The 57,671-nt window shown below is 58.1% G+C and carries 49 protein-coding genes and 3 pseudogenes (2 of these 52 only partly in view); 34 read left to right on the forward strand and 18 right to left on the reverse strand.

Annotated elements, in window-relative coordinates; all coding sequences use genetic code 11:
* The 6 genes from metH to AC1DZ5_RS05630 form a co-directional block, all read left to right on the forward strand.
* Window positions 1-848, forward strand: partial view of a methionine synthase gene (gene metH / locus AC1DZ5_RS05605; protein WP_477886919.1) — the end only. 1,918 nt of this gene lie to the left of the window's left edge; only the last 848 of its 2,766 coding nucleotides appear in the window; the start codon falls outside the window, past its left edge; its stop codon occupies window positions 846-848.
* Window positions 849-969: 121 nt separating this feature from the next.
* Window positions 970-1,728 carry an outer membrane lipoprotein gene (locus tag AC1DZ5_RS05610; protein ID WP_477886921.1) on the forward strand — a complete coding sequence of 253 codons (759 nt, stop codon included), beginning with the start codon at window positions 970-972 and terminating at the stop codon, window positions 1,726-1,728.
* Between the two features lie 89 nt (window positions 1,729-1,817).
* Window positions 1,818-3,596 carry a GspE/PulE family protein gene (locus AC1DZ5_RS05615; RefSeq protein ID WP_477887038.1) on the forward strand — a complete coding sequence of 593 codons (1,779 nt, stop codon included), beginning with the start codon at window positions 1,818-1,820 and terminating at the stop codon, window positions 3,594-3,596.
* Complete coding sequence (locus AC1DZ5_RS05620) at window positions 3,596-4,834, forward strand: type II secretion system F family protein (protein ID WP_477886923.1); 1,239 nt, start codon at window positions 3,596-3,598, stop codon at window positions 4,832-4,834. Before AC1DZ5_RS05615 ends, AC1DZ5_RS05620 begins: the two co-directional genes overlap by 1 nt.
* A gap of 54 nt (window positions 4,835-4,888) precedes the next feature.
* A complete protein-coding gene (locus AC1DZ5_RS05625; RefSeq protein ID WP_477886925.1) occupies window positions 4,889-5,356 on the forward strand; it encodes a hypothetical protein in 468 nt (155 codons plus the stop codon).
* A 182-nt stretch (window positions 5,357-5,538) separates the two neighbouring features.
* Window positions 5,539-5,928, forward strand: a complete 390-nt coding sequence (locus AC1DZ5_RS05630; protein ID WP_477886927.1) for a type II secretion system protein — start codon at window positions 5,539-5,541, stop codon at window positions 5,926-5,928.
* A gap of 76 nt (window positions 5,929-6,004) precedes the next feature.
* Here AC1DZ5_RS05630 and AC1DZ5_RS05635 read toward each other — a convergent pair whose 3' ends face one another.
* Window positions 6,005-8,209 carry an O-antigen ligase family protein gene (locus AC1DZ5_RS05635; RefSeq protein WP_477886929.1) on the reverse strand — a complete coding sequence of 735 codons (2,205 nt, stop codon included), beginning with the start codon at window positions 8,207-8,209 and terminating at the stop codon, window positions 6,005-6,007.
* Between the two features lie 208 nt (window positions 8,210-8,417).
* Between AC1DZ5_RS05635 and AC1DZ5_RS05640 the strand changes: the two genes are divergently transcribed.
* The 12 genes from AC1DZ5_RS05640 (at window position 8,418) to AC1DZ5_RS05695 (ending at window position 20,992) form a co-directional block, all read left to right on the forward strand.
* A complete protein-coding gene (locus AC1DZ5_RS05640; RefSeq protein ID WP_477887040.1) occupies window positions 8,418-8,885 on the forward strand; it encodes a pilus assembly FimT family protein in 468 nt (155 codons plus the stop codon).
* Window positions 8,878-9,327 (forward strand): prepilin-type N-terminal cleavage/methylation domain-containing protein, encoded by a 450-nt coding sequence (locus AC1DZ5_RS05645; RefSeq protein ID WP_477886931.1) that lies wholly within the window; start codon window positions 8,878-8,880, stop codon window positions 9,325-9,327. The genes AC1DZ5_RS05640 and AC1DZ5_RS05645 overlap by 8 nt, the downstream gene beginning before the upstream one ends.
* Window positions 9,328-9,336: 9 nt before the next feature.
* The gene (locus AC1DZ5_RS05650; protein ID WP_477886933.1) at window positions 9,337-10,182 is read left to right on the forward strand and encodes a prepilin-type N-terminal cleavage/methylation domain-containing protein; all 846 of its coding nucleotides are present in this window, start codon (window positions 9,337-9,339) and stop codon (window positions 10,180-10,182) included.
* Window positions 10,179-10,571, forward strand: coding sequence for a hypothetical protein (locus AC1DZ5_RS05655; RefSeq protein WP_477886935.1), 393 nt, complete (start codon window positions 10,179-10,181; stop codon window positions 10,569-10,571). The genes AC1DZ5_RS05650 and AC1DZ5_RS05655 overlap by 4 nt, the downstream gene beginning before the upstream one ends.
* Before the next feature lie 36 nt (window positions 10,572-10,607).
* Window positions 10,608-14,120 carry a DUF6701 domain-containing protein gene (locus tag AC1DZ5_RS05660; RefSeq protein WP_477886937.1) on the forward strand — a complete coding sequence of 1,171 codons (3,513 nt, stop codon included), beginning with the start codon at window positions 10,608-10,610 and terminating at the stop codon, window positions 14,118-14,120.
* A 167-nt stretch (window positions 14,121-14,287) separates the two neighbouring features.
* Complete coding sequence (locus AC1DZ5_RS05665) at window positions 14,288-15,364, forward strand: hypothetical protein (protein WP_477886939.1); 1,077 nt, start codon at window positions 14,288-14,290, stop codon at window positions 15,362-15,364.
* Between the two features lie 12 nt (window positions 15,365-15,376).
* Window positions 15,377-16,027 carry a PilN domain-containing protein gene (locus tag AC1DZ5_RS05670; protein WP_477886941.1) on the forward strand — a complete coding sequence of 217 codons (651 nt, stop codon included), beginning with the start codon at window positions 15,377-15,379 and terminating at the stop codon, window positions 16,025-16,027.
* Window positions 16,024-16,680, forward strand: a complete 657-nt coding sequence (locus AC1DZ5_RS05675) for a hypothetical protein (RefSeq protein ID WP_477886943.1) — start codon at window positions 16,024-16,026, stop codon at window positions 16,678-16,680. The genes AC1DZ5_RS05670 and AC1DZ5_RS05675 overlap by 4 nt, the downstream gene beginning before the upstream one ends.
* A 47-nt stretch (window positions 16,681-16,727) precedes the next feature.
* A complete protein-coding gene (locus AC1DZ5_RS05680; RefSeq protein ID WP_477886945.1) occupies window positions 16,728-17,183 on the forward strand; it encodes a hypothetical protein in 456 nt (151 codons plus the stop codon).
* Between the two features lie 10 nt (window positions 17,184-17,193).
* Window positions 17,194-18,972, forward strand: coding sequence for a secretin N-terminal domain-containing protein (locus AC1DZ5_RS05685; protein WP_477886947.1), 1,779 nt, complete (start codon window positions 17,194-17,196; stop codon window positions 18,970-18,972).
* Window positions 18,972-19,868, forward strand: a complete 897-nt coding sequence (locus AC1DZ5_RS05690; protein ID WP_477886949.1) for an ExeA family protein — start codon at window positions 18,972-18,974, stop codon at window positions 19,866-19,868. Before AC1DZ5_RS05685 ends, AC1DZ5_RS05690 begins: the two co-directional genes overlap by 1 nt.
* On the forward strand, window positions 19,865-20,992 hold the full coding sequence (locus AC1DZ5_RS05695) for a hypothetical protein (protein ID WP_477886951.1): 1,128 nt from the start codon (window positions 19,865-19,867) through the stop codon (window positions 20,990-20,992). Before AC1DZ5_RS05690 ends, AC1DZ5_RS05695 begins: the two co-directional genes overlap by 4 nt.
* A gap of 69 nt (window positions 20,993-21,061) precedes the next feature.
* Here the strand turns inward: AC1DZ5_RS05695 and AC1DZ5_RS05700 are convergent.
* Window positions 21,062-21,748 (reverse strand): annotated as a pseudogene (locus AC1DZ5_RS05700) (ATP-binding protein); the annotation flags it as partial.
* A 107-nt stretch (window positions 21,749-21,855) separates the two neighbouring features.
* Here AC1DZ5_RS05700 and AC1DZ5_RS05705 point away from each other — a divergent pair.
* The 6 genes and pseudogenes from AC1DZ5_RS05705 to AC1DZ5_RS05730 all read left to right on the forward strand — a co-directional run bounded on the left by AC1DZ5_RS05705 (window position 21,856) and on the right by AC1DZ5_RS05730 (window position 27,870).
* The gene (locus AC1DZ5_RS05705; RefSeq protein WP_477886955.1) at window positions 21,856-22,533 is read left to right on the forward strand and encodes a heteromeric transposase endonuclease subunit TnsA; all 678 of its coding nucleotides are present in this window, start codon (window positions 21,856-21,858) and stop codon (window positions 22,531-22,533) included.
* A complete protein-coding gene (locus AC1DZ5_RS05710) occupies window positions 22,526-24,469 on the forward strand; it encodes a transposase (protein ID WP_477886957.1) in 1,944 nt (647 codons plus the stop codon). Before AC1DZ5_RS05705 ends, AC1DZ5_RS05710 begins: the two co-directional genes overlap by 8 nt.
* A complete protein-coding gene (locus tag AC1DZ5_RS05715; protein WP_477886959.1) occupies window positions 24,466-25,356 on the forward strand; it encodes a TniB family NTP-binding protein in 891 nt (296 codons plus the stop codon). The genes AC1DZ5_RS05710 and AC1DZ5_RS05715 overlap by 4 nt, the downstream gene beginning before the upstream one ends.
* Window positions 25,314-25,781 (forward strand): annotated as a pseudogene (locus AC1DZ5_RS05720) (TniQ family protein); the annotation flags it as partial. The gene AC1DZ5_RS05715 and the pseudogene AC1DZ5_RS05720, both read left to right, overlap by 43 nt.
* A gap of 207 nt (window positions 25,782-25,988) precedes the next feature.
* The gene (locus AC1DZ5_RS05725; RefSeq protein ID WP_477887045.1) at window positions 25,989-26,438 is read left to right on the forward strand and encodes a hypothetical protein; all 450 of its coding nucleotides are present in this window, start codon (window positions 25,989-25,991) and stop codon (window positions 26,436-26,438) included.
* 589 nt (window positions 26,439-27,027) lie between these two features.
* Complete coding sequence (locus tag AC1DZ5_RS05730) at window positions 27,028-27,870, forward strand: hypothetical protein (protein WP_477886961.1); 843 nt, start codon at window positions 27,028-27,030, stop codon at window positions 27,868-27,870.
* 176 nt (window positions 27,871-28,046) lie between these two features.
* On the opposite strand, the gene AC1DZ5_RS05735 is transcribed toward AC1DZ5_RS05730, so the two are convergent.
* The 3 genes from AC1DZ5_RS05735 to AC1DZ5_RS05745 are packed head-to-tail and all read right to left on the reverse strand — an operon-like array spanning window position 28,047 to window position 32,278.
* Window positions 28,047-29,465, reverse strand: coding sequence for a UvrD-helicase domain-containing protein (locus tag AC1DZ5_RS05735; protein ID WP_477886963.1), 1,419 nt, complete (start codon window positions 29,463-29,465; stop codon window positions 28,047-28,049).
* Window positions 29,452-31,185 carry an ATP-dependent nuclease gene (locus tag AC1DZ5_RS05740; protein ID WP_477886965.1) on the reverse strand — a complete coding sequence of 578 codons (1,734 nt, stop codon included), beginning with the start codon at window positions 31,183-31,185 and terminating at the stop codon, window positions 29,452-29,454. Before AC1DZ5_RS05740 ends, AC1DZ5_RS05735 begins: the two co-directional genes overlap by 14 nt.
* A gap of 37 nt (window positions 31,186-31,222) precedes the next feature.
* Window positions 31,223-32,278 (reverse strand): DUF3800 domain-containing protein, encoded by a 1,056-nt coding sequence (locus AC1DZ5_RS05745; RefSeq protein WP_477886967.1) that lies wholly within the window; start codon window positions 32,276-32,278, stop codon window positions 31,223-31,225.
* Between the two features lie 280 nt (window positions 32,279-32,558).
* Here AC1DZ5_RS05745 and AC1DZ5_RS05750 point away from each other — a divergent pair, with 280 nt between their 5' ends.
* The 3 genes from AC1DZ5_RS05750 to AC1DZ5_RS05760 all read left to right on the forward strand — a co-directional run bounded on the left by AC1DZ5_RS05750 (window position 32,559) and on the right by AC1DZ5_RS05760 (window position 34,139).
* Window positions 32,559-33,230: a hypothetical protein gene (locus AC1DZ5_RS05750; RefSeq protein WP_477886969.1), complete on the forward strand. Its 672-nt coding sequence runs from the start codon at window positions 32,559-32,561 to the stop codon at window positions 33,228-33,230.
* Between the two features lie 27 nt (window positions 33,231-33,257).
* A complete protein-coding gene (locus AC1DZ5_RS05755; protein WP_477886971.1) occupies window positions 33,258-33,542 on the forward strand; it encodes a hypothetical protein in 285 nt (94 codons plus the stop codon).
* A gap of 84 nt (window positions 33,543-33,626) precedes the next feature.
* Entirely contained in the window at window positions 33,627-34,139 is a 513-nt protein-coding gene (locus AC1DZ5_RS05760) for a thermonuclease family protein (RefSeq protein ID WP_477886973.1), read from the forward strand.
* Between the two features lie 12 nt (window positions 34,140-34,151).
* Here the strand turns inward: AC1DZ5_RS05760 and AC1DZ5_RS05765 are convergent, their stop codons facing one another.
* The 11 genes and pseudogenes from AC1DZ5_RS05765 to AC1DZ5_RS05815 all read right to left on the reverse strand — a co-directional run.
* Window positions 34,152-34,913, reverse strand: a complete 762-nt coding sequence (locus AC1DZ5_RS05765; protein ID WP_477886975.1) for a hypothetical protein — start codon at window positions 34,911-34,913, stop codon at window positions 34,152-34,154.
* 22 nt (window positions 34,914-34,935) lie between these two features.
* Complete coding sequence (locus tag AC1DZ5_RS05770) at window positions 34,936-35,346, reverse strand: hypothetical protein (protein ID WP_477886977.1); 411 nt, start codon at window positions 35,344-35,346, stop codon at window positions 34,936-34,938.
* A gap of 23 nt (window positions 35,347-35,369) precedes the next feature.
* A complete protein-coding gene (locus AC1DZ5_RS05775; protein ID WP_477886979.1) occupies window positions 35,370-35,852 on the reverse strand; it encodes a TIR domain-containing protein in 483 nt (160 codons plus the stop codon).
* A gap of 11 nt (window positions 35,853-35,863) precedes the next feature.
* Window positions 35,864-36,406: an SLOG domain-containing protein gene (locus AC1DZ5_RS05780; RefSeq protein WP_477886981.1), complete on the reverse strand. Its 543-nt coding sequence runs from the start codon at window positions 36,404-36,406 to the stop codon at window positions 35,864-35,866.
* A gap of 53 nt (window positions 36,407-36,459) precedes the next feature.
* A complete protein-coding gene (locus AC1DZ5_RS05785) occupies window positions 36,460-37,596 on the reverse strand; it encodes a toll/interleukin-1 receptor domain-containing protein (protein WP_477886983.1) in 1,137 nt (378 codons plus the stop codon).
* Window positions 37,597-37,888: 292 nt separating this feature from the next.
* Window positions 37,889-38,689 carry a hypothetical protein gene (locus AC1DZ5_RS05790; RefSeq protein ID WP_477886985.1) on the reverse strand — a complete coding sequence of 267 codons (801 nt, stop codon included), beginning with the start codon at window positions 38,687-38,689 and terminating at the stop codon, window positions 37,889-37,891.
* 354 nt (window positions 38,690-39,043) lie between these two features.
* On the reverse strand, window positions 39,044-40,102 hold the full coding sequence (locus AC1DZ5_RS05795) for a TIR domain-containing protein (RefSeq protein ID WP_477886987.1): 1,059 nt from the start codon (window positions 40,100-40,102) through the stop codon (window positions 39,044-39,046).
* Window positions 40,103-40,186: 84 nt separating this feature from the next.
* The gene (locus AC1DZ5_RS05800) at window positions 40,187-40,549 is read right to left on the reverse strand and encodes a TIR domain-containing protein (protein WP_477886989.1); all 363 of its coding nucleotides are present in this window, start codon (window positions 40,547-40,549) and stop codon (window positions 40,187-40,189) included.
* A gap of 276 nt (window positions 40,550-40,825) precedes the next feature.
* Window positions 40,826-41,317 (reverse strand): TIR domain-containing protein, encoded by a 492-nt coding sequence (locus AC1DZ5_RS05805; RefSeq protein WP_477886991.1) that lies wholly within the window; start codon window positions 41,315-41,317, stop codon window positions 40,826-40,828.
* 113 nt (window positions 41,318-41,430) lie between these two features.
* The gene (locus AC1DZ5_RS05810) at window positions 41,431-43,263 is read right to left on the reverse strand and encodes a hypothetical protein (RefSeq protein WP_477886993.1); all 1,833 of its coding nucleotides are present in this window, start codon (window positions 43,261-43,263) and stop codon (window positions 41,431-41,433) included.
* Window positions 43,264-43,380: 117 nt separating this feature from the next.
* A pseudogene (locus AC1DZ5_RS05815) lies at window positions 43,381-44,277 on the reverse strand (YifB family Mg chelatase-like AAA ATPase); the annotation flags it as partial.
* A 251-nt stretch (window positions 44,278-44,528) separates the two neighbouring features.
* Here AC1DZ5_RS05815 and glnK point away from each other — a divergent pair.
* The 7 genes from glnK (at window position 44,529) to AC1DZ5_RS05850 (ending at window position 51,624) form a co-directional block, all read left to right on the forward strand.
* On the forward strand, window positions 44,529-44,867 hold the full coding sequence (gene glnK / locus AC1DZ5_RS05820; RefSeq protein ID WP_094476942.1) for a P-II family nitrogen regulator: 339 nt from the start codon (window positions 44,529-44,531) through the stop codon (window positions 44,865-44,867).
* A 20-nt stretch (window positions 44,868-44,887) separates the two neighbouring features.
* Window positions 44,888-46,420: an ammonium transporter gene (locus AC1DZ5_RS05825; protein ID WP_477886996.1), complete on the forward strand. Its 1,533-nt coding sequence runs from the start codon at window positions 44,888-44,890 to the stop codon at window positions 46,418-46,420.
* Window positions 46,421-46,531: 111 nt separating this feature from the next.
* On the forward strand, window positions 46,532-47,398 hold the full coding sequence (locus AC1DZ5_RS05830; protein WP_477886998.1) for an aldose 1-epimerase: 867 nt from the start codon (window positions 46,532-46,534) through the stop codon (window positions 47,396-47,398).
* Window positions 47,395-48,306, forward strand: a complete 912-nt coding sequence (locus tag AC1DZ5_RS05835; protein ID WP_477887000.1) for an SMP-30/gluconolactonase/LRE family protein — start codon at window positions 47,395-47,397, stop codon at window positions 48,304-48,306. The genes AC1DZ5_RS05830 and AC1DZ5_RS05835 overlap by 4 nt, the downstream gene beginning before the upstream one ends.
* Before the next feature lie 89 nt (window positions 48,307-48,395).
* A complete protein-coding gene (gene glcE / locus AC1DZ5_RS05840) occupies window positions 48,396-49,553 on the forward strand; it encodes a glycolate oxidase subunit GlcE (protein ID WP_477887002.1) in 1,158 nt (385 codons plus the stop codon).
* 15 nt (window positions 49,554-49,568) lie between these two features.
* A complete protein-coding gene (glcF, locus tag AC1DZ5_RS05845; RefSeq protein ID WP_477887004.1) occupies window positions 49,569-50,816 on the forward strand; it encodes a glycolate oxidase subunit GlcF in 1,248 nt (415 codons plus the stop codon).
* A 55-nt stretch (window positions 50,817-50,871) separates the two neighbouring features.
* Window positions 50,872-51,624: a FecR family protein gene (locus AC1DZ5_RS05850; protein ID WP_477887006.1), complete on the forward strand. Its 753-nt coding sequence runs from the start codon at window positions 50,872-50,874 to the stop codon at window positions 51,622-51,624.
* On the opposite strand, the gene AC1DZ5_RS05855 is transcribed toward AC1DZ5_RS05850, so the two are convergent.
* Both AC1DZ5_RS05855 and AC1DZ5_RS05860 read right to left on the reverse strand, forming a co-directional pair.
* Window positions 51,625-53,571 (reverse strand): hypothetical protein, encoded by a 1,947-nt coding sequence (locus AC1DZ5_RS05855; protein WP_477887008.1) that lies wholly within the window; start codon window positions 53,569-53,571, stop codon window positions 51,625-51,627.
* 13 nt (window positions 53,572-53,584) lie between these two features.
* Window positions 53,585-57,671 carry the 3' portion of an autotransporter domain-containing protein gene (locus AC1DZ5_RS05860; protein ID WP_477887010.1) on the reverse strand. Its footprint extends 284 nt past the window's final position, so only the last 4,087 of its 4,371 coding nucleotides appear in the window; its start codon lies beyond the right edge, outside the window; it ends in the stop codon at window positions 53,585-53,587.

Genomic DNA, 57,671 nt, shown 5'->3' on the forward strand with positions numbered 1-57,671 from the left:
TCGACTGGGGCCCCTTCTTCCAGACCTGGGACTTGGCAGGACCGTTCCCTGCGATCTTGAAGGACGAGGTGGTGGGTACCGAGGCCGTGCGCGTGTACGCCGACGGCCAGCGCATGCTCAAGCGCCTGATCGAAGGCCGTTGGCTGACCGCCAACGCCGTCGTGGCGCTGTACCCGGCCAACACGGTGAACGACGACGACATCGAGTTCTACACCGATGAAAGCCGTTCCGAAGTCGCGATGACCTGGTACGGCCTGCGCCAGCAGACCGAGAAGCAGGAGATTGACGGCGTGATGCGTCCCAGCCGCTGCCTGGCCGACTTTGTGGCGCCCAAGGGTGTGAAGGCGGACTACGCGGGCCTGTTCGCGGTAACGGCCGGCATTGGCGTGGACAAGAAGGAAAAGTACTTCCTGGACGACCTGGACGACTACTCGGCCATCATGCTCAAGTCCATTGCCGACCGTCTGGCCGAGGCCTTCGCCGAAGCGCTGCACCACCGCGTGCGCACCGACCTGTGGGGCTATGCGGCCGACGAGGCGCTGAGTAATGAGGATCTGATTGCCGAAAAGTACAGGGGCATACGCCCCGCGCCCGGCTACCCGGCCTGCCCGGACCACAGTGTCAAGAAGGACATGTTCGACCTGCTGCAGTCCGAAGAAATCGGCATGGCGGTGACCGAGAGCCTGGCCATGACCCCGGCGGCCAGTGTCAGCGGCTTCTACATTGGCCATCCGGATGCCACGTACTTCAACGTGGGCAAGATCAGCGACGACCAGGTGCAGGACCTAGCCCAGCGCCGCAACCTGAACCAGGCTGAGCTGCAGCGCCTGCTGGCGCCCAATTTGTAAGCAGTTGGTGCCGACCAAGGTGCCGGCTTTACCCAGCGTTACAAATCAGACACGCCGCGGCCGGTTGCGGTGTGTACCTTTGGCTTAACGGGCACCAAGCCCCTTTTGCTGGAGGAAAACCATGAGTACTGTCGCCATTCCCGGAGTGCCCCAACCCGGCGCCCACCGGATGCTGTGGGCTGTCATTGCGGCCTTGGGCGCGACCACGCTGGCCCTGGGGGCCGCGCTGGTGCAGGTGAATCGCCAAAGTGGTGAAGAAATAGCCGCGTCAACTCCGCTGACACCCGTGGCCACCGTCGCCTCGGTGCTGGAGCCCGAGCTGGCGACTAAAAATGAAGAAATAGTGACGGAAGCCCCCGCCAAACCTGCGCTAGCAGCTCCTAAAAAGATAGTGAAATCTCAGTCGGCCAGCGCGAAGGCACATAGCACTGTAGCTGCCAAGCCCCCGACCACCGAGCCTTGGGAGGTGATTGACGCCGCCCCCACCGGAGCGGGCGTGCCCGTGGCCTCCGGCACCCCACACAAGGCCATTTGCGCGGTGTGCGGTACGGTCGAGTCTGTCACCCCGGTGGAGCGTGAGGCTAAGCCCAGCGGCGCGGGCGCAGTGGCCGGCGCAGTGCTGGGCGGGTTGGTCGGCAACCAGTTTGGTGGCGGTGACGGCAAGGCGCTGGCCACCATCGCCGGTGTTCTGGGTGGCGGCTGGGCCGGCAACACTGTAGAGAAGAAGATGAAGAAAGACATGGTCTACCGGGTGGAAGTCCGCATGGAAGACGGTTCGATGCGCTCTATCGAGCAGAGTAGTCCCGCTACGGTTGGCGCACGCGTCAAGGTGGAGGGCAACAGCATCAGCCCGGCTAATGAGCCCGCGCCCGCCGCCTGACCAAGAGCGGTTCAGGAGTGGTTCGCCCCCTTTGAAACGGGCTTGCGTGCTATTATTTTTGCAAACCGCAAAAGGAATAGCGCATGAACATGGCAACGGCAGCGCCCGGTGCGCCCGACGGGTCTCGCCCGTCGTCACCGCCTCCGCCCCCAGGCCGCCCTGAAAAACTGCGGCTGGGCGACGTGCTGGTCCAGCAGCGCCTGATTTCCCAAGAGCAGCTGCAGCAAACCCTGGAGCTGCAGCGCACCACCGGCAAAAAGGTGGGGCGCCTGCTGATCGAAACCGGGGTCATCACCGAAGAGCTGCTGGCCAATGGCTTGGCCCGCCAACTGCGCATTCCCTTTGTCAACCTGAAGACGTTTCCGTTTCGGGCCGAAGTCACCAAGCTGTTGCCGGAAAGTGCAGCCCGGCGTTTCAAGGCGTTGGTGCTGGAAGACAAGGGTGACAGTCTGTTGGTAGCGCTGGGCGACCCCCTAGACCTGTTTGCCTACGACGAACTGACCCGCCTGCTCAAGCGCAATATCGGCATTGCCGCGGTGCCCGAGAGCCAGTTGGCGCTCGCGTTTGACCGGCTCTACCGCCGCACGGAAGAAATCAGCGGTCTGGCCCGCGCCCTGGAAAAAGACCTGGGCGACGCGGTGGACTTTGGCGAATTGACCGCTACCGTGGGCATTGAAGGCGCCCCCGTGGTGCGCCTGCTGCAGTCGCTGTTTGAAGATGCCACGCAGGTGGGGGCATCGGATGTGCACATTGAGCCACAAGAGGGTTTTCTGCAAATCCGCGTGCGCGTGGACGGCGTGTTGCAAACCCAGACCCAGGCCGATAAGCGCATTGGCGGCGCGCTGGCCCAGCGCCTGAAGCTCATGGCCGGTTTGGATATTTCCGAGAAGCGTCTGCCGCAGGACGGCCGTTTCAGCGTGCGTCTGAAGGACAACACGATTGACGTACGGCTTTCCACGCTGCCTACGACCTATGGCGAATCCGCGGTCATGCGGCTATTGAACCAGGGTGCCGGCATGCGGCGGCTGGACACCATCGGCATGCCGCCGGACATGCTCAAGCGCTTTCGCGAGGTGCTATCCCGCAGCTCCGGCATGGTGCTGGTCACTGGCCCGACGGGTTCTGGCAAGACCACCACGCTGTATGCCGCATTGGCTGAAATCAATGCGGCCGAGCTCAAGGTCATCACCGTGGAAGACCCGGTGGAGTACCGCCTGCCCGCCATCACCCAGGTGCAGGTGAACGACAAGATTGAACTGACCTTTGCCCGTGTGCTGCGCGCTTGCCTGCGCCAGGACCCCGACGTGATTCTGGTGGGCGAAATGCGCGATGCAGAGACGGCTGAGATCGGCCTCCGCGCAGCCATCACCGGGCATTTGGTGTTATCGACACTGCACACGCGCGATGCCATCAGCACCCCGTTCCGGCTGCTGGACATGGGCGTGCCGCCCTTCATGGTGGCAACCTCCTTGCAGGCCGTGATTGCCCAGCGCCTGGTCCGCATGAATTGTCCCGAGTGCTCGGCACCGCATGCGCCCACACCGCAAGAGCAGTCCTGGCTGGACACCATGCTGGCGCCTGGCACTACCCTGACGCCCAAGCGGGGCCTGGGCTGCTCGCATTGCAATGGAACTGGATATGCTGGCCGACAAGGTGTGTACGAGTTGCTGGAAATGGACGCAGTGCTGACCCATGCCGCATCCCACTCCGACCCCGCCAGCTTTATGCGCACTGCGCGTGAGCGCATGAAGGGCCACACCATGGCCCACCATGCGCTGGAGATGGTGCGCCAGGGGCGCACTTCGCTGGCAGAGGCGCTGCGCATTGGGTTTGACGCTGACGACGACCTCGATCCCGAGGCTGCCTGATGGCGGTTTACACCTGGCGCGGCCGCAACAACCGGGGAGAAGCCGTCACCGGTCAACTGGAAGCGCTGACCGAAGGTGGCGTAGCTGACCAGCTACTGTCGATTGGTGTAGCGCCGGTGCACATCGCGCTGGCCGAGGTGAAGGAAGAAAAGTCCAGCGAGGGTCTGCTGGCCCGCCTGAACCGCAAACCCATTGTGGTGGAAGATCTGTTGATCTTTTCGCGCCAGATGTACACGCTGAACAAGGCGGGTGTGCCCATCTTGCGCGCGTTTGCGGGGCTGGAGGCCTCTGCTACCAAACCCGCCATGGTGGACATGCTGAAAGACATACGCGCGAGCTTGGACCAAGGACGTGAACTGTCTGCCGCGTTGGCGCGCCACGGCGCGCTGTTTGGGGGGTTCTACATTTCCATGATCCGCGTAGGTGAGATGACCGGCCGGCTGACCGAGGTGTTTATGCGGCTGACGGAGCACATGGAGTTTGAACGCGATGTGCGCGAGCGCATCAAGCAGGCGACGCGCTACCCCACGTTTGTTGTTATCGCCTTGGCCGTGGCCATCGTAGTGCTCAACGTTTTTGTGCTGCCGGTGTTTGCCAAAGTGTTTGCTGGATTCAACACCGAATTGCCATTGATCACGCGTGGATTGTTGGGGTTTTCGAGTTGGATGATTTCCTGGTGGCCTTTGCTTATCGCCATGGTGTTTGTCAGCATTGTGGCCGTGCGCGCGTATTTACGCACGCCTGATGGGCGCTATCGTTGGGACTCGCGCAAGCTCAAGTTGCCCATCATTGGCGACATCATTTTGAAAGCCACGCTGGCGCGTTTTGCCCGCAGCTTTGCACTGTCCAGCCAAAGCGGGGTGCCGCTGGTGCAAGCACTGACCGTGGTGGCGCAAACGGTGGACAACGCCTTCATTGGCAGCCGTATTGAGCAAATGCGCGACGGCATCGAGCGCGGTGAAAGCATCTCGCGCTGCGCGGCGGCTACTGGGGTGTTCACCCCCGTGGTGTTGCAAATGATCAATGTGGGCGAGGAAACTGGCGAGCTGGATAACCTGTTGTTTGAAATCGCTGCCATGTACGAGCGCGATACCGACTACAGCATCAAGGGCCTGTCGGCCTCCATCGAGCCGATTTTGCTGGCGGTGGTTGGTGTTCTTGTGTTACTGCTAGCGCTCGGCGTGTTCTTGCCGTTGTGGAACATGGGCCAGGCTGCCATGGGCAAGGGCGGCGGCTAGGTCGTGGCTGTGGTGCGGCCTGTCGCGCAGCCTTCACCCGTTTGGAGTGGGCGGTTGGCAGAGTGGGGCGTGCTGGTTTTGCTGGTGTTGGTGATGGCCACTGTGTTTGTGTGGCAGATACGTGACGTGCGCGGCCAAGCCGAGCTGTCACAAATCAAAAGCACCCTGGGTGCCCTGCGCACGGCACTTGTGGTCGCGCATCTGGAGGCAGCAGTGGCCGGAAGTCGCGGCAAAGCAGAACCATCCGCAACGCCGAACCAACGCAATCCATTTTTGGCGTTGGCCTCACTGCCTGCCAATTACGCTGGGTTGGCCGACGCAGAGGCGCTGGCTGCACTGCCGGGCGGCAGTTGGGTATTTGATCCGGCTTGTGTGTGCGTCGGCTACCGGCCAATGGATACGGATCGGTTGGACTTACCCCGCGGAGCGCAAGCCCTGTGGTTCCAAGTCAGCAAACCACCTGGACCTTTGCAGATCAACCCGCAACTGTTTTATGTGTGGATGGGCCAGACGGTGGATTAGGGTAGATGTAACAAAACCACGAAATAAGGGTAAATCGTGATACAGATCACGTACTTAGCCCTCAAACTTGATGCACGACAATAGTTCATTGCAATAGAATTAAATTGCAATGCGTCTATAGATGACGTTGGAGCCCGTTTCAGGACGGAGCAAGAAGTTTTTTCAAACGAAAGGCGGACAACATGAAACAAGTACAACGCGGCTTTACGCTGATTGAGTTGGTGATGGTGATTGTGATCTTGGGTGTGTTGGCTGCGGTGGCGCTTCCGCGCTTTGTGAACCTGCAGGGCAATGCGATCACTGCGGCCACCCAAGGTGTTGCTGGTGGTCTGTCCTCAGCCTCTTCTGTGAACTACTCTGCACGCCTTATCCAAGGCGCAACTACGGCAACTGTTGCAGTTGCGGATTGTGCAAACGTCGCGAACGCGTTGCAAGGTGGATTGCCTGCTGGCTACGCAATTACTACACCCCAAGCTGTGGCCGTGAATGCGACTGTCAACAACTGCGTTGTTTCAAACACCACCGTGGTACCAAACGTTACCGCCGCGTTTTCTGCTACAGGCATTTTGTAGAAAGACAGCAACGCCATTTGAGGCCGAGAGCCCAAAAAAAAGCGCTTGGCAATGACTTGCCAAGCGCTTTTTTTCTTCAATCAAGAAGATACTGATTGATAGCTGCGGGTACCTGTTTATGGTAATTTCCCTTTTCTCCCGCCGGTGCAACGTTCAGACCTTTTTGAAAGGCCGAGATGGCTTGTTTTTGGAATTCTGGGCCTGCTTTGGAATAGAGATGCCCCAATCTGAAATAGCTGTCTAAAGCTAGCTCTGGCCAAATGCTTGCACGGAGTTGCAGCGCGCGCGCGGCGATGGCATGGTCGCCGGTCTGGAGGCCCAGTGCATACCCCAGTTGGGTGAGATCGTAGTCAATAACACCTTCATCGAAATAGCTATTTAGCTTGCTGATAGCTTCTACCGGGTGTCCTGTTTTCTGCAATATGCGTAGATCCAGCGCCCTCACTCTTGGCGTGTTTGGTTGTAGACGTTGCAGTTCCTGCCATGCATGTCGAGCCTGTACTTCCTGTCCCAATTCCGAATAGGACATCACGAGATTCGCCCACACATTCGCGATATGCGGTCTGGAAGCAGCGATGCTCTCCAAAGCCCACGTCGCGTTGGCCCAATCACCATTCGCTATGAGTTGCTCTGCGGCCACGGCGCTTAACTTTCTGTAGTGGGGGTTTAAGGCGATTCCTTCGTACAACATCACTTGCGCTTGAGCGCGAGCGGTCTGCGCCAACGTCGGGTCGCTTTCTGCCTGCATGGCGGCACGGTTCATGAGTCCGATACTGCTCAAAATCTGTGCTTCTGCTCGCATCGCTTGCCGGCTAACCCACAGGGCAAGCATGGTGCTGAACGCCAGCACCACCAAAGCAGCCCGCCAGGAGTGCGTTGCCCATCGATAGGTACTGCTGCGCAAGCCGTCGCTCCAACCATGCCAGCTGTCCGTGGCTGCGAGTAAGGCCAAGCACAGCATATATATTGCCCCTGTGCTGGCCATGCGCCATGGGAATCCGGCGTTGCTGACAATCAGCAGTGCCAAGAGACTGGTCAAAGCGATGGCTCGCAATGCTGCATCCGGGGTATGCGCAGCTGTGGGGAGCTTCCAGGTACGTCCCGCACTGAGCAGCAAGTAAGCAAAGAGAACAGCTAGAAAGCCGCCGCCTACCACGGCACCATATTCCGCTAAGAGCTGCAGGTATTCGTTGTGCGCGTAGTAATCCGTTTCTAAGGACGAACCGGAGTCTTGGTATAGCGGAACCTTGACTTCCCAAGCACCGGCCCCTACACCGGTCCAAGGTTGGCCCATCAGCATGCGGGCGGACGCTTTCCACATCACAGCACGTATAGAGAAAGAGCCCTCGGTGTATTCCGTGGCGCGAGCGACCGACGCTGTACGCAAAAAACTGCGCTCTAGTGCATTGAGGCCCATTTTTTCTTGGAGCACTGCGGTGTTGTGACTTGGGAGGACTCCCAGTGTGAGGATGCCAGCAATGAAAACGAACACCACTGAGGTGGTGGATCCCCTGCTCCAATGGCCCCAGGCCAGTTGCAGGCGGTAGCGCCACACGATGAAGATTAATGTCGGCGCAACCACCAGCAGCGCAATTAGAGCGGAGCGGGTGCCGGTCATCATCAGCGCAACGACATTGAACGCCAGGGACAAAGCCATCAGCTGCCGCCAGTGCACTGCGCGCAATTGCACTAGTGCCAAGACCGAAAAGGGTAGGGCACACACCGCATACTCCGCAAAGAAATTGCGGTTGACGAACGTTGAGGCTGGTGTCGCTGCTTGGGGAATCCAGCCAAGGTCTCCCCAAAACTGGGCGGCCGTCCACATGGAAGCGCCAACCGCACCCGTATGGATGCCCCAAACTAAGATGTGTACGTTTTCGCGGGTGATGGCATTGAGGCCCAGCCATAGCAACAGGCTCAAAAGCGCCCAACGCGTGGCTTCCACGGCGGCAAGGTAGGTGTGCGACCAAACCATGCTGCCAAGGGCGTAGGCGCACAGGGCCAGCGGCAGCCAAACCAGACCATGCCAATGCACTGGACCAGACTTGCGCAGCCCTCGGCTCACAAATACCATGGCTGCTATCAACACGCCCAGAGCCACAAGGGCCGACTTCAGCGTGTCCTGCAGAACTAGCTCGCTGGGAACGCCCAGAGCAGGTACCAACGCCATCATGCTGGCCAGTACCAGCACAGTTGCGTTGGAGCCATGCAAGGGGGTGGGGGTTATTCCTTGCGGAATGGATGGGGTTTGTGCAGCAATTTCGTGCGGAGTGATCGGCATAGGTTGAGTAAGCTTGGCGGGGCGGCTCAATAACGGGTTTGTTCGCAGCACGAGAAGACGCGCTTGAAGAACAAATAGTGGTTAAATATGCCTCCAGCCCTCGTCGTCGTTGCGCTAGAGGCTCCTAAAAATATAGCAAATGTAAGTGATCATCGTGTCCCGACATGCCATTTTTGCTTCAGCAAACTGTTGTCCTCGCGTTGACCGAGTGAGATGGTCGGGTGGGTTTACGCTCATTGAGCTCATCATGGTGTTGGTTCTGATGGGGGTGTTGGCAGTCTTCGCCATGCCTCGAATGATGAACGCGGATTCTTTTTTCGCACGCGGCTTTCATGACGAAACCTTGGCGTATCTGCGCTATGCACAAAAGACTGCGATATCCCAAAGGCGGACAGTCTGTGTAGCGTTTGGTGGCAATACCCTCACTTTAACGATCGCCAATGCGCCAGCCGCTGCCTGTAATACGGCGCTACCCGGCCCCGGGAATGCAGCGCAACTCACCGCCAGTGGGGCCACGGTTTACGGTAATGCACCTGCGCCTGTATCTTTCAACTTCAACGGCTTGGGCCAACCGGTTAACGCGGCTGGGACGGCATTGGCAACACAAACTTTTCAGGTGGCCACAGTGACCCGTAACATCACCGTGGAGAGTGTGACGGGATATGTGCATGAGTAAAAGAGCCGCTGGTTTTACTCTCGTAGAGCTCATTGTTTTCATCATTGTGGTAGGCATTGGGCTGGTCGGCATCTTGTCGGTTTTTAACAATACGATCCGCTCAAGCGCAGACCCGTTGGTTCGCAAGCAAAGTTTGGCTATCGCTGAATCCATGTTGGAAGAAATTTTGCAAAAGGAATTTGCCAATCCCGCGGGCGGATACGCCGGGCCAACTCGTGCCTTGTTTGATGATGTCGCGGATTACAACAACTACTCAACCGTCGGCGGGATCGTCGATGCTCAGGGGAATGCGGTTCCGGGGCTGGGCAACTACAACATAGCGCCTGCAGTGATAGTTGCCCCGCTAGCCAACTGGAACGGGGTTGGCATATCTGCTCTGCGGGTCACCGTATCGGTGTCCGGCCCTGGAGGCACTATTGTGCTCGTGGGCTACAGAACCTGACAATGCGCTATGACACAGGCTTCGCGTCACTATCAATATGGTTTCACCCTGATCGAACTAGTCATGGTGATCGTGATCTTGGGCATTGTTGGTGGCATGGTAGCCGTGTTCATGCGCGGCCCCATCGATGCCTATATTGCCGGTGGTCGCCGAGCCACCTTGACCGATGTGGCCGACACCACCATACGTCGCGTGACGCGCGATCTACGTACTGCTTTGCCCAACAGTATCCGTACCCCTACCAATCAGTGCATTGAATTCATACCAACTAAAACGGGTGGCCGCTATCGGACTGAAGATACTGGTGCGGGTAACAACCTTGACTTCACGATCGCAGACGCCACCTTCAACATGCTAGGGAACAACGGTGCCCTACCCGCTGAGCAGCGCATTGTTGCCGGTGCTGCTGGCGTAGGTGACGTGGTAGTGGTTTACAACCTAGGGATTGCCGGTGCGGACGCCTACGCCAACAACAATACCGCAAGAGTGACGGGCATCGCCAACGGTGCGGAAACTGCGATCACTATTGTTCCTACCCTGTTTCCATTGGCTTCGGGGGGGAACCGATTTCAAGTGATACCCGCTGGAGAGCCCGTGGTGGGCTATGTTTGTACGGGTGACGGCACGTTGCGTCGATACGTGCAAGCCCTGCCCTATCCGTTGCCGGCTGCTTGCCCTGCGCTTGCAGCTGTAGCCGCATCCCCTATCCTTGCCCGCAATGTGGGGGCTTGCAACTTTACTGTTGGCGCGGTCAATCTGCAGCGCAATTCGTTGGTGACGTTGAGCTTGCAACTGACGGAGGCTGGCGAAGTGGTGAGCCTCCAAAACGAAGTGCATGCGAGCAACACGCCATGACACAACCAGAGCATCTGCAACGAGGTTTTGCCGCTATTGCCGCTATTTTTCTGGTGGTGATATTGGCCGCTTTGGGAGGCTTTATGTTGACGTTTTCTAACGCGCAGCAACGTACTTCGGCGCAAGACGTGCAGGGTACCCGTGCCTACTGGGCTGCCAGGGCGGGGTTAGAGTGGGGAATCGCTAGCGCTGCGGTTGCTGTGGCCTGTCCAGCTTCTCCAACCAATTTGGCGATTGAAGGTTTCGCCGTGGCAGTGACATGCACTTCAGCAGTGTTTGTTGACAATGGCAACCGCACCATCTTTCAACTCAATGCCACGGCATCCGCTGGCGGTGTGGTGGGGGGGGCCGGCTTTGTTGAGCGCAGCGTCTCCGCTTCGTTTGAATGACAGCATGTGTGGTATGGGTCCATCAAGGAGCAAGCAATGAAGATGGCGCAGATTTTCGCGCGCGGCATGGTAGCTGCGGCTGTGTTCTGGCTATTGTTGGTCGGTGTCGGCGCACAAGCAGCCACCTACGCCTACCGCTCCGACACATTCGCCTACGACACGCCTTCGGGCGCGGCCACCAGCTTAACCTGGCATACCAGCGGCGCAGCACCCGGGTGCACCTCCTACCCCAATGGGGACGATGACTGGGCAGATGTTGCCTTTCCCTCGGGTTTTACTTTTACTTTTGGGGGCGTCAACTATTCCAGTGTACGGGTGTATTCCAACGGCATCTTGGCGTTTGGTACTGACGTATCTGGCTTCCACCGCGAATACACACCGCGGGCCTTGCCGATCAATGCTGCGGGGCCCGCGCTTGCGGGCTGCGTGAATGCTGTACCAACCAAGCTGATGATTGGGTACTGGGTGGACATCATTGCGGGCAGCGCCAGCGGCATCACCAATGCTGCGGTTAAGTCGGAGTTGCTGACGGACGGATTGGGCCAGAAACGGTTCGTGATCACTTGGGACAACGTGGCTTTGTATGGCGATGCGAGCACGCGTTACAGCTTTCAAATTGCTCTATATGCCAGCCTGAGCGGTGTGAATGGCAACTTCCGCTACCAGTACACCACGGGTTCCACCACCGGCGTGGGGGCCGCAGTGGGGGTGCAGCTCAGCACCACGGACTACACGCAGTTTGCCTTTAACCAGAACTTCATCGACACGGCAGTGGGCACTGCCATACTTTGGTACCCTGCCAATCAATTGGCGGCTAAGAGCGCTGAATACCGATTCGACGAAGGCTTGTGGCTAGGTACGGCTGGCGAGGTCAAGGATACGTCTGGCAGCTCACAGCATGCGACGAAGGTGGGGCTCAGTAGCAATATTGCCGGGGGCAAACTCTGCCGAGGGGGGAGTTTCACCGGCAATACGCTGAATCTAACCGTGGATGCAGTAGCCACTCCGATCGTCCCTGCCAATCGCGGGTCAGTGAGTTTTTGGTTCAAATCAACGACAGCCTGGAACTCAGCAGACGCGATGCTGTTCGATGCAACCACCGTAGCTGCCCGTCCTTTCTTCCTCATGAAGCGCTCCAACGGAGCCTTGCGTTTTGCGGTGACTGACAGTGGCGGCACGGTGCGTACGGCAGAGACAACCACGGGGTATACCTATGGGGCCAATACTTGGCACCACATTGCCGTGAGCTGGAGTTTCACTCCCGGCACCAACCAGACGGTGCAACAAATCATTCTCGACGGAGTTTTGGTCAACACGTCCGGCACTACGCCCTTTCGCACAACCTCCACTGGAGCCATTGCCACGCCTAGTACTCTCTATATTGGTGACAACCGCACATCTGGAATTACACCGAGCACAGGTACCCCCAACGGGGCCAACGGAACCATTGACGAGGTGTACATCTACGCCATCGATATCAATGCCACACAGGCTGCGGCCGACATGGCTTTGACCCGTCCGTTGTGTACGACACTGGATCACTTTCACATCGTCCATACCGGCGAACAGGTGAGCTGTGGCGGTGCGGTGGCCAACATTACGGTGGAGGCGCACGATGCCAGTCACGGACTCATCAGCTTGGCCGGTACCACCATGCAGATGTCCACCAGTACCGGGCACGGCAACTGGTCCGGGGTGAGCACCATCAATCCAGTAGTGAACTCGGGCAGTGGGAACGGTAGCTATACCTTTAGCGGTGAGTCTTCCATCGTGCTGGGCTTGTCCAATTCCACGGTGGAAAGCCTGAATATCAATCTCAACTCTGGCGGCATCACCGAACACTCTGGCGCTGCCAGCAGCTGCGTGGCACAGGACTACACGTTGGGCACCACCTGTGATGCGAACTTGAACTTTGTGCAGGCTGGATATTTATTTGACGTGTCCGACCATGTGTCTGAAGTGAGCCAGTCGGTTAGCGTGAAGGCAGTTAAAAAATCGGACAACAGCGCGGCTTGCGTGTCCGCGTATGCCAACACCAGCCGCAACCTGACCTTTACCTGTGCCTACACGAATCCGACGACGGGGACGCTGCCAGTTCGTGTAGGGGGCAAGGCATTGAATACGTCCAACTCCACGGCGACGGCTTGCGATGCGACTGGTCAGGCAGTCAATTTGTCCTTCAACGCCAGTGGTGTGGCTACCACCACCGTGCAGTACGCTGACGTAGGGCGCGTTACTTTGGCAGCGCAGGAGACGACCGCGGGGATCACGATGACAGGCTCCGACGTCTTTGTGGCTGCACCTGCCAGTTTTGCCTTCAGTGCCATTACGGCGGCGCCGATCAGGGCGGGCGTCAATTTCAGTGCCACGGTGTCGGCCAAAAATAGTGCGGGTGCTACCACGCCCAACTTTGGCAAGGAAACGGCTGCGGAGAGTGTGGTTCTGGCCTTCGCCAAAGTGTCCCCTACCGGCACTGGTGCAGTCAATGGAGCCTTCTCCGGTAGTGTTGGTGCGTTCAATTCCGGCAGCTCAACTTCGAACGCCCTGAATTGGACAGAGGTCGGGACCATAGACATCACCGCTGCGCTGACCAGTGGCAGCTACTTGGCGTCTGGCCTAACCGCAACAGGGACTACTGGCCCCGGTGGAAACGTGGGGCGTTTTGTGCCAGACCATTTTGATACGGTGGTGACTCAAGGCTGCGCCGCAGGTGCATATTCGTACTCCGCGCAGCCATTTGCTGTGCAGGTGATTGCGCGCAACCGTGCCGGTGCTACAACTGCCAACTACGACGGTAGCGCCAATACCAACCCAAATTTTTCCAAAGCGGTGACGTTCTCAGATGCCAATGCTTTGCCGGGAGGAGCTCTGGCACCTACGGCAGTAGCAGCAAATACGTTTGTGGCGGGCACGAGCGCTGTGGCCCCGGCCTTCACCTTTGCAGCAAGGACGACTGCTCCAGGTGTTATTCGGCTGCGTGCGCTGGATGCTGACAACGTCTCATCCGCAACCGGCAATGACGGCACGGCTGCCACGGCCTTGGAGGGCGTAACGACGATCCGCAGCGGGCGGGCGCGATTGTCGAATGCGCTGGGTTCAGATCGGCTGGACTTGCCGATGACTTTCCGAGCCGAATACTGGGCGAGTGCTGCAAACGGCTGGGTGGTCAATACCCAGGATTCTTGTACCAACGCAACACTCGCATTCACGCCCGTAGCGGGGACTCCCAATATTGTGGGCAATACCTGTGTGACTGAGCCCGGCAATAACAGTGGAGTGGGGTGTGCCGCGGCACCCACGGTGGCCAATCGCCGCTACCTTGAAACGGGGGTTGTGGGTACTGATAGCAGCGGTGTGGCCGGATTCGCGGGCAACTTCAATCTTTGGCTGCGGGCACCAGGTGCTGGCAATGTGGGATCCATCGATGTCACTGCCAACGTCCCCGCCTGGTTGCAGTTCAGCTGGACCGGTGCAGTGGCGAATCCCGTGGGCCGCGCCACGTTTGGGGTCTACAGGAGCCCGTTGATCTACCGCCGTGAGAACTACTGAACACTCTGTTGTCAATTTTGCAAACCCTAGGCAAAAGCCCAAAGAATGCTGTCATGATTGTGCAACCAGCTATTAAAATGAGAGCAAATTGATCTGCGCTGCACCGCATCCATGATTGAAACAACGCCTATTCATCTCCGACTTTCGCCCCAGGAGCGTCGCTAGCCATGCGCTGGCCTTGGCGTCGCATCATCGCGGGCGATCAACTCATCGTGTCCTGGGCCGACGGAGAGCTGGCCTTTGTGCGGGCGCGGTCCCGGTCAGATGGTGGGTTTGACGTGCGTCAGATGGGGGTGGAGCGCCAAGGAACGGACAGTCGAGAGGACTTTGTTCGTCGCCTGCAGGCGCTGGGGCTCAAGGGGGCATCTGCCCACATCATGCTGCGTCCCGCGCAATACCAATTGCTGCAAATTGACGTTCCTGCTGTCGCGCCTGAGGAGCTGCGGGCAGCCGCCCGCTACCAGATTCGCGATATGGTGAATGTGCATATCGACGACCTGACGCTGGATGTCATGCGCGTAGGCGACGGCCAACAGAAGGGGACACCGCATTTGTTTGTGGTGGCTGCAGAGACCGCCATCGTGCGGGATGTGCTGGATTTGGGCGACGCCCTGCACTGGACCGTGTCTGTGATCGACATCCAGGAAACCGTGCAGCGTAACTTGCAGAGTCTGTTGGCCCGCAACGAGGGGCGCCTGGAGCGTGCCGATGCGGCGCTGCTGGTGGCCGATGCCAACCATGCTTTGCTGACGATCAGCGCCAATGAAGAGCTGTTCTACGCCCGACGACTGGAGTTGCCGGCAGGTTTTATGGTCATGGATTGGGGCAATAAAGACGAGGCCGGTGTGTCGGTGTCGGAGACGTTCATTCCAGTCGGTGAGTATGTCCCTGAGTACAACGTCGGTGGCGTATCACATGGTAGCGACTACACCGGTGGCGGATCCTCGGCGTCCGGCGACAACGCAGGCAACGAGCTTGCGCAGCGATTCTTGGTCGAGGTACAGCGTTCTCTGGATCTGTGGGATCGCTCTTGGTCCAGCCTGCCCTTGAGCGGCTTGCGGGTTAGTGCCGGTGCGCGGTCGGCCGAGTTGGCCCAGTGGCTAGGACGCGAAATGGGGCAGACGGTGACTGCCATCGATATGGGGACCCACTTTAGCGGTCTGGATACCAAGGATGCGGCAGACCGGGCTGCGTGTTTGCCGTTATTGGGCGCGCTTTTGCGCACAGAGGGCCGCAAGCTCTAGGGCTTCCACACCATGCCCCAGCAAATCAATCTTTGTACGCCCATCCTGCTCACGCAGAAGCGCTATTTCTCTGCCGACACCATGGCCATTTCTTTGGGGGTGTTTGTGGTGTTGGGTGCGCTGCTCTGCGGTGCGTGGGTATGGAACTTACAGCGCGCCAGCCAAGGGTTCAGTCAAACCATGGATTTGCAGGCCAAGGAAATTGGAACCCTGCAGGCCGCAATACAGCGCGCGCAAACCGCTGGAGCACCCGTAGACCCTGCGTTGCTTCAGAAGCTGAAAGAGCAGCAAGTTTTGCTGTTGCAAAAGCAGCAAACCTTGCAGGCCTTGCAGCAAGGCGTCTCACAGCCTGGTAAGGCCCACTCCGACCGTCTGCAATTGGTAGCCCGCAGCATTCCCACGGTGGTGTGGGTGACCGATGTGAAGGCAGACGCCGCGCGGCTGGAGGTGGCAGGGTTCACTCTGGAGCCTTCAGCTCTCAATGAGTGGGTGGTGCGTTTGGCCAGCAGTCCCCTGATGCAGGGCTTGTCGCTGGGTGATGTCAAGGTGGAACGGGCCACGGCGACGTCGGCCGTCGCACCGGGTGCCTCCGCCGTTGTAGGGCAAGCGCTGTGGTCCTTTACCCTAGTACACCTGATCGTGCCTGCGGGAGGTCAGCCATGAAACAGTGGTGGATCAAGCAGGCCGCCCGAATCGATGCACTGAGCCTGCGCGAACGCGTCTTCCTGTTTGTGTCCTGCCTCGCTTGTTGTGTGGCGCTGGCCTACGTCTTGTGGCTGGAGCCGGCCCAGTTGGCGCACACCCAGATTACCCAACGCTATGCGGCTCAGGGCACCGAACTGGTTCGTTTGCGTGAGCAATTGAAGAACACGCCACAACCTGTCGATGCCAGCAAGGCCACGCGCGATGAGCTGGGCGTTGTGTTGGCGCAAATTGATGGCGTGAATCAGCAGATTGCTGGCCTGGTGCCGGCCCAGGGGAGTGGCTCAGCGCTGGAGCAAGTGTTGGTGCAGTTTTTACGTCGCCAAGAGGGTCTCACTTTGCTGGGAACCAGCACATTGGCACAGGAAGCACCGACAACTGCCGCCCCGTCGTCGGCCAGTGGGGTTGCGCCTGGCGCCACACCGGTCCCGGCGGGCTTGTCTCGGCGGGGGCTGGAGTTGCGGGTGTCGGGCGCCTACCCTGAGCTCACCCGGTACGTTAAGACTCTGGAGAACGCTCTGCCCACCCTGCGGTGGGGAATGCTACGCTTGCGCAGCGAAAAACAACCTCCGGAGTTGACCCTACAGGTGTACGTAGTGGGGGTGCAACCATGAGGGGCTGGATGCGTCTTGGTCTGGCAGTCGTAGGGGCATGCGTATGCATGGCCTGGCTGCCTGCGCAGGGGCAGGATGTGCGGGATCCGACCATCGCGCCGACCGAGGCGGGGCAAACTCTAGGTGTGGCTGCGACGGCCGCGTCCCCGTTGGGCATGGACGGCATGGCCGTGATTGTGCGCAATGGCAACCCCTATTTGGTCGTTGGTACCCGCTTGTATGCGCCAGGACAAATGGTGGGCAAAGCCCGACTGGAACGCATTACCGAGACGGAGATCTGGTTGCGTGAAGCCACGGGGCTTCGCAAGATCCCGCGGTTTGCGGGTATTCAGCGCACCGCGTCAGCGGTGGATTGCAAGCCCGCCACGCCCGCACGCGCAGCGACGCCATCCCGTGGCAAGACCACAAAAAAACATTTGGTAGCACGCCGGCGTACCCCAACCAAGTCAGCCGCTCCCTCAACCTCGCCGGTCGCCGCACCGTGCACCACCGCTCAACCGTGAGGTTCACCCCATGTTTTCCCAAGCTACCCGAATGACCGATCTGTTTCCCCAGGCCTCGCTGAACAGCGCCCGTCCGTTCCGTGCTGGGTCTGCAGTGGGTATGAGCCTGCTGTTGAGCGTGGGCGTGCTGTCTGGCTGCGCCAACGACCGCCCTCTGCGCACTCCCGATGTCAGTGCGGCTGTGCGTGCGGAGCTGCCGCCCGAGCTGGCCAAGCCTCCAGGGGGCGTGCCCCAAAAGGTGAGCGATGCGCTGGCGGAGCCTGCGCCGCCCGCCGTGGCGCTGCCTCCGGAGCCGCGGCTGGACTTGCTGGTGAACAACGCGCAGGCGCGCGAGGTTTTCCTCGCCATCGTCGCCGATACCCGCTACAGCATGCTGATGCACCCCGATGTGGCGGGAACGCTGTCGGTCACCCTGCGCGGTGTGACTGTTGCCGAGGCGCTGGAAGCCATTCGTGATGTGTATGGCTACGATTTCAAGATCGAGGGGCGTCGCATCACGGTGTACGCCCCAACCCTGCAGACGCGAGTGTTCACGATCAACTACCCCACCTCACAGCGCACGGGCAGCAGCGAGCTGCGTGTGTCGTCGGGTGCCGGCTTGCAGAGTAGCAACACTGGTACCAGCACGACGGGGTCTAATTCCACGGCGGGCACAACCTCTCAGCCGGAGAACAGCCGAGTGTCCACCACGTCGCGTTCCGACTTCTGGGGTGAGATGACGGGGGCCATCAAGAGCTTGGTGGGCAATGGGGAAGGGCGCAGCGTAGTGTCCAGCCCACAGGCCGGCATTCTGGCTGTGCGTGCCATGCCTGAAGAGCTGCGCCAGGTAGACAAGTTTCTCAAAGCCACCCAGGCCTCGGTGGAGCGCCAGGTGATGCTGGAGGCCAAGGTGGTGGAGGTCGAGTTGCGCGACGGCTACCAAAGTGGTGTGAACTGGGGCGCATTTGGTTCTGATGTGAATGGCCAGGCCGCGGCCGGCGTGATTGGCAGCGGGGTGACCAGTACCAATCCGTTTGTGCAGGGCACCACCACCATCAATGGGGCCGTGGCCTTTCCGGCCGTGGCCACGGGCGGTGGCCTGTTTGGCTTGGCCCTTGCCACCAGCCAGTTTGGTGCTGTTTTGGGGTTCTTGGAAACCCAAGGCGATGTACAAACCCTCTCCAGCCCGCGCGTGGCGACGTTGAACAATCAGAAGGCCGTGCTCAAGGTCGGATCGGATGAATTCTTCGTGACTGGGGTAACTGGCGGTACTGCGAGTACCGGTAGCTCTACCACCACCAGCAACAGCACCACCATGCCCACGGTCACGTTGACCCCGTTTTTCTCAGGTATCTCTTTGGATGTAACCCCGCAGATTGACGACGGCGTGAATGTCACTCTGCATGTGCATCCTTCGCTGACTTCGGTGACGGAGAAGACCAAGCAGGTGGACCTGGGCAGCGTGGGTAACTACCGTCTGCCTCTGGCCTCTAGCAGCGTGAATGAAACCGACACACTGGTGCGTATCCAGGACGGCACCATCGTCGCCATCGGCGGGCTGATGCAGCTGGAGTCCAGCCGCAACGCATCGGGCCTTCCCGGCACCACCGGCATGCCAGGCTTGGGCGCCTTGTTTGGCAACCGGGCCAGCCAAGGTCGCAAGAAAGAAGTGATCGTGCTGATCAAGCCCACCATCATTCGCACCGCTGCTGACTGGGAAGCCCAGGCCCGTCGGGCCCGCGCATCTCTGGACGACATGGATGCCGCTCGTGCCCGGGTGATTCAGATCGACGGCGGTCAGACCAAATAATGTACTTGGGGCACTTTTCACTGCGAGAGGCCCCGTTTTCGATCACGCCGGATACGGACTTCTTTTTTGCCCACGAGGGCGCGCAGGCTTCGCTCAACATGCTGTTGGTGGCCCTGCGCAGCGGAGAGGGATTTCTGAAGGTGGTGGGCGAACTGGGTTGCGGCAAGACCGTGCTGTGCCGCCAACTGCTCAAGACCTTGCAGGGCGAGTGCGTGACCGCCTACATACCTAACCCGAATATGGGGCCCGATGATTTGTTGCTCGCCTTGGTGGGCGAGCTACGACTCACCATTGCCACACCGCCGCAACGCCACCAGATCATGGCGGCACTCAACCAGTGTCTGCTGGAGCATGCGGCCCAGGGGCGGCGCGTGGTGGTATGCATTGACGAGGCCCAGGCCATCCCCATGCGCACGGTGGAAAGCCTGCGCCTGCTCTCCAACCTGGAAACCGAGAAACGCAAGTTGCTGCAGCTGGTGTTGTTGGGCCAGCCCGACCTGGACGACAAGCTGGCGCGCCCGGAAATCCGTCAGCTGCTGCAGCGCATCACCTTCAGCGAATACCTGGGCCCCATGCAGAAGCAGCGCGTGCCAGCCTACCTGGTGCACCGCCTGCGCCACGCCGCCTTGAACGCGAACACCGATACCGCGCTGTTCACGCCAGCGGCAGCGCGCGCCATTGCACACGCCAGCGGCGGCGTGCCGCGGTTGGTGAACATTCTGGCCCACAAGTGCCTGATGCTGGCCTATGGCGAGGACACCCACCGTGTCACCCGCGCCCATGTGCGCCTGGCCACACGCGACACCCCGGGCGTAGTGGCACGCCTGCCATGGTGGCGACGGGCGCTATCGCTTGTGCTGCCACCCTGGCGCCAGGGACAAGGGGAGGCTCCATGAGTGTGATCAACAAAATGCTCCGGGACCTGGACCACCGCCAATCGCCGCCCGATGCGACGGGTGCACCTGGAACGGTGGACGCTTTGCGCCTGCAGGGTGTGGCCAGCGTGCCCTTGCATACGGCAGGCGCGCGTCGAAGCGTGCACTGGGGCTGGGTGTTGTTATTGGTGTTGGTGGCCACCGGCGCCGGATGGTGGCAGTGGCAGCAGATGCAGGCTGTGGCACCCGCGCCGCCTTTGCTCCCTGCCGTGGTTGTGGCTCCGCCAGCCGTAGCGCCAGCGCCTATGGCCGTGGCGGCCCCGCTGCCCCCAGCGCAAGAGGAAGTGGTGGAAGCTCCATTGCCACAGGCCGTGGTCTTGCCGCCCTCTGGTTTGCGGATGGAAACCGAGTTGTCTAGCAATCCGAGTCCGCCTGTGGAAGTCGCCAGCACGGCCATGCCCAACAAGGTCGCCGTAGCACCACAGGCCAAGACGGTATCACCTGCGCCGCCTGCGGCGGCTGTGGCGGAGGCGCCGAAGAAATCAACCGCTGTCGCTCCACCGCCTACCCCAGCGGTGGCCACCCCGATGCCCGCGCCGTCCACCGCAGATGCCGCGGGCCTGGCCCAGCGCCAGCAGCAGGCCGCGCGTGAAACCTTGGCGCAGGCGCAAGCACTCTGGAACAGCGGTGCGCGCGATAACGCGATTGCGCTCTTGCAAGACGCAGTAGCCGCCGCCGAGCGCGCCGCGCAAACCAACGCCAGTGCTGCGAACAGCCAAACCCTGGTGTCCATGCTGCGCGAGCTGGCCCGTATGGAACTGGCCGAAGGCCGTGCGAGCGTCGTGTGGGACCTGCTGACCCGGTTGGAACCCCTGATGGCGAACCAACCCGAGCTGTGGGCGCTGCGGGCCAACGCGGCACAGCGCCTGGGGCGCCACCAAGACAGTGTGCAGGCCTACACCACGGCCCTGCAGTCCCGGCCCAACGAACAGCGCTGGTTGCTGGGGGCGGCCGTGTCCCTGGCTGCATTGGGCCAAACCACCGCGGCGGGGGAGATGGCTGACAAGGCCCGCGCGGTGGGCCCGGTGAGCAAAGAGGTGCAAACCTATTTGCGCCAGCAGGGCGTCCCTCTGGCGGATCGATAGCCAATAAAGGCTCTAGCCCTCGTGTTATTTGCGCAAGTAGCTATTAAAAGCGTAGCAAATTTTGTAAACTCATACAGCAGCCCGCAGCACCCGGCGGTACTGCATGGCCTCGGCGACATGGGCTAGCCCGGTTTGGTTGGCACCGGCCAGATCGGCAATGGTGCGGGCAATCTTCAGTGTGCGGTGGGTGCTGCGCGCCGACCAACCCAGCTGGGCCGCGGCGGCCTGTAGAAATTTGGAGGCGGCGGCATCGAGCTGGGTGTGGGTGTCAATGTCTTGGCCGGCGAGCGCTTGGTTGGACACGCCTTGGCGGTCTAGGGCCAACGTGCGTGCGGCGCTGCAGCGGGTGCTGATGCTGTCGGTGGATTCGCCACTGGGGCTGTTGAGCAGTTCCTGTGCCGGTAAGGCGGGTACTTCTACATGTAGGTCAATACGGTCCATCAGCGGGCCGCTGAGCTTGGCTTGATAGCGGTGCACCTGGTCTGGCGTGCAGCGGCAGCTGTGCGCGGGCGAACCTTGGTAGCCGCAGGGGCAGGGGTTCATGGCCGCCACCAGTTGGAAGCGGGCGGGGAACTCCGCCCTGCGCGCGGCGCGGGCAATCGTGATGCTGCCGGTCTCCAGCGGTTCGCGCAGGGCCTCCAAAGCGGTCCTTGCAAATTCGGGGAATTCATCTAAAAAAAGAACACCGTGGTGGGCCAGAGAGATCTCTCCTGGGCGCGGTGGTGACCCACTGACACTTCCAGAAATAGATGCGACCATTCTTCGGTGCATCAAGTACTTACACCCGATAACTCAAGATTCATTGCGACTAATATTTAGCATTAGTTGCGACTGCCGTATGGTTTTTAAGAAATAGACGCGACATGTTGAAACAACCCCACCAAACTCGAAAAATTCGTCCCACTCGCCGTAGCGTTTCGGGGATCCATGCATTTCGTGGCGAAACGTCGGTTCCGTACGAGTCAACTTTAGAACGAGATTTCCTAATCCGTACAGAGTTTTCGCTTTCCGTGCTGGACGTAATACCTCAACCAGTTCGGATTCCATTCGAAGGAAACGGGGGGAGGCACCACTACTACACCCCCGATTTTCTTGTTTACTACCGTCTGGGGAGCGCACATCCAGACAACTATCCCAAACCCCTGCTGGTTGAGGTGAAGCCCGAAGAGGAATGGCGTCAGCACTGGCGTGACTGGAAAACAAAATGGAAAGCTGCCCGCAACTATGCACGCCAGCAAGGATGGGAGTTCCGGATTCTTGATGAATCTCGCATTCGAGACCAAGCGCTGCAAAACATCCGAATTCTTGAGCCCTACAAGCGGATGCAGTTTCCAGTCGAAGAGAGTCAATGGATTCTCAAGAATTTGAGTGAGATGGGATGCGCAACTTTTGACTATCTGCTTACCCGCCATTTCATGGGAATTTACCGCGCAGAGGGAATCTCGCATCTCCGGTATCTGCTAGCTACGCGCGAAATTGAATGCAACATCAAAGAACCATTCCACGAATTCACCGAACTATGGGTGCCTGGCCATGAGTAAAGCAGAAGTCATTGGGGATTTCAATCCAGATATGCAGCCGATCCGCAGCAGAGTCGCCATCCACCCAGAAGCCTTCGTTAAGAGTGGCGACAAGGTGTACCGAATTGCGCAGGTTCTCGATTTCGAGTCTGTTATCGGAGTGGAAGTTGAAACTGGACGTAGTAGCGCCCTAAGGGTGGCGGAGCTGCGCCCCATCACTGAGAAGCAAAGCCTGGATACAAATATGGCTGTCGACTTGGCAGACATCGCAGATTCGGATTGGAAGATTGCTACTGAGCGCTACGCTGCCATACAACCACTTCTTGAAAGGACTCAAGTGGCTATAGGGCGAGATGCAGTAACCAGTCGGGCCGAGGAGGTGGGCGTTGATCCAGCAACTTTGTATAGATGGTTGAAACGCTACCAGTCATACGAAGTCTTGACAGCATTGATCCCAAAACAGCGAGGTTGGCAAACTGGAAATTCGCGTATTGCGAGAGAAGTTGAGTCGGTCATACAAGAAGTAATTCAGGACTTCTATCTAACAACTCAACGGAGTTCCGGGCAGAAGACCGTCGTCGAAGTTTTCCGCCGGTGTCAACTGCGTGGGATTGCGCCTCCCAGTGCCGGCACGATTAGGGCACGTCTGGCAAGAATCTCTGACAAAGATCGTCTTAGAGGACGTGGGTTCAAGGAAAAAGCTCAAAACAAGTATCTGCCTGTTCCTGGCAGTTTTCCAAATGCGACCTTCCCCTTGGCCGTAATTCAGATTGACCACACACCCGCAGACATCATCCTGGTAGACGATGTCTACCGGAAGCCGATTGGCCGCCCCTGGATCACTCTCGCAATGGATGTTCATAGCCGCATGGTGGTGGGGTATTACTTGTCGTTCGACCCTCCATCTGAAACGTCGGTGGCAATGTGTGTTGCGCAAGCTATTCTTCCTAAGGAAGAGTGGTTAATGCTTCACAAGGTTGATGCCCAGTGGCCAGTATGGGGCATTCCCAAGACGATCCATGTCGACAACGGCGCGGATTTTCGATCGAACAACTTCCGTAAATCGTGCCTCATGTATGGCATCAATATAGAGTTCAGGCCGGTGAAGCAGCCGCGATATGGTGGCCATATAGAGCGAATGCAGGGCACTCTTCTGCGTGAGATTCACGATTTACCTGGTACCACGTTCTCTTCAATAAAAGAACGTGAAGACTATGACTCCGAAAAACATGCGGCAATGACCAAGTCGGAATTTGAAGAGTGGCTAGTGAGCCTAATCTGCAAGGTCTATCACCAGCGCATGCATTCGAGTATTGGCATGACGCCCGTGCGAAAGTGGGAAATCGGAATCTTCGGAAACGGCGAAGATGCAGGCGTGGGGCTGCCGCCGCGACCAAATGATCGGCTTACGATCCTCCTGGACTTCTTGCCTTCGTTTGCGCGCACCATACAGAACTTCGGTGTCACCATCGATGGCATGACGTACTACGCGGAAGCATTGCGTCCTTGGATAAATGCTGAAGATCCAGACTCCAAAAAGAAGCGGGAGTTTGTCTTTCGGCGTGATCCACGGGACATCAGCTCCATATGGTTCTTTGATCCCGTCTTGCGGAAGTACTTCAAGATTCCTTTTGCCGATCTGGCACTCCCCTCGATGAGCATTTGGGAATATCAGCAATCGCGAGAGAAGTTAAAACGCGAGGGGCATGCTAGCGTCAACGAATACCAAGTTCTGCAGGCAATCACCGAGCTGCGCAGCAAAGTTGACGATGCAAAGGAACGGACTAAAAAGGCTCGTCGTCAGGCCCAGAGGCGGAAGGAACATGAAAAAGGGATCAACCCTGCGGCACCACGAGATCCGCGACTAACCGCGCCACCCAGTTCAAAGATACCCACAACAGAACTGTTCCCTGGCCTGATTGATGGCGACGTAAATGACTTCGGAGATATCGCATGAGCGGCTATGAGCACATTCATCCAGATTTCAGGCACCTAATGGGGCTAACCAATAACGAGAGGCTTGAGTTTCTGGATCATCCACGATGGATTGGGTACAAAGCTGCTCAGCAGATATTGGACACCCTCCAAGGGTTAATGCACAAGCCGGTACGGCCGCGTATGCCGAACCTTCTAATCGTAGGTGATCCAAATAATGGGAAGACCACCATAGTCCACCGGTTCCGCGAATTGTGCGGGCAAGGGTATGTGAACGAAAACGCAGATCCCGTTAAACCAGTGATCGTTGCGGAGGCACCACCTAGTGCCGACGAGAAGGGGCTATACATTTCCATTCTTGAACGGTTCTTCACTCCGTACCGAGCAAGTGACCCCGCATCAAAGCTCCGCTACCAAGTGATCCATCTTTGTCGTGCATGTCACGTACGCGTGCTCATCATCGATGAGTTCCATTCCTTGCTCACGGGGACGACCGTCAAACAGCGTGAAGTCATGAATGCCATCAAGTTGCTATGCAACGAATTGGCAATTCCAATCATCGGTGTTGGCACCAGAGAGGCGGTTCGTGTGCTGCATACAGATCCTCAGCACGCCAGTCGCTTTGATGTCATGAACCTGCCGGCATGGGAGCTCAATCCAGACTTCCAGCGGCTTTTGGCCGGCTTCGAAAAGGTACTCCCTTTGAGAATACCGTCCCGACTTCATGAGCCAGCATTGGCGAGTAGATTGCACACAATTTCGGAGGGAAACCTGGGGAATCTTCACCGTCTTCTTACAGATTGTGCGGTAGACGCGATCAAGACCGGTAAGGAAAAAATAGACCAGTCGATCATCGAAGGGAAAGTATGGATGCGTCCTACACGTGGCATTCGGGAACTCGCGGGGTAGAGCCTATATGGGCGAGATCAATAGCCCTGCTTCCGGACGAGCTCATGTCGTCCTGGCTGGTTCGAGCGGCGTTGGCGCAGGGCTGTGACCCGTTTGTTCTCACCGGATGTATTTGGCCCGAATGGCGTGTTTGGACTGGGGACATAGATCGCACGGTTTCGACTGATCGGTTGAAGCCGCTAAGTGAGCAGTCTGGGATAAATTCGGAAGCGTTCCGTCATGCAATGCTGCAACCTTGGGCGGATAGGATATCGGGACGGGAGCTTAGGCGAACGGGCGCCTGGCCTTGGGTACTCACACTGGGAGCGAGGAACTCCAAGCGTAGAAGTGGCCTCCAGTTTTGCCCAGAGTGCTTCGCCGAGGACACGGAACCCTACTATCGGCTTCAATGGCGCTTCGCTTGGCATACCGGCTGTGTAAAGCACGGCTGCGGCTTGCTTGACCGTTGCGGTAAGTGCAATAGTTCCATGGAACCACATCACCTCCATACGGACGACGGATGCTTGGCGGTTTGCTCCAACTGTCGATCTAGCTTGATTGCTACACAAAGCAGGAAGTGGCACAAGACTGCCAGGAGGTTTCAGAATGAAGCCGATCAAGTAGTACTTCGAGGAAGTGGAACCGCGTTCGGAGTGAAATTAGTCGGCGACGAATGGTTTAGGGTTGCGCAATATGCAGTGAGGATCGTGCGGCACGCCAGTCAGTACGGTTCCACGGCATTAGGCGATTTTTTGAAAGCATTGGATAGCGCTCCCACATTGCCGACGATCCCGGACGGAGCGGCCATTGAGGAAATGCGTGTCTGGAAACGCCAGGAATTGTTTGGTCCGGCAATGAATCTTCTTTCGGTTGATCGAACCAGATTTATAAAGACGGCTCGCCAGGTCGGTCTTACCCGGCAAGGGCTGCTTGTCGCAAGTGCGCCGAAGCTGTCGTTAATGAGTGAGATGTTGGATGAATTGGTCAGTGTCCCCAAGCCCTCAAACCGAAAACCCAAACAAAGCACAGCGAAGCCCAGGTCTCCATTTGCCGTGAAACGGATGATGCAGCGATTGGTGCTGCGACTCAAACTGCAGTCGTAGCCAAGCAATGCCGCATAAAACATCAGAGTGTGATGAATGCGGTAAAACGGTCAACAAGATTTGGCGTGTCTATCGCGGCTGTCGATATTGTGGAACTTGCTACGCTCGGGAGTTCAAAAAGCGAGACTGTCCCAAATGCGGGAATAGCGCCAAACTCCTCCGCCAGCGGACGGATGCTATTTGCGCTAAGTGCGAGAGTAATGTTCCGTGTATACGGTGCGGCCGATCCCAACTTTCCATTGGGAAGATGACTTCATATGGGCCTGTCTGCAATGCTTGTTCGACGTACTTCAGGAAGATGCAGCCGTGCGGGGTATGTGGGGACTATTCATCTCGCTTGACCCGGGTGGCGAGAATGGGGCATGACCGAAGGTTATGCCCAAAATGCGCACATGCAGATCACGAGACGTGCCAGGCGTGCGGCAGATGGCGGTTGTTGCAAGACGTTCCGAATGGGAGTCGCCTTTGCAAAAAGTGTGTGACTTATGGAGAAATTCTATGTTCGCAATGTGGTGAAAAAGCACCGGCCGGATACGGAGCAAGATGTCAAAACTGTTATTGGCGCGGATTGCTTGAGAAGCGTATAGCCATGGATGCAATGGCTTTTAGAACGGTTGCTATGGCAACGCACTTTGTGGCCTTTGGTAAATGGCTTGGGGTTGAAGCTGGGCAAAACAAGGCAGCCATAACAATACATCGGTATCTAGAATTCTTCTCTTTAATTGAACGACGATGGGAAGATGTGCCGGCTTTCGACGAACTGCTTAAGCAGTTTGGGGCCTCGTACTTAAGAAAGGTATTGCTTCCGATACGCTGGATGGAGTCCCGTGCATTGATACATCAAGATGCGCAAAAAAAGGCAGAGGACTCAGAGCTACGGCGAATTCAAGCGACATTGGAAGACGTGGCTCAAAGCCACGATGCGAAAAGACTAATGCTTGGCTATCTGGAGCACCTGCAAAGTAGGAATGTGGTGATCCGCTCCATCCGCCTTGCTTTGAGACCTGCAGCAGCGCTTCTTCTGATATGTAGCTCACAAGATCGAAAAATGCCCAATCAGGAAGACCTGTATGACCTTCTTCAAAAGACACCAGGTCAGCGGGCGGCCGTCTCTGGTTTTATTCGACATTTACGACTGCGGTATCAAGTGGAGCTGAAACTTCCAGTCATCAATACGACGCGTCAAAAGTCGGATCGGAGAAAAAAGCTCATGACACAGATACTGGAACTCATGCAGACAAAAGGACTGGAAGGTAAGCTGCATAGACAGTGGTTGTCCATTGCTCTCGCGTATTTTCATGGACTGCCGAAGAAGGTTGGACTAAGCGTGGAGGATCATGCGAATCTAGAAGTGGTGGATGGGGGTGTGAACATCAAACACAACGGTGAGTTCTATTGGGTGCCAATTTTTAATGACGATGCGCCTGACTGAGTATTCGCACCAAATCCACCACTGATTCGCATCGCAAAAGCACCGGCTAGATGTTGCTGGGGATGGTAGCTTCGTAATACCTTTCTTGAAGGGAGCCGTGAGTAGTCATTCCGTCAATGACTACTCAGTTTTTCGCCCGGTAGCGCGGCTTACCTCTATGTAGGCTTGGCCATGGTTCAGCTGATGATTGGGCTGGCACTGCATACCACTAGCTTCATTGATCCGCGTGTCATGGCCACGTAAAGATGTTGCACACTCATCTCATCCGTGTTCAACAGCACTGCCACCTCAGCTTCGAGCCCCTTGAGCAGCAAGGTACTACCGACCGCGCGCCTGGGCAGTTGGCGCCCGAGCAGCCGATTCTCCTCGCGAACTCGTTTAGCTGTTTCCGCTAGTAGAACAGTGCCGGCTGAGGCTTCTCTGAGTGCCTTGAGCAGACCATAGAGGATGGCTGGCCTATATACGCGGACATTCGGTAACTCCCGAAGTTCGGACAACAAAGCGCTGGCTGCTGTGAGAGATGGCGCGCGTACGAAAGCCAGAGCACGACTCTCCGCCTCGTTTGGAGGATTCCTCGCTGTTCCACGTTGCAGCGACTCCAGACGCCGCGTCAGTTCCGGCACGCCCACGTTAGTCATGACGCTCTGAGCAAGCGCCAACAGTTGCGCCAAAGCCCCTGCCGACCCCACGTCGAAGCTTTTTGCGAAGGCAAGGAGGTCTTGGAGGTCAACGGCCTCAACTGTGGAAGCTCCTGGCGTCTGGCTTGCGAAGTTCTGTTGAGCGGCCCGATTCCGACTGTCGGCAATGATGAGCACGCGCCCTTCAGCGGTTGCAGGTGCAGTCCTGGCCGCAGCTAGGCGCTGAGCATGGTCGTTTGGCGGCACGGTCTGTATCCAGGTCACATGCTCCGGTGGCCCGGTGCGCACGTCCACGGACTGTCCCGCCACCATTAATCGCCGGACTTCCAACAACCATTGTCCGAATGCTTCTGCACCCACGTTGCGCCATCGCCAGGGAGTAGCAAGTTCAGCAACGACAGGGAAATGTGCGCATACCTGCTTGTCCCAGTCGGCCAGCGCATTTCCCCGGAATCCAAAGATTGCTTGCATCGGGTCACCCAGCACACAGGTCGGCAGGCAAAGCGAGAGGAAGTAGACGATATGGTGCTGAGGCACTGAACAGTCCTGGTATTCATCCACAATGAGATGCGCGTATGACGCTTTCAGCACCTCATTGACGTGCCCTGCTTGCAATAGCTTCCAAGCGGCATCACGGATCGACGGGTAGTCAGTTGCAGGCGCCATCAACTGCAGAATCGCCGGATTATGGGCGCTACGGCTGGGAAAGGTTGCGATGAGTCGCATGGCCCAACCATCGATGGTGCTCAATCGGTAGGAACCGGTTGGTACACCAGCGCGATCCAGTCGACCGCGCAGAGCCGCAACCCCAGCATTGGTGTGGGTCAGTACGAGAATGGGCTTGGAGCCGCGATGGCCGGCAAGCGCGCTGGCGATCAATTGTGTCTTGCCGCAGCCGGCTGGCGCAGTGACGGCACCGCGTGTAATCGTACGAAGATCGATTTCAACGGGGCCCATGAGCGGCCCACCCAAATACTTGCCCAATCAGCTCACGGAATCCCGGATCGCACAGATGCAGATCTGGTGCAACGATGGTTCTTGCCACGTCTTCCATCCAAGTGATGGATTTGAACCAACCCGCCTTTCGAATACGCGCAGCCTGTCCAAGGACTGATCTACGTTCTGGTGAGAGGGCTTGGGTATTTTGGATTTCGTCCCAGACCTGTTGAAAAGTAAGTGTGTTGTTCGAAACCGAGCGCAAGTGTTCATGGGTCAGATCACCGTGCAGGTCGTGGGCGTAGGTGATCAGCTTCTGGCATGCAGCCGGCGTGAGACTCCCAAATAGCTCATCCTCCAGCGCTCGGCCCGCGCGGTAGGCAACGACGGTGCCACCCTTCTGGACAAATGTCTGCTCGATAGCCGGCGTGGGCTTCTTATCGTCGTCTCGTAGCACCATCACTCTATAGCCAAGTGCCTGGAAAACCGCAGCACGGGCATATGGCCGGTCCGGCTCTCCACCACCACAATCGACTAGAGCCACACCAAGCGCAGCCAAGGACACTCCGCCGTGTTCAAGCTGATACAGATCCAGTCCACGCAACAGACCGATCTCGCTGGCTCCCTCGCACACGACTACTGAGCCAGCTAAGAAAGCCTCAGGGTAAAGGCGGATCGTGCTCTGGATTTCATTGTCAGTGCCGATCGTCTGCGCTTCGTGGCCATGAGCGCCGGGGCGCAGCACAAAGAGTTGGCCACCTGACAGCTCTCTTAGCGCTACCGGAGAGTGAGTGGTAAGAAACACCTGCAGCGGAGCAGCGGCCTCCTTGGCACCGAGTGAGCCCAAAAAACGGGCGATGCGATGTGGTTCAAGTCCATACTCCAACTCGTCCGAGAGTACGATCGAAGCTTGGCTTGCCGCTTTGCGTTGCAAGCCAGCGACAAGCAGGCGCGTAGAGCCAACCCCTAGATTACGAAGCGGGATACCACTCTCGTTGTGCAGAGAAATGGTTCCACCACCGAACGACACAGACTGCGAATCTAGGAGCGCCTTGGCCTTCGCGCCAATGTTGACGCCCAACTCCTGGGCAGTAGCTGTGACGATCCCCAGCGCTTCACCCAACTGTTGTTCCGCCTGGTCTCCGAAGGCGTTGCGCGCATTCCTGGCGGCCTTTACCAGCTCGGCGGAAGCGTGTGCCCGTTCCTCCGAGATGCGGTTCAGGACTGATCCGCGCTGCCATCCAAGGTTGAAGTCCGCCAATGCACCGATACGAGTGGGCGCTAGGGCTAGACGATCCTTCCATGCGAGGGTTTTAACAATGCCTTGTTGCGAGGCGCGCTCGGAAACTAAGGTCCACGATGGTTCCAGGTCGCCCGCGATGGTAAGGTTTAGGCAGAGCACGATCTCTGCGCCGACCGACGGCTCATCTTCAATGACGCCAGTTGTGGCATGGAATCCTCGCAGGAAAGTGCCGAAGCTCTCCAGTGTCCTCATAGCATCGCCGAGTTCACCGAGCGTCAGCGTGATATTGATCGGGGTCGTTGTATCTAGGCCGAAGAAGTCCGCATCCGAGAACTGAACATTGCGCCTGGCGCCCAGGCACAGGTCGATCGCATCCAACACGGTGGACTTGCCGCTGTCACCCGGTCCGATCAGGCAGTTGATGCCCGACGAGGGGCACCAGGACATTCGTTGAATGCCGCGAAAGTTGGTGATTTCGATTTTTCTGATTCGTGCCATGGGCTGTCTCTCTGATGATGTGCGGCGGCCGACTGCTTCAAGCGGATTTAGTGCCAAAGTGCTTGGCGAAGTAGTCGATCATTTCCGCTGCCTGTGTCTCTGTACGGAACTGCTTCTGTTCATCGAAGTTGATCGACGGCACCAGGTGAATGAACTGTTCATCCGCATACAGCGCCATTACGGCCTGAGGGTCCAATAGCGGCGCGCGTAGGCCAGTCAGTCCGTTGGCAGCCTCGATGGCGGCACCGATCATGACGTCGGCGATCTGCACGGCTGGGCTGGTTTTCGAGTCGACCTGGATTACAGAGGACAGTTTGAGCGGAAAACGAATATTTGTGATCTGCGTTTGCCTAAATTCGACTTCATCCTGATGGTCGATGTAGCTCTTCAGCACCTCGTTGTATCTAAGCAGGTTTGTGGACTGGTCATGCTCGACGCGGTACTGTCCTGAGGCCATCACTTCCATTCTAGAAATCAGAGACTGGAGCACCACCATAGCGGCGTCGGTCGAGACGCCCGGCGTGGCAATCGCAGACAAGCATTCGGGAGAACCCCGCGCGATTGGCCCTAGCGCTTCGGGCATTTTTCGCCAATTGAGTTTCTTGGCCGAGTTCACCAACGCCTCCAGAGCTTGCGGGGTCTTCTCCTTGATCGCGCGCTGGAAGGAGGCGAGCAAATCCCCGAATGGAACCTTCCCCAGCAAGGTTGGGCCGACGGTGTACAGCAGCGATGCCAAGGAGTAATTCTGTCCGTCCTTGTAAAAGTCATGGCCGCGCTCGTAGTAGAACGGTTCAACGGCGTAGTCTAGGAACATCAGAATTAGCAGGTAACGCTTGTCACAGACATAAGTCACGCACTTGTGCTGGGACAAAACAGCGCGCTGCAAATCCATCAGCGGCCGACGGTAACCTGGCCTGCGTGCCAGGGCGTGGTACTTGAGTTCAGACGCCTGCAGCTTGGGAAAATGCTCTCGAATAAGCCGAGCAGCTTCGGCATCGCTGATGGCTAACGCAGTGGCCCCTTGGAAGCACTGCTGCGGGTTCAGAAGATCACCCCCCGTGTAGCCGCTCTCGTCTATGTGAAAGCATTCCATATCTCCTCCCTGCCTTGTCTAGTTTGACGGCGAATTTGGAGACATTCTGGCAGCATCACACTTACTTCGACATTTCGATGCAGATATCTATCAGGCTTGGGCGCGGGATCGTGCAGCATCTTGTTATAGAATTTCGTTGTGCGTTCGTCGACGCCCGCTGCTCACCATGGCCCACCCGGTTCGCTGGGACGACTTTAAGACCTTTATCTGAGCTTCCTATGTTTCGTGGAGCACGGCAGTGAGCACCGGGTAGATCCGCGGCAACATAAAGGAATGCACTATGGAATTCATTTCCACCACGGCTACCGCAGCCGAAAAACTCAAACGAGAAGCCAAGACGCTTCGTAAAACCACCGGTACATCGCTTGCGATCGCACTCGATACTGTTGCGAAGCAGCACGGTTACGAGCACTGGAAGCACGTAACTATCTGCTGTGAGCAGACAATCAGTCTCAAACCGCTTCCTGACTCACTGACGGACTATCTGGATCAGGCTGCCAAGCATGACCCAGCATCGGACCAGTCACAGAAGGCTTTCGCCCAGGGCTTTGTTTTCGCCATGGACGTGAAGGATGCTCAGGATCTTTCCTTGGATCCAGAGTACGTTGAGTGTGGCGATGGTTGGTATCTCGCTGCCAGAGAACTATGGAAAGGGCTCATTCACTACCGTGACGGCGAAACGGGCACTACTCTGTTCGAGGAGCAGCCGCCAGAAGAGTTGCTGAGCACTGCATTGGATGACCTATTTAACTACAGTTTTTTTCGTTACTTGGGCGCGACCATGCCCGCCTCACTTGAGGAGGCCTACAAACAGATCAAGCAATTCTCGTTCTTCCCACCCACCCATGTCTGGCTGAGCGGAAAGTTCATCGACATCAGTGAAGTCCCTGAAATTCGGGTCGATGGCCAAGTGATGCTTTCCAACATGCCTGGGATCACTGTGCTGTCATGAAACGACCAGCAAACTCACTCTGAAATAATGACCCATCCATTAATCTTTGCAATCGACCAAATTAAATCAGGGCTCTACCGTGTGGGCGTGCTCAGTGGTGGAGTGGAGGTTACAGAACCCTCTCATTACTCTTCCATCGAGGAGGCCATCAGAGAAGAGGCTGCTTCAGTTCCAGAGGGGTTCGCACACTTTGCTGAAGTAGTCTATGGTGGTGCATCCAGCGGCACCATGTCACTTCCAAAAATTACCGAGAACGCATCGAAAATTGCCGAGCAGCTTGTCGCCATAGTGGCCGAAATGCATGTTCGCTGATGATGCTCGTATGGCAAACGCAAAGCATGTGATCGCAAAAACAAAAGTGCGCCCGATGGAGTCGAGTACGCAATGAGGCTTCCTGTGCTCTGGAAACAAGGGGCGGTGGCTCTGCTCCTGTTGCTGGTGCTTGCTACGCACGCGGAGACGATCACGGGTCGTGTGGTCGCCGTTGTAGACGGGGACACCATTACCGTCCTGACTGCCGCTAAGAACCAGATCAAGATACGCCTCGCGGGCATAGACGCTCCAGAGAAGGCGCAAGCCTTTGGGCAACGCTCCAAGGAATCACTCAGTGACTTAGTATTCAATCAAGTGGTGATGGTGGACATCACCAAGCGAGATCGCTATGGGCGTTCCGTGGGGACGGTGCTGGTGGATGGTTTCGATGCCAACCTGGAGCAGATTAAGCGGGGCATGGCATGGCACTACAAGGCTTACGAACGGGAGCAATCAGCGAGAGATAGGCAGAGCTATTCGGAAGCCGAAGTGTCCGCCAGAGGGGGACTTGTGGGGCTGTGGAAGGGCATCCAGCCAATGTCCCCTTGGGAATTCAGGCGTAGCATCCGTGTGGAGACTGTCAACCTAAAAAACTAGGCGGAACCTTCGTTAACGCCTTTTCAGTGCATACAACGCGTCCAATGCTGCAGTGCCGCGTTTAGTTGGTTGCGCAGACCAATTTTTCAAATCATTGTCATCAAGCCTTGTGAGATGCCCCAAGTTCACATCGTATTGAACGGAAAGACTTTCCGTCGCAGAATCCAAGGCAAAAGACTTCACGACAGTTTGATGTCTATCGGGTACACGGCACCGTATCATGCTTGTCATAGCAATCTCAGAATAAATCCAAGGTGATGGCGTTGTATTACTGGATCCTTGAATGGACTCTTTCGCTTGAATGGAGCGTGGAGTGTTCAAAAACATGACGCACTCGCAGTGATCAATCATCGTGGTCAATGCGGTTGACAGCATCATGTGAACATGGGCCGCAGAGCGATTCAATCGCTCGTAGACGTATTGTCCCTCCGGATTTTTCGAGTGTGCATCGTCAATAAGCTTCATCAAGTCCCCAGCAAAACCCCAGACGCTTGAGTCGACAAAAACCGTTAATCCCAGTTCTGTTTTCAGCCACCCGGCAAGGGCGAGAACCTGTGATTTATCTCGATGCGAATGAGAAAGAAAAACCTGAGCATCAATTTTTGGAAACCACTGAGCCACTACTTTTGATGCGACTAAATCTCCTCGTGAGTTCTCAAATTCGGCAAGAGTGACTTTGACGGCTTTCTTGTTTTCCTCATAGAGATTTTTACCAGTCTGCAAGTGCTTCGTAAAGAAGTCATTTTTTATTTCTAAATTGAAACCGTGATACATCGTTACTCCCTTGTCTCACTATCTATCGAATAAAAAAGGATATTGCGGTCATCACAGAGGCCAAGCCGACGTAGTAGACGAACAGAGTCCGTGACCTCATTGAAGACAACCAAGAATTCCGGCTGTCCTTCTTGAAGGGTTCTGTGTTCATCGAGAAGTCGATCTCCTCCTCCTTGAGCATGCGAACCTGCTCATATAAAGATCGGAATCGCCGCTCCATGCTCAAAAAGTATCCGTCTAGTGCCCAGAAGATGATCAGTGGGAAATAGGCGATAAGCATGTAAAGCTGATTGGTGTCCTTTGCGGCTAGCGCAAATAGCCCGGCGATTAGCGTGACGCTCCACCCCTTGAGTAGGAACAAATTTCCGGACATCCGGGAAATAGAGGCCTGTATGAATTCCAGGTGTTTGTGCTTGTTGGGTGTGTCTGACATTTGATTTAAGGACTCTGGGCGTTTCACGTACGTCGGGCGATCGCATCCTCGACCCACGAAGCCAAATTATTCTTGATGTAACCATAGGCATCGTTTGACGGTGGATCGTAGACCGGAGGTACGACAATGCGATTGTTTCTGTCTTGAAAATTGAACTGACTGAATGGATTGGCACCCTTCGCGCAAATGCCTTTGTTTGGACAGCGGAGGTTATGGATGTGGATACCAAGCAATCCCCGTCCATCCGCCCAAGCCTTTCGAATTTCGTGTTTCACCCATGGCCGCGCATGGGTATCGGTGCCGATAAGCACGACCACACAGCGCTTATATTTCATGTTGGTATCTATCCATCGCTCAATGGCTCCGGCGCCACTTCGTTGGACCGTCTCCCAATCGTTTTTTGAGACCGGCTCGTCACCTTCGATCATGCCCATTTGGCGTATCTGCTGCACTCGCATAACGTCATTGTCAAAATGAAAGCTGTAGAACACTGGAATACGAGCCATGGTTTTCCTCCTTATGAAATGTGGACTTCTCGCCTTTGGCTGGGGCGGATATTCAGTTCTTGATAAAACAATGTGACGAAATCTAAGGGGGCGATCTCTGGCGGTGCTGCATACCGTAGTCGCTGCGCAAGCACAACGGCGGCCCCGCCCGTCTGGGCAATAGGGATGCATAGCGCGGCGGGGCATTGGTGACTGAACAATTCGTACTCGTCCGAAATGCCTTCCATGCCACCGATGAATACAGCCGCATCAAATTCTGCCGACCGCAGCATTGCGTGGCGCATCGCCAACAAGCTCTTGTCTTTGTCGCCATCGATGGCGTCAACATAGGTGACGTTCGAAAAATTCTTGTTCTCCTGGGGGAAGTCGTCCTCGTACAGTCGGGTCTGAAAGAGATCAACTGCCGTGGCATATTCGACGCCGACAGACTGCGCTGCCGACCACAAGAGTGGTGTGATCGCGGGGTGGCCACCCCACACCAGCTTCTTGCGCCCCAGCACAACCTGCGCTAGCGCATTGATTGCGGCCTGGATGGCCTGGGGGCGTGAGTCCAAGCTAAACGGTGCACGGATAGGCACGCTAGCCGAGAGAAAAATTGCACCCATCTCTACAGCCCGATGTCCGCTAGTAGCCAAGCGGCCTCGCGGCTCTTCAACCATTTGACCGTACCCACCTGAGATGCAAGCCAGTCTAGGTGGCGAGTCCAGTCTTCGCTGATGCCTAGATGGTCATAGACCAGCGCTGATGCACGCGTGTCATTCAGGTCGATGCATTGATGAACGTCTACCGCGGTCGGAACGCCAACAACGGGATAGGCCACGAGCGGATTGCCGGACGGCAATTTCAAAATCACGGATCGCTTTTGGCCTACGCCCTCAATGCTTCCACCAAGGTCCTCAATGGCGCTACGCAACGTGCCAACCATATTGGTGTGCCGCAGCGCGACGCTAATGCTACGAACGCGCTCCAGTTCCAGTGCAATGTTGTCGATCACCGCAGTTGTCAAGCGGGGACCATTGAAGTCCTCGGTGGTGAGTTGTTTTGATGTGGCCAAACGGGAATGCCGGGAAGGCAAATGATTTGGCCAAACCAACTGCAACATGGAGATGTCTTTGGCGACAGCTCGCCCCCATTCGGCTGTCGTCCACCGGCTAGAAAAGTATTGCGGCGTGTCGAGCATGACAAGCAGGTCCGAGTCGCACAGTCGGTGCCACAGCGTAGCTTGAAAATCCGCCGCAACTGACACGGAGTGCGTGTCCAGGAATACGTCGAAATGGCGAGCAGAGAGAGCTTCGAAGAGTTGCAGTGCGACATCAGCGGATTCGTCACGGCGATAACTGACAAAAATGCGGCGTTGCGCCGGCAGCAGCGCCAGACATTGGAGTGCGGCACTAACCACCCGCCTCAGGGCAGCGTCGTTTGGATCCACAAAAAGCGCATTGATGCTGCGCAACGATTCCGGCAATTCGGCGCTCACTCGGGCGGCTGCGGTAACGACGGGCACAACCGGTACGCCAAGCCGCGTTAGCTGAGCAGCTTCCGGATAAGTGGCACCTTCAGCGCCGAAGAAGACAGCCACCGTTGCCGTCACTTCACTAAAGTGGGCCGAGATACCTCGGTCGATTGTGTAGTCGCGGTGCCGCTGGAGGCCAAACAGGCTTAGACATTCATCGAAGGTAGATGAGAACGCCGCCGCCTGGTGGTCGGTTGGAGAGCCGAGCAGGAGACATTGATAAAGAGCCACGCCGACCTTACAGGATTGAAGCGCTATGCGTGAATGTCCTCTGCTCGCTGCTAGATAGCGTTCGCACTTTTTTCTTCACCGCAAGCCTGCGACTGTACTGCGGCTGCAGCCGTGTGAAGTGCTGCAGTTGATTTAGGTCTAACGCCATGATGTTTTCCTCTCCTGCGAACAACGGTAACAAAATGCTTCCTGAGCGTCAAGACTTGTCAGCAAAACACCGTTGCCGGTTCGCAGTTGATCGTCATCAGGCATTCGCATAGCAAATCATTGCCGAACTAATGCCCTCTGCTACTTACTGCATTGAGTCGTCATTCCGCAGAATGTCCGGGACGTGTAAGCCGATAAACGCCAACAGGGATAGTGTTTTCAAGTAGTTGTGCCTGGTGCCGTAACGAATGTCACGGCCGTGCATGATTTCATGCCTGTTTGGGGCGTGCGGAAACTCATGCATGTTTTCCTCGGAAGCATTGAAGCCGCCGTTCTGCATCAGCGCAGCCAGAAATTTTTGATCGAACTCTTCAAGCGCCATCTCGTCAAGGCGGCCCGCTACCTGTGGACGTTTCTTCACACTCTTAAAGAGTTTGCCGCCCACGATATCAACAGCAATTCCATCTGCTTGCGCCAGTAACACTGGAATGGAGACAAAGTGCAGTCCCTGTGATTCCGCCAGGAAGGCCTGGCGCAAAGGCTCCGCGCGGTCTGGGTAGGCTGTAAGCAACCGCTCTTGCAATTCGGTCGCAGATTGCTCGTAGTGAGTGATAAAAAACGCATCGACCTCAGCGACCTTGTCTTCTCGCACCCAGTCCAAAATGTCCCAGAAGTCGGAACTGTAGAACTGTAAGTCGTAGAACCAACCGAGTTTGGCGAGCGCTATGCTGCCTTCCCGAACCACCTCAGGGAAGGCGTTCATGCGCTCGATGACCTGGCTCACCTTGGGCAGAAATGTCGGCAGTGCCTGCATCGCAGCACCGACTATTTGGCTGATAGCCTGCATGGACGCCACTAAGGGTTGCAATGCCCTCACAGAATCGCCGACCCCAAAGTGAACCGGCAAACTTCCAAACTGAATCGGCTTGTCTGCATCCGCGTTCATATGCACCTTTCCGGTTTCTATCGCAAAAACACGATCTCAGCAGCGAGGCTGTCTGGCCTCAAAGACATTGATCCGCAGAATAGCTGACTAGGGTTGCGTCGGCGCGCTTGCATAACTGCCAACGCTCGAATGCTCGATGTTGACGCCGGCTGACTTTTTATTAATAATCTTTCTGTTGCCCTTTGAGGCCATTGTGTATTCGCCCCTTGAGGGACACGCGACGCCCAGCTCTGCTGGGCGTTCGCCTTTCTGGGTGGCAATCATTGCTTTGCCCCAGATCACTCCAAACGGGACGGTCGTCCACTTCTATCAGATTCAGCAGCGGCGCACTTTCCGTGCATCGATATGAAATTCCTATTTAGGCTGGTTTGGTGGTCGAGTTGATAGTCGATCTACAACGTAACATGCAATTTCTTGTGGTTTATTTCGGCGTGCATCCAGATATCCATCGATCGAGAAAACGCCGTCTACTTTGTTGTCATCGAAGCGTACGAACATGAGTTTTGTGTCTGCGCCCTCTTTAATCAACTCTCGAATTGCACGCCACTCAAGTCCGCACCATTGCTTCTGTTGGTACTCGGAACACAGAAAAACAACGATAAGGTCCGTCCTGTTTCTGTATATATCCTGCAATAGCAGGTCTAAGTTAGGTCGAGCGAGTTGTGATTGATATGTATGGTCATAAAAAACCGCATCCTCGCCAAGTTTGCTTTGCAGGGCGTTGACGACTTTCACCACGTATGACCGGTGTTCTCCGGGGAATGAGACGGCCACTCTAAAATGTTGCTCGTCAATGGAGCTAGTAGATCGGTCGATTTTTCCGATCTGTTGCTCTTCTTCAAGCCGCTCCAGCGCCAGGAGCGAGAGGGAAAAGGGATCGGGCTCAATTTGCCGGTATCTTGCAGCGCCAGGACTGATGCGTGACACGTGGTACAGAAGATAGTTCAGCCAGATAGCAAGCGGATTGTCATTGATGACAGACATGGGCTTACATTCGGGGTTACGGCGCAGTTCTTCGCTGGCGATCTCATTCGTCACGCGTGTTTTGATCTGCTTGGCCGTTTCTGCTTCAAAAAGGGTACCGGCACGGACAGCCATTCGCAAAAATAACTGCAGTGGCTCCCCTTCAAGTATGCCGAATTGGGATAACTCAGCACCTCGGATACCAAACTTCAGATTACTTGTCTGTAAATTGTTGTCCAGTGTCTGAACACGATCCTCTCCCGCGAGCGGTCCGTAGTACTGCCAAAGTACGATCCCATGATTGGGGTCCATGAACCGCCTGGCATCATCGACCGCCTGTTGACTGATTGCGAAAGTACTGAATTTCAGTTCATGAAACCTTCCTGCCTCAGCTTCGAAAGCTTCGATTAGTCGGCGTAGCTCTTTGCGCTGGCTTGAAGAAAAAATCATTGGATGATTCCCAATCTGCTGGAGCTTGGCAATGGCGTTATGAGTCGCGTGCTAGGCACAAAATCTACCTCTGTCAACACAGATTCAAATGTCGAAAATTTTTGAAAGATTTGTTTGTGTCCAAGACATGACGCGGCCAGCACCTTCAACAGGTCGACAAGTGAGAGCTTTGCGGCCAATGAGCTGAACAATGGGTTTGTTCTCCTCTCTTGCGATTGCAACTTCGGCCAAAACTCCAGGTGCTCGGTGGGTGTCCTTTCCAACTAGAACAACGACCAGATCACATTTGCGTATTGAGCGACGAGCCGTTTCCTTCCAGCGGGGCTCAGGCGCGGCCTCCTTGAGCGAACCATCGGCAACCGAAAATGGGACTGTCTTGCGTTGCGTTTGACCGATCAATAGGTGCTTCAATCCTTGATCATTGTCGAAGTCGAAGCTGACGAACACCCTTGCTTTGCTCGTCTTTGTAGGCTGTGCAAGCCAGGAGAGAATCTTGGCGCCAGCTGCGCCAGCAATAGCGCCCCCTAGGCCCGGGGCAAAAAGGTGTCCAGCGAGAGCCCCTAGGCCGAGTAGCGTTGAATCCCTTAGCAGCCCCTGATCTGCATGTTGTTTGCAGTAACTCGTATTGGCAAGGGATGCCCGTAAGCACTGCTGGCCATTCCGATTCTTGCCCTTGCAACGTGCCATTACTAAATAGATGCCGTGCCGACGATGAAGGGGGGCTCAGTACTTTCCACGAATCTCAATGGCCTCCTGGATCCATGCGGCCAAGTTCTCTTTGATATGGTCGTAGACATACGTGCTGGATGAGTAGGGAGCGTCATACGTCTTGATGATCGACGATAGCTTTTTGCCGTCAATGGTGAAGTCATCAAAAGGATTGGCCCCTTTATCGCTTTGTTCCGTGCCGGCATTTTTAAGATTGTGAATGTGGACGCCTAAGACGCCCTTCTTATCCTGCCAGGCTTTTTTGATCTCGTAGTTAATCCACTTGCGGCCGGCCGTCTCTTTGCCGATCAAAACGACCGCCACTGAGCGGCCATACAGTTGATCATCAATCCATTTTTGAATTGCTGAGTCGCCACCCTTGGTGAGGGTTTCCCAGTCATTGTCTTTGATGGGCTGATTGCCTTCGACGACACCCATGTTGCGAACTTGAGATGCTCTCCAAGCGTCCGCCGCGTAATGAAAGCTGTAAAAAGCTTTAGTGGCCATTTCTTCTCCCTGTGACAAATCTTATTCTGCGAGCCAGCCCGGGACTATGCAGGGTGCAGGCATTTAACGCATATTCGCTTCGAGAAGGTTTTAACCTATTTCAGTCTTGCTATCTAGTTCTCTGACGTATTTTTCTTCTTTCCTGAATTTTTGTCCGCAATGGCTATGCCCATTTTTTCCAGCGCATTCAGTACAGCGGGCTCTCCCAAGGTGTGATCGCCTTTTGATTTCGAATGCTTGAATGTGTCTGCTTTTCCTGGTGAGTCAGGGACTAGTTTGCTGACGATGCCCCGAACGTATCGAACTTGGTACAGGAATACATTGAGCCATTCTTGGAATGCCGCGTCGGTGCCAATTAGCGTGACGAAGCCGCGATACGCTTCTTCGGCCTCCTTGAATGTGCCATCATCGCCTTCGGTTTTTCGAACTCGACGCTCGATTTCAATGAGGTAGATGGGCCGGCTGTTCGCAATAAGCCGAAGTACCATGATGCCGCGCATTCGATTGGCACTGAAGTTGAGAAAGCACCATCTCTTTGTGTCGCTTGGAATCTCAATATCAGGGTCTTCTTCAATTGGCTCAAGAGCGATCAACTTAGGATTTCCAGCGGGTTTGTATTGGTCAGAAAAAGTAAACCAATCGACCGACGTGATCACGTCGGGATATTTCGCCTTCAAAGCATGAGCCGCATTCCAAATATCTAGCAACGCTCCTTGAGATTCAATCTGCACCGGAGCATGTAGTGAGGCGTAGCCGACGCCTTTGCCATCACCTTGTCGTTCTCCAGACGAGTATTCCGTTCCGTCTTTTCCTAGAGGCCGGTCTTTGGAGGCGGAGCTAACAGGTTTCCCATATTTGTCCACAACGGTCCGGGGTATTCCGAGGGTCAGAAACGTAGCATCAAGAACCTCGACACTGCTGGATCTGTGGTCAGGAGCATTCTTATCCGTCAGGTCAATGACGGCGGGAGGCCGGACTAGACGCGTGGTCTGTGAACCAGCCCATGCTTTACCTACCCCTTCTGGAGGTGGATCTCCTTCTAAGACTTTCTCGGTGTTCTCTCGATCACGCTCAATCAAAGTCCCCTGTGGATCGCTGCATCCGTTGATCTGGAGTGCTAGGAAGGAACGACCATTGTTGAATGTGACTCCACAACATCGGAGTTCAGCAGGCCCCTGAAACCACGGGCCCGCTTGAATAAATAGAGGATTTTTGCTTTCCGGGGAGTATTGGCTTTCAATTTGAGAGTAGATCGATTTGGCTGCGCTAGTTGTGTATGGATCGTATTTGGCGTGCGCTAAAAACGTGGTGTCGCCATTGCGCAGTCGCATTCTTAGCTTGACCTTCCACTTCCCCGCCTCTTCGGGTTCGTCTATTGGGGCATAGAGCCGTCGCTGTGCCTCATCCCAGTCGTATGTCGCAAGAATGCGATTTACTTCGTTGGATCTGCCGTAGCACCTTGAAAAAAACTCAATGCAAGGGACGAATAATTTGCCGCCATTCGGCAGTTTGAATTCGATGTACCAATTCCTATCTCTCTGATACTTAAGGCGATGGATATCTGAGGGATAGATGTCGGGCTCGCGGGCATCCCACGCGCTCCCGAAAGAGACAAACCGCCAATGGCCAGCTGAAAAGTTGACATCGAAGTCACGTACTTCATAGCTGAGTGCTGAGTTGCTGCTTCCGGCTTCCCAAATCGAGCCGACGCGTACTTGACCAACTGCCGTTAGTGGGATTGTTCGAAAGACGACTTCATCAGAGAGGAGTTTGTCAGCAACGAGCTCTCGAAAACCGACAAGCACACGTGGTTGTGAATTTTCTTGGGTGTTTTTATAGATACCACTGTATGACCAGGCTACCAACGGACCTTTGTCCTCTCGGAGGTTGTCGAGACGGGCAACTATTGGCAGTTTCAGAATGTCTTGCGTGAATTGAATAGGCATCGCTTAGAACACAGTGGTTATCCCGATAAGGCCGGCGCACCCAGACTTGAGTGCCGACGCGACAATGGGTATGTCGCATCTTATTCAGTAATTTCGCACTAATTTCTGAAATTCACACCCACCTCCCACTAACGCCACTGCACTGGCCGAATGGTGGGGGCTGCAAGTAGGGCGTTGCCCCCAGCGCCGCAGATCAAAGCGACCGCAGAGACTCCCGATGGCCGCACTTTGCAGCGCTTCGTCAGTGTTCATATCGGGCAGCAGGCCGGCAAACCGCTGCGCCAGCATGGACTTGCCCGACCCCGGCGGTCCTACCAACAAAAGCGAGTGTCCGCCCGCCGCCGCAATTTCCAGTGCACGTTTGGCGCCCGCTTGGCCCTTGACGTCGGCCATATCGGCTCCGCGCAGACGCAAACCCGGTGGGGTGCCGAGTACGCGTACCCAGCCGTCCGGGTCTTCGGGGGTGGGTGCGATCTCGGCTGTGCCGGGCGCAGCGGGTGGGGCAAAGTGGCGCACCACGTCCAGCAAATGCCGGGCCCGCACCACATGGGAGTCTGGCACCAGCGCCGCTTCTTCGGCACTGTCAGGCGGAAGCACCAAACGGGTGCTGACCTGGGCTGTGCGCAGGGCCAGCGCCATGGCCAATGCGCCGCGCACCGGCCGCAAAGCTCCGGACAAAGACAGCTCCCCGGCAAACTCATATTGGGTCAATGCGGTCCCATCGATCTGCCCACTGGCCGCCAAAATACCCAGTGCAATGGGCAAATCCAGCCGCCCAGAGTCTTTCGGCAGGTCGGCGGGGGCTAAATTCACGGTGATGCGCTTGTTATGGGGGAATTCCAGCCCGCTGTTTTGGATGGCGCAGCGCACTCGTTCGCGGGCCTCTTTGACCTCCACATCGGCCAGGCCGACCAAGTTGAAGCTGGGCAGGCCATTGGCCAAATGCACTTCGACGGTGACCTTGGCTGCTTCCAGCCCCAGCAGAGCGCGACTCTGCACCAAAGACAAGCTCATAGCTCTATGCTCCCAAAACGGTGCGCTGCAAGGCAGTGCATGCACACGAATTGCACCAGTTAAGTGCATGCTGTATTTATGTACAGTAATGTTACTCCAGTCCGTGTTGCTTGGGGCGTAGCCTTGCGAAATACAGGGCTTTTTAACTTGGCATGCCTTCTGCTTTAGGGGTGTTATCTCCAGACCCGTGGAGAAGCAGACCAGCCAGACCCGGTGTCTGTATTCAACTGTTATCAAGCTGAGGTGAACACATGAAACTCGTAACGGCCATCATTAAACCGTTCAAGCTCGATGAGGTGCGAGAAGCCTTGTCTGGCATTGGTGTGCAAGGTATTACCGTCACCGAAGTCAAGGGCTTCGGACGTCAAAAAGGCCACACAGAGCTGTACCGCGGTGCGGAATACGTGGTCGATTTTCTGCCCAAGGTGAAGATTGAAGCGGCGATTGACGACGCTTTGGTGGACCGCGTGATCGAAGCCATCGAAGGTGCTGCACGTACCGGCAAGATCGGCGACGGCAAGATTTTTGTCTACAACCTGGAACAGGTCGTGCGCATTCGTACCGGCGAAACCGGTAAAGAAGCGCTGTAACCCGAAAGAGAGCCAATAACATGAAAAAACTGCTTGCTTCCCTGGCCCTGGGCCTGAGCCTGCTGACAGCCGGGTCGTTCGCCCTGGCCGAAGACGCCAAACCCGCCGACGCACCCGTTGCTGCTGCACCCGCTGCAGAAGCCAAACCTGCTGACGCTGCTGCGGCCCCCGCAGCCGCCGCCGCTGCTCCTGCCGCAGCAGAGGCCGCGCCTGCTCCCGTGCCCAACAAGGGCGACACCTCCTGGATGATGGTCTCCACTCTGTTGGTGATCTTGATGACGGTTCCTGGCCTGGCCCTGTTCTATGGCGGCCTGGTACGCAGCAAGAACATGCTGTCCGTGCTGATGCAGGTCATGGTCACGTTCTCGCTGATCGTGGTGCTGTGGTTCATCTACGGTTACAGCCTGGCCTTCACGGAAGGCAACGCCTACTTCGGTGGCCTGGATCGCCTGTTCATGAAGGGCATCTGGGACAACGCCGCTGGCACCTTCGCCAACGCTGCCACCTTCAGCAAGGGTGTGGTCATTCCTGAGATCGTGTTTGCCGCCTTCCAGGCCACGTTCGCCGGTATCACCTGCTGCCTGATCGTCGGCGCCTTCGCAGAACGCATCAAGTTCTCCGCTGTGCTGCTGTTCATGGTGTTGTGGTTCACCTTTTCCTACGCTCCCATTGCCCACATGGTGTGGTTCTGGGCCGGCCCTGACGCTTACACCAGCAAAGACGTGGTGGACAAGGTCAACGCCACTGCCGGTTACATCTGGCAATCCGGCGCACTGGACTTCGCTGGCGGTACCGTGGTGCACATCAACGCTGCTGTGGCTGGCTTGGTCGGCGCGTTCATGGTTGGCAAGCGCATTGGTTACGGCAAGGAAGCCATGGCACCTCACAGCCTGACATTGACCATGGTCGGTGCGTCTCTGCTGTGGGTGGGCTGGTTCGGTTTCAACGCCGGTTCTGCTCTGGAAGCCAACGGCTTCGCTGCCCTGGCCTTCATCAACACCTTCGTTGCTACGGCTGCTGCCGTGTTGTCCTGGTCCCTGGGTGAAGCCCTGCACAAAGGCAAGGCCTCCATGCTCGGTGCCGCCTCCGGTGCTGTGGCGGGTCTGGTTGCGATCACACCTGCTGCCGGCAACGTCGGTATCGGTGGTGCTTTGATCATCGGTCTGCTGGCTGGCTTCGTCTGCCTGTGGGGTGTGACGGGTCTGAAGAAACTGCTGGGCGCTGACGACACACTGGACGTGTTCGGCGTGCACGGCGTGGGCGGTATTCTGGGTGCGCTGCTGACCGGCGTGTTCAACTCGCCTTCCCTGGGTGGCCCCGGTTTCGTGGCTGACTGGGTGACAGCCACTGGCATCACCGCTGCTGACTACTCCATCGCTTCGCAAGTGTGGATCCAGACCAAGGCTGTGCTGATCACCATCGTGTGGTCCGGTGTGGTGTCTGTGATCGCCTTCAAGCTGGTGGACCTGACCATCGGTCTGCGTGTCAGCGAAGAAGACGAGCGCGAAGGCCTGGACATCACGTCCCACGGCGAAACCGCTTACAGCCGCTAATCCTCAGGATTCGGTTACGAGCCAGTTTCAATTCTTCTTGAGATTTCGGCCCAGCAGGATTTCGGTCCTGCTGGGCCGTTTTTTTGGGACCTGCGGGTGCACAATGCCGCCATGAATTCCACACTCACTTTGCGCAACGGCGATTTGCTGTGCGAGATCAAACCTGAACTGGGCGGCAGCATTGCCGGGCTGTGGCTGGGTGCCGACCCCGTGCTGAGTTCGGTGCCCGGCGACCAGATGCAGTCGGTGCGCCAGTCGGCCAGCTACCCGCTGGTTCCGTTTTCCAACCGCATTGGCCATGGCCAGCTGCAATGGGCCGGCACCAGCCACCCCCTGATCAAAAATTTCGACCCTGAGCCCCACACCATCCACGGTGTGGGCTGGCAGCGGCCCTGGGCGGTGCTGGAATCCACGGAGCAGTTCGCCTTGCTGTCGTTTGAACACAAGGCCGACGCGTCCTGGCCGTTTGACTTCGACTGTTCCCAGGCCTTCAAGCTCGAGGCGGGGGCGCTGGAGATGACGCTGTCCATCACCAACCAGTCACTCGTGGCGGCGCCCGTGGGCTTGGGCTGGCATCCCTACTTTCCCAAGCGCCCGGGCACCGAGGTGCAGTTCTCCGCCACGGGCCGATGGGAAATGGGCTCCGACAAACTGCCCACCCACCGCGTAGCCCACCCTGGCCTGCACCAGACGCTGGAGTCGCTCACGGTGGACCATTGTTTTGACGGCTGGGGCGGCGTGTTGACCCTGCACGACAGTGTGATGCGCGTGCGCGTCTCGTCGGCGCTGAGCCATCTGGTGGTCTACACCAACCCGCAGCGCGACAACATTGCCGTGGAGCCGGTCAGCCATGTGAACAACGCGCTCAACCTGATGGCCCAGACGGGTGCCGCTGGAGGGGATCTGGGCGTGGTGGTGCTGCAGCCGGGCCAGACCTATTCCTGCGAAATGCGCATCGACGTGGAGCGTGCCCTGTGAGCTGGCAGCCCCTGAGTCAAGATACTTTCGAACTCGGCGAATCGCCGTTCTGGCACCCCACGGAGCAGCAGCTGTATTGGGTGGACATTCCCGGCAAAAAGCTGCTGCGCGCCAATGTCTACATGGGCAGCGTGCAGGCCTGGGACATGCCCACTGAGCCCGGCTGTATTGCGCCTGCCGCGTCTGGTGGGCTGGTCATCGCGCTGCGCCACGGCGTGTTCCGCGCGCGGGAGTGGGGCGGGGCGCTGGAGCCCATCGTGACCCTGCCGTATGACACGGCCGCGGTGCGCGCCAACGATGGCAAATGCGATGCGCTGGGCCGCTTCTGGGTGGGCACCATCGACGAGCCCAAGGCCCGCCGCGCGGCGGCGTTGTTCTCCATCGACTGCCGCCGTGGCGTGCCCGAGGTGGTGCAGCACGCAGCCGGGGCCCTCACGGGCAACGGCCTGGCCTGGAGCCCGGACAACCAGACGATTTACTGGTCCGACACACCCAACCACGTGGTGCACGCCTGGGACTACGACCTGCAGACCAACACTCTGGACGGGCAGCGCAGCTTCCAGCTGTGCGCGCCCAAGCCGGCGGACTGGACCTTTGAGACCACCAGTTACGCAGGCCGCCCCGATGGCGCGGCGGTGGATGTGCAGGGTAACTACTACGCGGCCATGTTCGAAGGCCGCCGCATTTGCAAGTTCGCCCCCGATGGCACGCTGCTGGCCGAATACCCCGTGCCCGCGCAGTGCCCCACCATGCCCTGCTTTGGGGGCGAGGACTTGAAGACCTTGTACGTGACCACCGCGCGCCATGGCCGCAGCGCGGCCGAGTTGGCCGCCATGCCGTTGTCCGGTGCGGTTTTCTCGATGCGGGTGGATGTGCCGGGCCTGCCGGTCAATTTTTTCGTCGATTGAGTCCCGCTGCCTGAGCCACCAAATTTTTGGTGGTGCAGGCGCCAAAAAATTCACACCGGGGCATAGGGCAGCGCTTTACCATCGGCGCCATGCCCGATAGCCCCGCCCTCACCCAATTGCTGGACCAGGTCCGCACGGCCGTGGCCGAGCGCACCCCGCTGCAGATCCGCGGGGGTGGCAGTAAGGACTTTGTCGGCAGCATCCAGCCCGCACAGTTGCTGGATACGCGGGGCCACAGCGGCATCCTGGACTACGCGCCCAGCGAACTGGTGGTCACCGCAGCTGCGGGTACACCGCTGGCAGAGCTGGAGGCTGCGCTGGCCGAAAAGGGGCAATGCCTGCCGTTTGAACCTCCGCATTTCGTGTGGTCCAGCGGTGCCGACACGCCGTCGCCCGCCACAGTAGGCGGTTTGGTGGCCAGCGGCCTGGCGGGCCCGGCACGTGCCAGCGTGGGCAGCGTGCGCGACTATGTGCTGGGCCTGCAGTGCATCAACGGCCAGGGCGAGCACCTCACCTTTGGCGGTCAGGTCATGAAAAATGTGGCGGGCTACGACGTCTCACGCCTCATGGTGGGCGCCATGGGCACGCTGGGGGTGATTACCCAGGTGTCGCTCAAGGTGCTGCCTGTGGCGCCGGCCGAGGCTACGCTCGTGTTCGACCTGGATCAGGCCCATGCGCTGGAGCAGTTGCACCGCTGGGGCGGTGAGCCGCTGCCGCTGAACGCCAGCTGCTGGGTGCATGACGACACGGCGCCTGGGGGCGGGCAAGACCTGCTGTTTGTACGCCTGCGTGGCGCTGTGGCTGCGGTGGAGGCGGCCAGTCAGAAGATGCTGGCCGAGGCGCCCGGCCAGCGCATGGACACAACCCTGGCCGCTGCCGACTGGGCGCTGTGCCGCGACCAGCGCCTGCCATTTTTTGCGCCGCCTGCGCCGGAGCTGGTGCTGTGGCGCCTGTCCGTGGCGCCCACGGCGCCAGTGCTCGACCTGCGATGGCCCCAGTTGGTGGAATGGCACGGCGGCCTGCGCTGGCTCTGGGCGCCGTTGCAGGCTGGCGCAGAACTGCAAGCGGCGGCACGCCAGGCATCAGGAAATGCTACTATTTTTGTAGCTGCTCGCGCATATTCCACGGGGGCTGGATGCCAATTTGGCACCAAAGACCCGGCCAAGGACGCCATCACCCGCCGGCTCAAGGCTGCATTTGACCCGCTGGGCCTGTTCAACCCGGGGCGCCTCTGCGCCGATCTTTAGGCCCCCACCTCGCCCATGCAAACCCACCTCGCTCCCGAGTACCAGCACACCGTAGACGGCCAGGCCGCCGAGGCCATTTTGCGCAAGTGCGTGCACTGTGGTTTTTGCACCGCCACTTGCCCCACCTACCAGCTGCTGGGCGACGAACTAGACGGCCCGCGTGGACGCATTTACCTGATGAAGCAGGTGCTGGAAGGCCAGACACCCACCCGCGCCACCCAGCAGCATCTGGACCGCTGCTTGACCTGCCGCAACTGTGAGACCACCTGCCCCAGCGGCGTGGACTACGGCCACCTGGTCGACATAGGGCGCAAGTTGGTGGACGCGAAGGTGCCCCGTCCTTTGGGCGAGCAAGCTATGCGCTGGGCGCTGAAGGAGGGCTTGCCTTCGCCCCTGTTCGCACCTGCCATGAAGTTGGGGCAGATGCTGCGCCCGCTGCTGCCGCAGGGCCTGAAGAACAAGGTGCCAGTGCCACAGGCGGCCGGTGCCTGGCCCACGCGCAAGCAAGCACGCCAGATGCTCATGCTGACAGGCTGCGTGCAGCCGGCCATGGCGCCCAACATCAACACGGCCACGGCGCGCGTGCTTGACGCGGCCGGTGTGCAGGTGCTGCTGGCGCCTGAGGCCGGCTGCTGCGGCGCCGTGAAGTTCCACCTGAACGACCAAGACGGCGGCATGGCCCAGATGCGCGCCAACATCGATGCCTGGTGGCCCTATGTGGAACGGGGAATGGAGCAGGGCGTGGAAGCGCTGGTCATGAATGCCTCGGGTTGCGGCGTCACCGTCAAGGAATATGGCCACATCCTGCGCGACGACCCGCAGTACGCCGCCAAGGCCGCACGCATCAGCGCACTCACGCGTGACCTGAGCGAGTTGCTGCCCGACCTGCTACCCGTGTTGCGCGAACGGTTGGGCGCCCACGGCGCGGCAGGCCAGCCTGCCCTGGTATTTCACCCGCCCTGCACGCTGCAGCACGGCCAAAAGCTCAAAGGTGGCGTAGAGACGCACCTGGCTGCGCTGGGCTTTTCCGTGCGGGTCGCCGCCAACGAGGCTCACCTGTGCTGTGGCTCGGCTGGCACCTACTCGGTGTTGCAGCCCGAGCTGGCCTACCCGCTGCGCGACCGCAAGCTGAACAACCTGCAAGCCCAGGCCGACGAGGTCATCATCAGCGCCAACATCGGTTGCATCACCCACCTGCAGAGCGGCACGGCAACAAAGGTGCGGCACTGGGTGGAGGTGCTGGACGCTGCATTGCTGGCCTAAACGCGCCTGTTCACCGCATAATCTTGGCGTTATTCCAAGGTGTACAGGGGAGCCCATGCATTCATCCGACGAGATTGACGATCCGCGCCGCCAATGGCTGATCCAGGCGCTGGCCGCCGGCGTGTTCGGCAGCGCATTCACCCAGGCGCAAGCCCAGGGCTTCAGCATCTTTGGCAGCAAGCCCAGCAAGTTGCCCCCGAGCCAGTCCATCTACGGCATCTCGGGCGACGTGAAGGTGAACGACAAGCCTGCCTCCCTAACCACCCCCATAAAACCCGGCGACACGCTGGAAACCGCCAAGAACAGCGAAGTCATTTTTGTGGTGAACACCCACTCGATGATCCTGCGCGGCGACAGCAAACTGGTGATTGAGGCCCCGGCCGAACCGCCAGCAGACACCTCGGTGGCGGGCTACATCATTGGTGGCCTGCGCATGGTGACCGGCAAGCTGCTCTCGGTGTCGCGCAATTCCCCCATGCATGTCACCACCTCCACCTCCACCATCGGCATTCGCGGCACCGGTTTCTATGTCGAGGCCGACCCGGAGCAAACTTACTTCTGCACCTGCTATGGCTCCACCGAAGTGCAGGCCAATGACGACCCAGAGAGCCGCGAACAGGTAGTCGCCTCACACCATGACCGCCCGCTCTACATCGTCAAGGACGGCGGTACCGGCAAGAACATCCGCAATGCGCCCTTTGTGAACCACACGGACCAGGAGCTGGCCCTGATCGAAACCCTGGTGGGGCGCAAAACCCCGTTTGTGTTCTCCAAGGATTCATACAGCGGCCCCCGCCGCAGCTACTGATTACTCGGGCGCGCCGTTCAGGATCCAGCCGAGGATCTTGTCGTAGTCAGACCGGCCCGCTGCGCCAGGGGTGAGAGAAGCATTGAACCCGGCGACCAGCCCGCCGTTGTGGTGGTTGCCAGACGGCTTGCGCAGCAAGGGGCTGGCCGCAATGTCCGTGAAGTTGATGCGTCCGCGCAGTTCTTTGTAGAACCAGTGGTTGTCGTCGGTGGACTTGTCGTTGGTCGCTTCAATTCCATTGACGCCGTTGCGATCAATATCCGAGTACCAAATGGGCGGTGTCACCGTGCCATTACCGCCAGACTTGTGGCATTGCGTGCATTGGCCCGCTACCTGACCACCGGTCTGAAGGATGGCTTTGATGTCAGAGAAGCGTAGCAGCGACGGGTCATAGGCGAGGGTCGTATCCACCACCACCGTGAGCGTCTTTGCCGTACTGCTCGTACTGCCATTGCCCGTCACTAGCTGCACCTGGTACGTCCCCGATGCACTCACCGTCAATGTGGGGTTGCTCGCTGTCGATGACGACAACAACGCGGTTTGTCCGCCGGGTACCGATGTCACGGTCCATGTGTAGGTGCTGGAGTACAAGCTCATAGCCGCAGACAGCGTGGGTGTGAGCGTCTGCACCACACGGTCTGGCCCAGGGTCGGCCACGGGACGGCCGGGCTGTTTGCTGGCATCGGCGCTATACGCCGTGCCTGCCAGGTAGGTCACCATTTCCGAGTTCATGGCACTGGTCGTCCAGAACTTGTCATAAATCAGTTTGGCCAACGGCATGTTGCCGCGGTCAATCACGTGGGCCTTGATACGGTCTGCAAAGCCGTCAAATTTGGTGAACGATTCAAAGTCGATGTCCGACTGATTGCCCGTACCCCGCAGGCTGTGGCATACGCGGCACGACTCGGTAACTGTTGTGGAATACAGCGTGCCGCGTCCCAGGCTTTGCCAATCACCGGGCATATAGGTGTTGGTGGTCTCGCTCAAGGCATTGGGCAGGTTGTTGCCGCCGTACATGTGCTTGATGTGCGCCGCTGCCGTGCCCTGGTATTCATTTTGAGTGGCCGCGCGCCTGCATCCGTCGAATATGCCGGCGGTTTCGCTGGCGGGGATGGGGTAGGTGCACAGCACCATCTTGTTTAACTCTTTGATATTCGCCTCCAGAACGGAGCGGGTATAGCCGCCGATGGTGGAAAAATCAAAGGAGGCCGGCTCAAACGCATGGGTTTGAGCGCCAATGTCCCCGCGCTCACCAGAGACCGAGTTCATCAACTTGGGGAACAAGCCTGTGGGCGTGAGCGGGTCACCCCGGCCCCCATGGCAGCTGATGCAAACGGTCGGCATGGCCTTGCTTCCGCGGCCATCCAGATTGGCCACGGTCAGCCGCTGTTGGGTAACGGGATCGAAGGTGTAGAACTTGACAAACTTGGTCCCAGCCAGCGGGCCCGGGCTGAACTCGATGCCATTCGTTCCGATGTGCCAGCGTGCTTCGCTCCGGACAGCGGCTTCGACGTTGAGTGGGGTGTATGCACCGTACCCTCCCAGCAGGTAGTTTTCTACAACGAAGGCAATGCTGCCATCCGCATTCTGGCGGCCGGTCATTTTGCGGCCATAACCCAGATCGCGTTGGTCGCCGATGATGATGCTTACCTCATTGCCACCCGTGCCGAACTGATTTTTGCTCTTGAAGTCGGCCAGCGTGGTGCGTTCGTTGGCAGGGTCGATGGCCTGGTAGTAACCGCTGGCGTAGGCCACAGCGTTAACTTCCAGGCTGGCGTCATCCTGCTTTTGTGGGTTTGGAAAAAGCAGGAAGCTGTTGGGTCCCGCGGGGCCTTCGGTGGTCGTCGTGCTGGTACTACTGCTTCCGCCTCCACCACCGCCGCAAGCAGAGAGCAAGGCCAGCACCGTCAGGGTCACGCAATATTTGTAGAGACGAGTAAGTTTCATGATTGGCGCTCCCTTAGAACCGCATCAGGTAGCTGGCCGACACCTGGTTAGTGACATAGCTGTTCGGTGAAGTCGCCCAGGCCGGCCGCATGCCGGGGGTGGACTCGACACGGCGCCAGGCAATGTCGAGAGAGTCGCGTGCGCCCAAGCCGACGTTGTAGCCCAGCGTAGTCAGTACGGTGGTGCCGCCAAACCGGTAGCTGAAGAACTGTCCTCCCGCATAGGCGTCATCTTGGACCAGAACCTTGGCCACGGTCACGTTTTCCAGCGATGAACGGCCGGTGGACACAATATCGCCGTCCCGGTACTCCGCACTCATGTACAGGGTCGCGCTGCCGCGCAGTGCATAGTCCAGGTTCACCCGCAGCGAGGTATCCGCAGTCTGGAATACGGTGCTGTTGGCATAGCGGCCGTTGTAGCCCAGCGCGCCAAAGAGGTTGATGCGATCGGTCAGCGGCTGCATCACCGATGCGCCCACCGAATAGCGGTAGCCGTCGCGCAGGCTGGATTGGTGTTTGAGTGCCGTGACACGGCTAAACAACCCGAATGTGGGTTCATCAAACTCAGAAGAAGCCCGGTACTGGTACACCGCCTCGCCGGTCAGGCTGATGTTGCTGAGGCCGTTGTAGGTCTGGAACCGTTCGCCTCCCACGCTGCCGGTGAGCAGCAGCCGGCTGGTGCCGCTGAGAGAAATAGCCCGGGTTTGCCCTGCATTGAAGGTGTAGATGCTGTCCCCGCGGATATCGGAGGCCAATTTGGAGCGGGTAATGTTGTCATCCCATGTATAGCCCGCATCCACTTGGATCTGGTTGTCGTCGTTGAAGTCCAGCTCCACACCTTTGAGCAGGTCCGGCAGGCCCTTGGCGCCAAGTTCCTTGACCAACTTCAGCCGCAGCGCATAGCTGGATTCTTGCGCCGATACCTGCGTCAGCTGGTAGTCCACCCCAAAGGCCCAGCCATCGCGAAACAGGAACTCGCTACCGATGCCGAAGACCAGGGCGCTTTGCAGGCTGCCGGAGGGGGCGATGGCGTAGCGCGTGCCACCGATCTGGTCTGCATAGGAAATGGAGGCTTCGCTCTTGTTCTGCAGATCCTGACGCAGCTCCACGCGGGCGCGGGGGATGGCCCAGCCAAACGGTGTGGAATGGATGCTCTCGCCGCGCAGCCCCAACACGCCCTGCAGGGCGGTATTGGTCTGGGTGTAGTAGTTCAGGGCAAATGTACCTGCACCGGTCTCGGTGGCCTCGTTGAGCTGGTCCATCGAGAAGTCCAACCGGCTGTAGGGCGAGATCATGTTCGTCTTGTCGCGGAACTCCAGCCCGCCACCCACCGAGCCGAATAACTGATAGCCCTTGCGATTGGCGTTGGCAAAGGCGCCGGCTGCCGAGACATAACGCTTCGAATCAAAGTCGATCGAACCCACGCCCAGCATGCCTTCCAGGAAGCCCTTGGTGCCGACCTGGCGGCTCGCGTAGACCGCCAGCGAGTAGCCGCGGGACTCGTTGCGCGTGCCGTCGGTGCCAATGTTGGTCGTGTCCTGGGCATAGCCCACGCCCATGCCCACGGTGAGCTTGTCGTCCCAAGCCAGGTCCACGCCCATGCTGACACCATTGGAGCTGAAGTCCGAGCCGCTCAGCCCGCCGCTGGCGTCGCGCGCACCAAAGCTGACCACACCTTCGACCCATACCTTCGGGCCGGGCAGGGTGTTGGTTTTGACGTTGCCACCCAATCCGGCAGATAACCGCCCCAGATCGACCGACCGGTTCTGCACCAGCCCTGTAACCAGCCCGTAGAGCGGGTTCTGGCTGAGTCCGGTGTCATTGGCCACCTGGCTGACAGCCGACGACACGGGCAGGGAGGCCGGAGCGGTGCCTACCGGCAGTTGGGTGGCCGAGTTGGTGCCAAGGCTGTTGAGCTGGGCACTGGTTTTTGCAGCGGAGGGCGCACTCACGGCGGCATCACCAAACCGCGCAGCGGGCTGGCCGCTACCCAGGCTGGGGCCGCGGCTGCGCAGGCCTTCCATGTGGCGGCCATAGTTGGCAATCTGCGTGCGCGAGAAGCGCAGGGCCGCTTCGTTCTGCGCAGTCAATGTGCCAACGACCGCTTTGTCTTGTGTGGGGTCAGGGCGCCCTGTTACCGTCACCGTCACGATGCCGGCTGTTGACGTGGCGCCACCGGTGAAATGGGCGATGGCCGAGAAAGAGTCAGTACCAAAGAAGTTGGCCGCTGGCGTATAGGTGGCAGTGACGCCACTGATGGTTAGCGTACCGTGGGCCGGCTGCATGGAGACCGACATGCCCGTGGGGCTGAGGGCTGGGAACATGCAGGTATTGAGGTTCAGCGTTGCAGCAGTATTCGTGGCCGTCGTCAAGGTACATGCCGCAGGGGTGGGTACGCCTACCGAGAAGTTGACCGTGACGGCGCCGCTGGTGCCCACTGCATTGGTGGCGGTCAGTGTGACAGCACTGCTGGCCGATGGTACGGTGGGTGTGCCAGATATCACACCGGTGCCGGTGTTCAAGGACACGCCCGTGGGCAGCGTGCCGCTGGCCAGTGCAAATGCGGTCAGTGGCGGGTTGCTGGCCGTGATGGTGATGGGGCTCATGGCCGCACCCAACGCCAGCGCCGTGGTGGTGCCGTTGCTGGGGCTGCTGATCACGGGTACCGCATTGGGCGTGATGGTGAAGGTCACCGCCAGGGAGCCTGTCACCCCGCCAGAGTTGACGGCCCCTAGGGTCACCGTGGATACGCCGCTGGCCGTGGGGGTGCCCGACACCACGCCGGTGCTGGTGTTCAGCGTCAGGCCCGCAGGCAGGCTGCCGGACACAACGGAGTAACTGGTGATGGGACCATTCGTGCCAGTTGTTGTGATGGTGTAAGCCGTGCCAGCGGATCCCACGGTGCCGGAGCCAGCGGCACCACTGTTGATCACCGGTGCTGCAGTGGCATGGATGCGCATGACCACATTGAGTGACCCGGTGCCCGAGGCATTGTCTGCACTTAACGTGACCGCGTAGTCGCCACTGGTGTTGGGGGTACCTGTGATGGCACCTGTGCTGGTATTCACCGAGAGGCCGGGCGGCAAATTACTTGCGGCGTAGCTGCCGGCCGTAATGGGCGGGTTGGTGGCGTTGATCTGGTAACCCGCAATGGCCGTTCCAACCGTGCCCGCCACGGTCACCGTGGGGGCGGTGGCCAGCGAGGGAGTGCTCGTGATAACCGGTACCCCAGCCGAGGCCACATTGATGGTCAGTGTCTGACTCACGGCGCCAGCCGTTGTGGTGGCCTGCAGCGTCACCGGGTAGCTGCCTGCGATGGTGGGGGTGCCGCTGATCTGTCCCGAGCCGCTGGCGAAACTCAGTCCACTAGGCAGGCTGCCCGTGAGCCCGTAGGCGCTGGGGCTTGCAGGGTAGGTTGTGATCTGGAAGGTCGATATTGCGGAGTTCTGCGTGTAGTTGGCCGTGGCACTGTTGGTAATGCCCGCAATGTCCATCGTCAGCGTCTTGCTCACCGTGCCGTCGTTGATGGAGCCGTTGATTTGGGCACCGATGGTGACCGAGAAGGAGCCCGTGGCGGTGGCGGTGCCGGTGATCTTGCCATTGGTACTGTCGACGGACAGACCCGTGGGCAAGCCGGTGGCCGTGAAGTTGGAAGCCGAGCCGTCATTGGATGTGATCTGGTAGAGCGGCGAGCCCGCGGTGTAGGCCTGGCCCTTGAAACCCGTGGCCGTGGCCGCGCTGGTGATGCCCAGCACCGTGACCTGGATGGTTCGCGTGTCATTGCCCGTAGGGTTGCGCACCTCGACGTTGAAGGCGTCCGAGCCCGTGTACCCCGCCGTGGAGGTGTAGTTGGCGTTGTAGACCATGGTGGTGGTGGCACCCACCGGGGCAGACATGGATGCACTGCCATTGCTGGCCGCCGAGGTGATGTTCAGGCCTCCGCTGTCCTGCGCCGCGCCGGCGGTCCCTTGAGTCAGGAGCGGGTAGATGTCCTTGGTGGCCGCAGCGCCCGAGCGCACGGCAATGGCGAGAGAGCCATTGCCGTTGGCCACTGTGAACGCGGGGGCCTTGAACTGGCCGATGTACAACGCCAGGGACATG

The organism is Rhodoferax sp. P1_F3 (assembly GCF_056405715.1).

Bases quoted from the DNA above. Each gene is read 5' to 3' on its own strand.
- AC1DZ5_RS05610 (WP_477886921.1), top strand. From the start codon at position 970: ATGAGTACTGTCGCCATTCCCGGAGTGCCCCAACCCGGCGCCCACCGG.
- AC1DZ5_RS05615 (WP_477887038.1), top strand. From the start codon at position 1,818: ATGGCAACGGCAGCGCCCGGTGCGCCCGACGGGTCTCGCCCGTCGTCA.
- AC1DZ5_RS05620 (WP_477886923.1), top strand. From the start codon at position 3,596: ATGGCGGTTTACACCTGGCGCGGCCGCAACAACCGGGGAGAAGCCGTC.
- AC1DZ5_RS05630 (WP_477886927.1), top strand. From the start codon at position 5,539: ATGAAACAAGTACAACGCGGCTTTACGCTGATTGAGTTGGTGATGGTG.
- AC1DZ5_RS05635 (WP_477886929.1), bottom strand. From the start codon at position 8,209: ATGCCGATCACTCCGCACGAAATTGCTGCACAAACCCCATCCATTCCG.
- AC1DZ5_RS05645 (WP_477886931.1), top strand. From the start codon at position 8,878: ATGAGTAAAAGAGCCGCTGGTTTTACTCTCGTAGAGCTCATTGTTTTC.
- AC1DZ5_RS05650 (WP_477886933.1), top strand. From the start codon at position 9,337: ATGACACAGGCTTCGCGTCACTATCAATATGGTTTCACCCTGATCGAA.
- AC1DZ5_RS05655 (WP_477886935.1), top strand. From the start codon at position 10,179: ATGACACAACCAGAGCATCTGCAACGAGGTTTTGCCGCTATTGCCGCT.
- AC1DZ5_RS05660 (WP_477886937.1), top strand. From the start codon at position 10,608: ATGAAGATGGCGCAGATTTTCGCGCGCGGCATGGTAGCTGCGGCTGTG.
- AC1DZ5_RS05665 (WP_477886939.1), top strand. From the start codon at position 14,288: ATGCGCTGGCCTTGGCGTCGCATCATCGCGGGCGATCAACTCATCGTG.
- AC1DZ5_RS05670 (WP_477886941.1), top strand. From the start codon at position 15,377: ATGCCCCAGCAAATCAATCTTTGTACGCCCATCCTGCTCACGCAGAAG.
- AC1DZ5_RS05675 (WP_477886943.1), top strand. From the start codon at position 16,024: ATGAAACAGTGGTGGATCAAGCAGGCCGCCCGAATCGATGCACTGAGC.
- AC1DZ5_RS05680 (WP_477886945.1), top strand. From the start codon at position 16,728: ATGGCCTGGCTGCCTGCGCAGGGGCAGGATGTGCGGGATCCGACCATC.
- AC1DZ5_RS05685 (WP_477886947.1), top strand. From the start codon at position 17,194: ATGTTTTCCCAAGCTACCCGAATGACCGATCTGTTTCCCCAGGCCTCG.
- AC1DZ5_RS05690 (WP_477886949.1), top strand. From the start codon at position 18,972: ATGTACTTGGGGCACTTTTCACTGCGAGAGGCCCCGTTTTCGATCACG.
- AC1DZ5_RS05695 (WP_477886951.1), top strand. From the start codon at position 19,865: ATGAGTGTGATCAACAAAATGCTCCGGGACCTGGACCACCGCCAATCG.
- AC1DZ5_RS05705 (WP_477886955.1), top strand. From the start codon at position 21,856: ATGTTGAAACAACCCCACCAAACTCGAAAAATTCGTCCCACTCGCCGT.
- AC1DZ5_RS05710 (WP_477886957.1), top strand. From the start codon at position 22,526: ATGAGTAAAGCAGAAGTCATTGGGGATTTCAATCCAGATATGCAGCCG.
- AC1DZ5_RS05715 (WP_477886959.1), top strand. From the start codon at position 24,466: ATGAGCGGCTATGAGCACATTCATCCAGATTTCAGGCACCTAATGGGG.
- AC1DZ5_RS05730 (WP_477886961.1), top strand. From the start codon at position 27,028: ATGGATGCAATGGCTTTTAGAACGGTTGCTATGGCAACGCACTTTGTG.
- AC1DZ5_RS05735 (WP_477886963.1), bottom strand. From the start codon at position 29,465: ATGGGCCCCGTTGAAATCGATCTTCGTACGATTACACGCGGTGCCGTC.
- AC1DZ5_RS05740 (WP_477886965.1), bottom strand. From the start codon at position 31,185: ATGGCACGAATCAGAAAAATCGAAATCACCAACTTTCGCGGCATTCAA.
- AC1DZ5_RS05745 (WP_477886967.1), bottom strand. From the start codon at position 32,278: ATGGAATGCTTTCACATAGACGAGAGCGGCTACACGGGGGGTGATCTT.
- AC1DZ5_RS05750 (WP_477886969.1), top strand. From the start codon at position 32,559: ATGGAATTCATTTCCACCACGGCTACCGCAGCCGAAAAACTCAAACGA.
- AC1DZ5_RS05755 (WP_477886971.1), top strand. From the start codon at position 33,258: ATGACCCATCCATTAATCTTTGCAATCGACCAAATTAAATCAGGGCTC.
- AC1DZ5_RS05765 (WP_477886975.1), bottom strand. From the start codon at position 34,913: ATGTATCACGGTTTCAATTTAGAAATAAAAAATGACTTCTTTACGAAG.
- AC1DZ5_RS05770 (WP_477886977.1), bottom strand. From the start codon at position 35,346: ATGTCAGACACACCCAACAAGCACAAACACCTGGAATTCATACAGGCC.
- AC1DZ5_RS05775 (WP_477886979.1), bottom strand. From the start codon at position 35,852: ATGGCTCGTATTCCAGTGTTCTACAGCTTTCATTTTGACAATGACGTT.
- AC1DZ5_RS05790 (WP_477886985.1), bottom strand. From the start codon at position 38,689: ATGAACGCGGATGCAGACAAGCCGATTCAGTTTGGAAGTTTGCCGGTT.
- AC1DZ5_RS05795 (WP_477886987.1), bottom strand. From the start codon at position 40,102: ATGATTTTTTCTTCAAGCCAGCGCAAAGAGCTACGCCGACTAATCGAA.
- AC1DZ5_RS05805 (WP_477886991.1), bottom strand. From the start codon at position 41,317: ATGGCCACTAAAGCTTTTTACAGCTTTCATTACGCGGCGGACGCTTGG.
- AC1DZ5_RS05810 (WP_477886993.1), bottom strand. From the start codon at position 43,263: ATGCCTATTCAATTCACGCAAGACATTCTGAAACTGCCAATAGTTGCC.
- glnK (WP_094476942.1), top strand. From the start codon at position 44,529: ATGAAACTCGTAACGGCCATCATTAAACCGTTCAAGCTCGATGAGGTG.
- AC1DZ5_RS05825 (WP_477886996.1), top strand. From the start codon at position 44,888: ATGAAAAAACTGCTTGCTTCCCTGGCCCTGGGCCTGAGCCTGCTGACA.
- AC1DZ5_RS05830 (WP_477886998.1), top strand. From the start codon at position 46,532: ATGAATTCCACACTCACTTTGCGCAACGGCGATTTGCTGTGCGAGATC.
- glcE (WP_477887002.1), top strand. From the start codon at position 48,396: ATGCCCGATAGCCCCGCCCTCACCCAATTGCTGGACCAGGTCCGCACG.
- glcF (WP_477887004.1), top strand. From the start codon at position 49,569: ATGCAAACCCACCTCGCTCCCGAGTACCAGCACACCGTAGACGGCCAG.
- AC1DZ5_RS05850 (WP_477887006.1), top strand. From the start codon at position 50,872: ATGCATTCATCCGACGAGATTGACGATCCGCGCCGCCAATGGCTGATC.
- AC1DZ5_RS05855 (WP_477887008.1), bottom strand. From the start codon at position 53,571: ATGAAACTTACTCGTCTCTACAAATATTGCGTGACCCTGACGGTGCTG.